The organism is Shewanella sp. 0m-8 (genome assembly GCF_052977265.1).
The window spans coordinates 1-47,454 of record NZ_JBRIMB010000035.1; the positions used below are offsets into that span (position 1 = coordinate 1).

The 47,454-nt window shown below is 44.7% G+C and carries 45 protein-coding genes; 20 read left to right on the forward strand and 25 right to left on the reverse strand.

From position 1 onward, the window contains the following. Nucleotides 1–415: 415 nt before the first annotated feature. The 7 genes from ACVBIO_RS15175 (at nt 416) to ACVBIO_RS15205 (ending at nt 8,349) form a co-directional block, all read left to right on the forward strand. Nucleotides 416–1,678: an efflux RND transporter periplasmic adaptor subunit gene (locus ACVBIO_RS15175; protein WP_447167676.1), complete on the forward strand. Its 1,263-nt coding sequence runs from the start codon at nt 416–418 to the stop codon at nt 1,676–1,678. A 19-nt stretch (nt 1,679–1,697) separates the two neighbouring features. Beyond that, nucleotides 1,698–1,976, forward strand: a complete 279-nt coding sequence (locus ACVBIO_RS15180; protein ID WP_447172929.1) for a hypothetical protein — start codon at nt 1,698–1,700, stop codon at nt 1,974–1,976. 78 nt (nt 1,977–2,054) lie between these two features. Further along, nucleotides 2,055–2,786, forward strand: a complete 732-nt coding sequence (locus tag ACVBIO_RS15185; protein WP_447159515.1) for an ABC transporter ATP-binding protein — start codon at nt 2,055–2,057, stop codon at nt 2,784–2,786. Between the two features lie 21 nt (nt 2,787–2,807). Next, complete coding sequence (locus ACVBIO_RS15190; RefSeq protein WP_447172930.1) at nt 2,808–4,109, forward strand: ABC transporter permease; 1,302 nt, start codon at nt 2,808–2,810, stop codon at nt 4,107–4,109. 26 nt (nt 4,110–4,135) lie between these two features. Beyond that, nucleotides 4,136–5,347 carry an ABC transporter permease gene (locus ACVBIO_RS15195; RefSeq protein WP_447172931.1) on the forward strand — a complete coding sequence of 404 codons (1,212 nt, stop codon included), beginning with the start codon at nt 4,136–4,138 and terminating at the stop codon, nt 5,345–5,347. Between the two features lie 126 nt (nt 5,348–5,473). Further along, complete coding sequence (locus ACVBIO_RS15200) at nt 5,474–6,943, forward strand: sigma-54-dependent transcriptional regulator (RefSeq protein ID WP_447159518.1); 1,470 nt, start codon at nt 5,474–5,476, stop codon at nt 6,941–6,943. Nucleotides 6,944–6,999: 56 nt separating this feature from the next. Further along, nucleotides 7,000–8,349 carry a sensor histidine kinase gene (locus ACVBIO_RS15205; RefSeq protein ID WP_447172932.1) on the forward strand — a complete coding sequence of 450 codons (1,350 nt, stop codon included), beginning with the start codon at nt 7,000–7,002 and terminating at the stop codon, nt 8,347–8,349. 58 nt (nt 8,350–8,407) lie between these two features. Here the strand turns inward: ACVBIO_RS15205 and ACVBIO_RS15210 are convergent, their stop codons facing one another. Next, entirely contained in the window at nt 8,408–8,980 is a 573-nt protein-coding gene (locus ACVBIO_RS15210) for a TetR family transcriptional regulator (protein ID WP_447162929.1), read from the reverse strand. Nucleotides 8,981–9,077: 97 nt separating this feature from the next. Continuing rightward, nucleotides 9,078–10,505 (reverse strand): coniferyl aldehyde dehydrogenase, encoded by a 1,428-nt coding sequence (locus ACVBIO_RS15215; RefSeq protein WP_447172933.1) that lies wholly within the window; start codon nt 10,503–10,505, stop codon nt 9,078–9,080. Between the two features lie 181 nt (nt 10,506–10,686). Between ACVBIO_RS15215 and ACVBIO_RS15220 the strand changes: the two genes are divergently transcribed. The 3 genes from ACVBIO_RS15220 to ACVBIO_RS15230 all read left to right on the forward strand — a co-directional run bounded on the left by ACVBIO_RS15220 (nt 10,687) and on the right by ACVBIO_RS15230 (nt 12,257). Next, a complete protein-coding gene (locus ACVBIO_RS15220; RefSeq protein WP_447159522.1) occupies nt 10,687–11,067 on the forward strand; it encodes an STAS/SEC14 domain-containing protein in 381 nt (126 codons plus the stop codon). A gap of 127 nt (nt 11,068–11,194) precedes the next feature. Further along, nucleotides 11,195–11,626, forward strand: a complete 432-nt coding sequence (locus tag ACVBIO_RS15225) for a universal stress protein (RefSeq protein ID WP_447159523.1) — start codon at nt 11,195–11,197, stop codon at nt 11,624–11,626. A 187-nt stretch (nt 11,627–11,813) separates the two neighbouring features. Further along, nucleotides 11,814–12,257: a universal stress protein gene (locus tag ACVBIO_RS15230; protein ID WP_447159524.1), complete on the forward strand. Its 444-nt coding sequence runs from the start codon at nt 11,814–11,816 to the stop codon at nt 12,255–12,257. Between the two features lie 201 nt (nt 12,258–12,458). Here the strand turns inward: ACVBIO_RS15230 and ACVBIO_RS15235 are convergent, their stop codons facing one another. Genes ACVBIO_RS15235 through ACVBIO_RS15245 form a run of 3 tightly spaced genes read right to left on the reverse strand, consistent with a single transcriptional unit; the run spans nt 12,459 to nt 15,419 of the window. Further along, complete coding sequence (locus ACVBIO_RS15235; RefSeq protein ID WP_447159525.1) at nt 12,459–13,037, reverse strand: DUF924 family protein; 579 nt, start codon at nt 13,035–13,037, stop codon at nt 12,459–12,461. A 2-nt stretch (nt 13,038–13,039) separates the two neighbouring features. Further along, nucleotides 13,040–14,560, reverse strand: a complete 1,521-nt coding sequence (locus ACVBIO_RS15240) for a PH domain-containing protein (RefSeq protein ID WP_447172934.1) — start codon at nt 14,558–14,560, stop codon at nt 13,040–13,042. Continuing rightward, on the reverse strand, nt 14,550–15,419 hold the full coding sequence (locus tag ACVBIO_RS15245) for a PH domain-containing protein (RefSeq protein WP_447172935.1): 870 nt from the start codon (nt 15,417–15,419) through the stop codon (nt 14,550–14,552). The genes ACVBIO_RS15240 and ACVBIO_RS15245 overlap by 11 nt, the downstream gene beginning before the upstream one ends. 185 nt (nt 15,420–15,604) lie before the next feature. Between ACVBIO_RS15245 and ACVBIO_RS15250 the strand changes: the two genes are divergently transcribed. The 4 genes from ACVBIO_RS15250 (at nt 15,605) to torR (ending at nt 18,758) form a co-directional block, all read left to right on the forward strand. Next, a complete protein-coding gene (locus tag ACVBIO_RS15250; RefSeq protein ID WP_447172936.1) occupies nt 15,605–15,901 on the forward strand; it encodes a winged helix-turn-helix domain-containing protein in 297 nt (98 codons plus the stop codon). A gap of 173 nt (nt 15,902–16,074) precedes the next feature. Beyond that, nucleotides 16,075–16,899, forward strand: a complete 825-nt coding sequence (locus ACVBIO_RS15255) for an ion transporter (RefSeq protein WP_447159529.1) — start codon at nt 16,075–16,077, stop codon at nt 16,897–16,899. Nucleotides 16,900–17,097: 198 nt separating this feature from the next. Then, entirely contained in the window at nt 17,098–17,835 is a 738-nt protein-coding gene (locus ACVBIO_RS15260) for a TorF family putative porin (RefSeq protein WP_447159530.1), read from the forward strand. Between the two features lie 212 nt (nt 17,836–18,047). After that, complete coding sequence (gene torR / locus ACVBIO_RS15265; RefSeq protein WP_447172937.1) at nt 18,048–18,758, forward strand: two-component system response regulator TorR; 711 nt, start codon at nt 18,048–18,050, stop codon at nt 18,756–18,758. Between the two features lie 175 nt (nt 18,759–18,933). Here torR and ACVBIO_RS15270 read toward each other — a convergent pair whose 3' ends face one another. Together ACVBIO_RS15270 and torT are read right to left on the reverse strand one after the other, a co-directional pair. Next, on the reverse strand, nt 18,934–19,467 hold the full coding sequence (locus ACVBIO_RS15270; protein WP_447162926.1) for a dihydrofolate reductase family protein: 534 nt from the start codon (nt 19,465–19,467) through the stop codon (nt 18,934–18,936). Between the two features lie 130 nt (nt 19,468–19,597). After that, nucleotides 19,598–20,662, reverse strand: coding sequence for a TMAO reductase system periplasmic protein TorT (gene torT, locus ACVBIO_RS15275; RefSeq protein ID WP_447162925.1), 1,065 nt, complete (start codon nt 20,660–20,662; stop codon nt 19,598–19,600). A gap of 138 nt (nt 20,663–20,800) precedes the next feature. On the opposite strand from torT, the gene torS reads away from it, so the two are divergent. Further along, the gene (gene torS, locus ACVBIO_RS15280) at nt 20,801–23,878 is read left to right on the forward strand and encodes a TMAO reductase system sensor histidine kinase/response regulator TorS (RefSeq protein WP_447172938.1); all 3,078 of its coding nucleotides are present in this window, start codon (nt 20,801–20,803) and stop codon (nt 23,876–23,878) included. A gap of 131 nt (nt 23,879–24,009) precedes the next feature. Here the strand turns inward: torS and torD are convergent, their stop codons facing one another. From torD to ACVBIO_RS15310, 6 genes are all read right to left on the reverse strand, one after another. Continuing rightward, entirely contained in the window at nt 24,010–24,675 is a 666-nt protein-coding gene (torD, locus tag ACVBIO_RS15285; protein WP_447159535.1) for a molecular chaperone TorD, read from the reverse strand. After that, the gene (gene torA / locus ACVBIO_RS15290; protein ID WP_447159536.1) at nt 24,672–27,170 is read right to left on the reverse strand and encodes a trimethylamine-N-oxide reductase TorA; all 2,499 of its coding nucleotides are present in this window, start codon (nt 27,168–27,170) and stop codon (nt 24,672–24,674) included. Before torA ends, torD begins: the two co-directional genes overlap by 4 nt. 14 nt (nt 27,171–27,184) lie before the next feature. Beyond that, on the reverse strand, nt 27,185–28,363 hold the full coding sequence (gene torC / locus ACVBIO_RS15295) for a pentaheme c-type cytochrome TorC (RefSeq protein WP_447159537.1): 1,179 nt from the start codon (nt 28,361–28,363) through the stop codon (nt 27,185–27,187). 41 nt (nt 28,364–28,404) lie between these two features. Then, a complete protein-coding gene (locus ACVBIO_RS15300; protein ID WP_447159538.1) occupies nt 28,405–28,575 on the reverse strand; it encodes a periplasmic nitrate reductase, NapE protein in 171 nt (56 codons plus the stop codon). Between the two features lie 253 nt (nt 28,576–28,828). Continuing rightward, the gene (locus ACVBIO_RS15305) at nt 28,829–29,161 is read right to left on the reverse strand and encodes a DUF2956 domain-containing protein (RefSeq protein WP_447172948.1); all 333 of its coding nucleotides are present in this window, start codon (nt 29,159–29,161) and stop codon (nt 28,829–28,831) included. 393 nt (nt 29,162–29,554) lie between these two features. Then, nucleotides 29,555–29,980: a PACE efflux transporter gene (locus ACVBIO_RS15310; protein ID WP_447172939.1), complete on the reverse strand. Its 426-nt coding sequence runs from the start codon at nt 29,978–29,980 to the stop codon at nt 29,555–29,557. A gap of 124 nt (nt 29,981–30,104) precedes the next feature. Here ACVBIO_RS15310 and ACVBIO_RS15315 point away from each other — a divergent pair, with 124 nt between their 5' ends. Next, on the forward strand, nt 30,105–31,010 hold the full coding sequence (locus ACVBIO_RS15315; RefSeq protein WP_447172940.1) for a LysR family transcriptional regulator: 906 nt from the start codon (nt 30,105–30,107) through the stop codon (nt 31,008–31,010). Nucleotides 31,011–31,041: 31 nt separating this feature from the next. Here the strand turns inward: ACVBIO_RS15315 and ACVBIO_RS15320 are convergent, their stop codons facing one another. Both ACVBIO_RS15320 and ACVBIO_RS15325 read right to left on the reverse strand, forming a co-directional pair. Then, on the reverse strand, nt 31,042–31,476 hold the full coding sequence (locus ACVBIO_RS15320; protein WP_447172941.1) for a YdcF family protein: 435 nt from the start codon (nt 31,474–31,476) through the stop codon (nt 31,042–31,044). Nucleotides 31,477–31,728: 252 nt separating this feature from the next. Beyond that, nucleotides 31,729–32,262: a dihydrofolate reductase family protein gene (locus ACVBIO_RS15325; protein WP_447172942.1), complete on the reverse strand. Its 534-nt coding sequence runs from the start codon at nt 32,260–32,262 to the stop codon at nt 31,729–31,731. A gap of 273 nt (nt 32,263–32,535) precedes the next feature. On the opposite strand from ACVBIO_RS15325, the gene ACVBIO_RS15330 reads away from it, so the two are divergent. Both ACVBIO_RS15330 and ACVBIO_RS15335 read left to right on the forward strand, forming a co-directional pair. Then, the gene (locus tag ACVBIO_RS15330) at nt 32,536–34,347 is read left to right on the forward strand and encodes an ABC transporter transmembrane domain-containing protein (protein ID WP_447172949.1); all 1,812 of its coding nucleotides are present in this window, start codon (nt 32,536–32,538) and stop codon (nt 34,345–34,347) included. A gap of 173 nt (nt 34,348–34,520) precedes the next feature. After that, nucleotides 34,521–35,060 (forward strand): lipocalin family protein, encoded by a 540-nt coding sequence (locus tag ACVBIO_RS15335; RefSeq protein ID WP_447172943.1) that lies wholly within the window; start codon nt 34,521–34,523, stop codon nt 35,058–35,060. A 124-nt stretch (nt 35,061–35,184) separates the two neighbouring features. Here ACVBIO_RS15335 and ACVBIO_RS15340 read toward each other — a convergent pair whose 3' ends face one another. From ACVBIO_RS15340 to ACVBIO_RS15355, 4 genes are all read right to left on the reverse strand, one after another. Beyond that, on the reverse strand, nt 35,185–36,783 hold the full coding sequence (locus tag ACVBIO_RS15340; RefSeq protein WP_447172944.1) for an AMP-binding protein: 1,599 nt from the start codon (nt 36,781–36,783) through the stop codon (nt 35,185–35,187). 516 nt (nt 36,784–37,299) lie between these two features. Then, the gene (ccoG, locus tag ACVBIO_RS15345) at nt 37,300–38,784 is read right to left on the reverse strand and encodes a cytochrome c oxidase accessory protein CcoG (protein WP_447162917.1); all 1,485 of its coding nucleotides are present in this window, start codon (nt 38,782–38,784) and stop codon (nt 37,300–37,302) included. Between the two features lie 240 nt (nt 38,785–39,024). Further along, a complete protein-coding gene (locus tag ACVBIO_RS15350) occupies nt 39,025–40,485 on the reverse strand; it encodes a sigma-54 interaction domain-containing protein (protein WP_447172945.1) in 1,461 nt (486 codons plus the stop codon). A 121-nt stretch (nt 40,486–40,606) separates the two neighbouring features. Beyond that, a complete protein-coding gene (locus ACVBIO_RS15355; protein ID WP_447159557.1) occupies nt 40,607–41,149 on the reverse strand; it encodes a thioredoxin family protein in 543 nt (180 codons plus the stop codon). A gap of 365 nt (nt 41,150–41,514) precedes the next feature. Here ACVBIO_RS15355 and ACVBIO_RS15360 point away from each other — a divergent pair, with 365 nt between their 5' ends. Beyond that, the gene (locus ACVBIO_RS15360; protein ID WP_447159558.1) at nt 41,515–42,129 is read left to right on the forward strand and encodes a LysE family translocator; all 615 of its coding nucleotides are present in this window, start codon (nt 41,515–41,517) and stop codon (nt 42,127–42,129) included. 93 nt (nt 42,130–42,222) lie between these two features. Here ACVBIO_RS15360 and ACVBIO_RS15365 read toward each other — a convergent pair whose 3' ends face one another. The 3 genes from ACVBIO_RS15365 to ACVBIO_RS15375 all read right to left on the reverse strand — a co-directional run bounded on the left by ACVBIO_RS15365 (nt 42,223) and on the right by ACVBIO_RS15375 (nt 43,757). Then, nucleotides 42,223–42,543: a DUF3144 domain-containing protein gene (locus ACVBIO_RS15365; RefSeq protein ID WP_439267540.1), complete on the reverse strand. Its 321-nt coding sequence runs from the start codon at nt 42,541–42,543 to the stop codon at nt 42,223–42,225. 74 nt (nt 42,544–42,617) lie between these two features. Then, nucleotides 42,618–43,151: a type II secretion system protein gene (locus tag ACVBIO_RS15370; protein WP_447168989.1), complete on the reverse strand. Its 534-nt coding sequence runs from the start codon at nt 43,149–43,151 to the stop codon at nt 42,618–42,620. A gap of 54 nt (nt 43,152–43,205) precedes the next feature. Then, nucleotides 43,206–43,757 carry a type II secretion system protein gene (locus ACVBIO_RS15375; RefSeq protein WP_447159560.1) on the reverse strand — a complete coding sequence of 184 codons (552 nt, stop codon included), beginning with the start codon at nt 43,755–43,757 and terminating at the stop codon, nt 43,206–43,208. Nucleotides 43,758–44,023: 266 nt separating this feature from the next. Between ACVBIO_RS15375 and ung the strand changes: the two genes are divergently transcribed. Further along, nucleotides 44,024–44,692 (forward strand): uracil-DNA glycosylase, encoded by a 669-nt coding sequence (ung, locus tag ACVBIO_RS15380; protein ID WP_447159561.1) that lies wholly within the window; start codon nt 44,024–44,026, stop codon nt 44,690–44,692. Between the two features lie 89 nt (nt 44,693–44,781). Here ung and ACVBIO_RS15385 read toward each other — a convergent pair whose 3' ends face one another. From ACVBIO_RS15385 to ACVBIO_RS15395, 3 genes are all read right to left on the reverse strand, one after another. Beyond that, on the reverse strand, nt 44,782–45,519 hold the full coding sequence (locus ACVBIO_RS15385) for a DUF2182 domain-containing protein (RefSeq protein ID WP_447172946.1): 738 nt from the start codon (nt 45,517–45,519) through the stop codon (nt 44,782–44,784). Between the two features lie 47 nt (nt 45,520–45,566). Further along, the gene (locus ACVBIO_RS15390; RefSeq protein WP_447159563.1) at nt 45,567–46,187 is read right to left on the reverse strand and encodes a DUF1326 domain-containing protein; all 621 of its coding nucleotides are present in this window, start codon (nt 46,185–46,187) and stop codon (nt 45,567–45,569) included. 212 nt (nt 46,188–46,399) lie between these two features. Further along, nucleotides 46,400–47,020 (reverse strand): 5-formyltetrahydrofolate cyclo-ligase, encoded by a 621-nt coding sequence (locus ACVBIO_RS15395; RefSeq protein ID WP_447172947.1) that lies wholly within the window; start codon nt 47,018–47,020, stop codon nt 46,400–46,402. Nucleotides 47,021–47,454: the final 434 nt, after the last annotated feature.

Consider the following 47,454-nt stretch of genomic DNA (forward strand, 5'->3'; position numbering starts at 1 on the left):
CATGATTATACGCCTATCCTTGACTCTTTTTAGAGTACAGTTTGATAAGCAGTTACACAAAGTTAGTTACAGTCTCTGTTCGAGGTCAGAGCTATTACATCTACGACCGATCGTCCTTGCTCAATTCGGCTGTTAACCTTCTCAGCTCTTTCCTACTCTTTACCGTCTTAGCTTGCTTCATCTTTACTTATACCGTCTCTGCTTTACCCATTCCGGACACTTTCCTCATATCGGACATTCCTTATATAAATCGGACACTTTCCAACAGTGTCCGCGGACACTTTTGTGGTCATCCTCGTTCTTCAATGTGTTAAGTCACTGTTTATAATTGGTTTGTTGTTTTTGGCACGCTGATTGTATTAATAAACCTATCGAAAGCGATAATGGCTTAGAACGGACACTTTAGGGAAAGCAGATGATTCAGGATACCAGCGGACAAGACACCATAAAGCAGCCAAGTAAGGCGGGTAAGTTCAAACGTCCGTTGATGTTTGGTATCGCGGCATTGCTTGTTTCTGGTCTCGTTTGGTCGAGCATGGATAGCGCCTCCATTGCCACCTCTATTAAACGTTCTGAACTGCGCTTTGCCACATTAGAGCGCGGCACTCTTATTCGTGATATCCCCACCACGGGCAAGATTGTTGCCGCGAATGCCCCCATTCTTTATAGCCCTGAACAAGGCTCAGTCACCTTAATTGCAAAGCCTGGTGATAGCGTTGAGCAAGGTGAAGTGGTCGCCAGTATCGAGAGTCACAAGTTAACTAACAGCCTTAAGCAACAAGAAGCCGTGCTTGAGGGAATGATAAGTTCATTGGAACGCGCCCGCCTAGAGGCTCGTCGTCAACAGCTTAGGGCGCAGCAAACGCTGGATATGGCCAAGGTAGATTTAGCGGCGGCAGACCGAGAGAGTCGCCGTGGCGATCAACTTATTGAATCTAAATTAATTAGCAGAATTGATTTTGAAAAGGGTAAAGATGATCTGCATAAAGCTAAGTTGCTATTTGCCCATGCAGGCCAAGAAGCGTTGTTGATGAAAGATACCTTAACGTTCGAGCTGAAAAACACCGCACTGGAAGTTGATCGTCAGGCGCTAGTGGTGAAAGAGCTTGAGCGCCAAGTTGCAGCGTTGAATATTACTGCGCCCGTTGGCGGCATTATAGGTAACTGGTTGACGGAGCAAAAAGCGCGTATTAGCCAGAGCCAACCCATTCTTACCGTGGTTGATTTAAGTGCCTTTGAAGCCGAATTAGCCGTGCCAGAGTCTTATGCCGACGAACTGGGTATAGGTATGGCAGTAGAGCTGAGCTTTGGCTCTGTGACGGTATTGGGCGAGCTATCTTCTATCTCACCTGAGGTGCGTAACCGTGAGGTGACGGCCAGAGTACGGTTTGAGCAAAACGATAATTTACAACTGCGTCAAAACCAACGTTTATCAGCAAGAGTGCTACTTGAGCATCGTCCTGATGTATTGATGGTCAAGCGTGGCGCATTTGTTACCAGTGGCGGAGGCCAACAAGTTTACGTAATGAGTGGTGAGATCGCTGAGCAAACAGAGATCCAGTTAGGGGCTCGCAGCATGAGCCATATCGAAGTGATTCAGGGCGGGCAGGTTGGTGATGTTTGGGTGACCTCAAGCATTGAGCCATTTAACAAGGCTACACAGGTATTAGTCCGCTAGGTAAGAAAAGGAAACTGTCATGAATAAGGTTATTAGTCAGGCGACAAACAAATTAGGCAAGCCCATGAATAAGCAACAACTCATTACCGCGGCAGTATTAATGCTATTGGTAATAGCGGTACAGGTTTCAACTGATAGAGCGGGTGACTGGATGTTCATCGGGCTCAATTTGATTGAAATCGGCGCCGGCGCACAATCAAACTTAACGGAAATGTCGGACGTTAGTGTTGCTGGTTGTGGGGTCGTTCAGCAACTACTTACCGCTGTTTTCGATACGCTGCAGGCCTTTGTCGGCTAGCAGCGCATGGCTGTGGAGTTGCAGTCGTTACAGCATTTTATTATCAGATTGGATAAACAGAATTAAAGGAATATAACCATGTTATCGATGAACAAGATTAGCAAAGTATTTAAAACGGATTTAGTTGAAACTCACGCACTACGAGACTTTAACTTAGAGGTTAATGAGGGCGAATTTGTTGCGGTCACGGGACCGTCGGGTTCAGGAAAAACCACTTTTTTGAACATTGCCGGCTTACTCGAAGGCTTTACCCATGGTGACTATTTTCTCGATGGGGTGAATATCTCAAATTTAAGTGATAACAAGAGTGCGGCTATCCGTAATGAGAAAATCGGCTTTATCTTTCAGGGATTTAATCTTATCTCTGATCTAAACCTCGCCGAGAATGTTGAGGTGCCACTGCGTTACCGTGGTTTTAACGCCAAAGAACGTAAAATTCGTGTGGAACGTGCGCTTGAACAAGTCGGGCTAGCAGCGCGAATGAAGCACCTACCAACACAACTTTCAGGTGGTCAGCAGCAGCGAGTGGCGATAGCTAGAGCCTTGGCAGGCGAGCCGCGCTTTCTGTTAGCGGATGAGCCAACGGGTAACTTAGACAGCCTAATGGCCCGCCAAGTGATGGAGCTGCTAGAAGATATTAATAAGGCGGGTACCACTATTATCATGGTGACTCACGATGCTGAGCTTGCGCGCCGAGCGCAACGTAATATTCAGATTGTCGACGGACAAGTGTGCGATTTCACTATGTATCAAGCTGGTTCGTCTGATCAAAAAGTACAGTCTATCGCCGATGCGGCATCGGTTGCTTAATCAACGGCTAAGGAGAGCATGATGTTTTTTTATTACCTTGATTTAGCTTGGCGCAGTATCAAGAAGACGGCATTTTTATCTTTGTTGATGGTCCTCGCCATCTCTATTGGTATTGGTATCACTATCACTACGTTGAATATCTATAAAATGGCCTCAGTTAATCCGGCTGGCGAGCGTTCATCACAGCTGTTTTCGGTGCGCTTGATGAGTCAAAATATTGATACCTGGGAAGAGATCAACGAGCAAATTACCTATCAAGATGGCTTCAACTTAAGAGAAAGTGGGGTACCCGTTCGCCAAGCCGCGATGTTTCGCACCGGTCTTGCTGTGCAGACTGATGATGAGAATTTCTCGCCGATGCTTGAAGGGGTTCGCGTAACCGACGGTGATTTCTTTGAACTGTTTGATGTGCCATTTATTTATGGCGGTGTGTGGGATAAGCAGGTCGATAGTGAAGGTGGCTACAAGGTGGTCATTAACCAAGAGGTTAATCAAAAAGCCTTCGGTGGGGGAAACAGTGTTGGTAAAACTTTACTACTCAATCGTAAGCCATATCAAGTGGTGGGGGTGATTGAAAACTGGAACCCAAATCCAAAGTATTACGATATTAATAATGGCGCCTTTAATGATTCTGAGCAGATCTATGTGCCGTTTTCTTTAGCGCCTATTGAAGAGTTTGAAAGCTGGGGGAATAACAACAGCTGGCGTCATGAAAATATCCAGAGTTATAGCGATAGGCTTAATTCAGAAATGCACTGGCTGCAGTTCTGGGTAGAGCTTGATACTCCCGCATTGCAGCAAGAGTATCTGCAGTGGCTGTCTGCCTATGTTGAGCAGCAAAAGCAGCTCGGCCGTTTTGAGCGCCCCGATGCCAGAGGTGAGATCTCTGATGTTGAAACTTGGCTGAACGTCAACAAGGTGGTTCCAGAAGATAATAAGATTTTGGTGGGGTTAAGTGCACTGTTTTTGATTGTCTGTTTGGTCAATATGCTTGGGCTGTTACTGGCTAAGTTTTTAAAGCGTGCCCCTGAAGTTGGGGTGAGACGTGCCATTGGTGCCAGTCGTATGCAGATCTTCTCTCAACACATAGTCGAAGTGGGCTTAATTGGTTTTTGTGGTGGCGCCTTAGGGCTGCTTTGGGCTTGGACTGCACTGCATTTCTTATCATCTAAGTTTGAGCTTGAGGCATCGCTGGCTCAGCTAGATCAAAGCATGTGGTTTATTGCGCCGATTATTGCTGTGAGCGCTACCATTGTAGCCGGGATTTATCCCGCGTGGCGCATCTGCAGCACCAACCCAAGTGTCTACTTAAAGAGTCAATGATTTACAGAGTGAGAAAGGAGCTTACGATGTTGCAAATTAAACCCATATTAAGCATGTTGATACGTAATAAAAGCGGGCCTTTATTACTGCTTATTCAGATTGTGTTATCGGTTGCGATAGTGGCCAATGCCAGTTTTATTATTAGTGAGCGTATTGGCTTGATGAGCCGTGAGTCAGGGATTGCCGAGTCTGAAGTATTCGATTTCAGTATTTATAATTTCGATTCGAGTATCGAGCCGCTTAAACAAAACCCTCGCGATATCGAGATTATTCGTCAATTAGATGGCGTAAAATCAGCGACGTCTACCAGCATGACGCCACTTAGTGGCGGCGGCTGGTCATCGAGTTTTTCGCTAGGCAGCAGCGAAGAGAACCGTAAAGACACGCCCAGTGCGGCTATCTATTATGGTGATGAGCATATGCTCGAAACCCTTGGCATTAAGCTTATCGAAGGGCGTAACTTTTACCCTGATGAGGTAAGAAGTGGTGGCCCTGAGCTAGGCAATTTGGCGATAGTGTCGGCTGAGTTTGCGAAAAAATCTTGGGGAGATGAGTCTGCACTTGGGCAGGTGATGTTCCGCGGGAATGTAGGGGAAAGCCCGATGACGGTGATTGGTGTTGTTGAGCGTCTGCAAGGAGCCTGGGTAAACCACTCAAACTTTAATAACAGTGTGATTGTTAATGTGGAGCTCGCTTCATCGTTTACTAAGTTTCTGGTTAGAGCCGAAGAGGGCACGTTAGTCAGACTCAAAGAAACGATCCCGGCCGCATTACATAAAGAGCATCCTAATCGAGTGGTGCGAGGGTTTACGTTAATTAGTGAGCACCGAGAGAAGGTGTATCGCAACCATGAATTGATGGCCACGGTACTGTCGATGATGGTGGTATTACTGCTGCTTATCACCTCTTTAGGACTCGCTGGCATGGTGATGTTTAATATTGAGCGCCGTACTAAGCAGATTGGTACAAGACGAGCATTAGGGGCTAAAAAACGCGATATTATCAGCTTCTTTTTAGTGGAAAACTATTTATTGTGTCTCGCGGGGGGACTGATTGGCGGCTTAATTGCGGTGCAGCTCGGTCAGCAGTTAATGAGCCTTTATAGTTTACCTAAGCTAGAGCTTATTTATCCGATAGTGACAGTGGCGGGTCTGCTTGTGTTGACCACGATAGCAGTGATTTTACCGGCTCAAAAAGCCGCAAAGATTTCCCCTGCGATTGCGACGCGAAGCGTGTAATCCACTACTGCTAACACCAAGAAAGGCTAACTAATTGTTAGCCAAATGTGAGCTTTGCTTTAACTATGTTTGGCTTTCAGTTAGTTTTATAGCTAGCCCTCTAAAAGAATAAATAATAAAGAGTTTATGGATACCATCCTAATTGTCGACGATAACCAAGCCGTGTGTAATGCGCTGTCTTTAATGTTAGAGCTTAACGGTTATCGAACGCTGACCTGCTTATCACCTGAAGTCGCACTTGAATTAGTGCAGTTGCACGATGTCGTGCTAGTTGTGCAAGACATGAACTTCACTCAAGACACGACCTCTGGTGAGGAGGGCAAGAGTCTATTTTATGCTTTTAGGCAACTGCAGCCTGAGCTTCCCATTATATTACTGACCGCTTGGACCCAACTTGAACTCGCTGTCGAGCTAGTCAAAGAAGGCTCGGCTGATTACATGGGTAAACCTTGGGATGATGCGAAGCTATTAACCAGTATTAATAACCTTATTTCATTGCATCGATTGTCTAAAGAAAATGCGCAGCTAAGCCGTGTTGAAAATCAACGTATGGTCGCGATTAAAGATGCCGATTTATGCGGCATTATTTTTAATAGTGGTGCGATGCAGCGTTGTGTTGATTTGGCACTACAGATAGCTAAATCCGATGTGTCAGTATTAATCACCGGCCCTAATGGCGCAGGTAAAGACAAGCTTGCCGATATTATTCATGCTAATTCTCCTTTAAAGCATAAGCCGTTTATTAAGGTCAATATTGGTGCGCTGCCAATGGATCTACTTGAAGCCGAGCTGTTTGGCGCTGAGGCGGGGGCGTTTACTGGGGCAATAAAAGCAAGGATTGGTCGCTTTGAAGCGGCAGACGGTGGCACCTTGTTTTTAGATGAAATAGGTAACTTGCCACTTTCTGGCCAAGTTAAATTACTGCGGGTGCTGCAAACCGGTGAGTTTGAGCGCCTAGGCAGCCATCAGACCCGTAAAGTGAATGTGCGGGTGATAAGTGCGACTAATGCTGATTTGGTTGAGGATATTCAAGCGGGGCGCTTTCGAGAAGATCTGTTCTATCGCCTCAATGTGATTGAGTTAGCGCTGCCTGCACTTAATGACCGAAAAGATGATGTGCTGCCATTGGTTAAACATTTTGTTGGTGCCGATTTCAGCTTGTCGCGACAAACACAGCAAGTGTTGCAGGCTCATCATTGGCCGGGAAATGTACGTGAACTTGAAAATGCCTGTAAGCGAGCCGTAATCTTAGCTAAATGTGCTCAATTGTCTGTAGCAGATTTTGGTGTAGAGAGTGCATTAGGACAGACTAAACCAATTGATTGTGACGCACAATCGCTAAGCCACAGCCACAGTAAGGCTAACATGAGCACTAGCAGTCAAAGCGATAGCCAAAGCCAGATCCATCATTACAGCCAGATAACCGAACAAGCTAATACCAGCGCATCTGCAACAACACAAGTTATAGATGAGAAAGCTGGTATCGAGGCTGCACTTGAGCAACACAATGGCGTTATTGCAAGGGTGGCTAAGTCTTTAGGGTTAAGCCGTCAAGCCTTGTACCGACGTATGCAAAAATACCAGATTGATAAATAGCGCCGGCAAATAACCAGCGAACATCATGAACAACAATTAGGAGTTAATTTATCACAGTGTCATTAAGGGGGAAGCTGATAGGCAGTGCCGTATTAGCGTGCGCTGCGGGGCTGTTGTTGGCATTTACTGGCTTACTATGGTTTGCATCAACTGAGGTACAGCAGGCGATTGCGGCAGACTCTTGGCTGTATATGTTGTTATTTACTTTAGCGATATTGTTGACGGTGGCGATAAGTTATATCGGTACTCGTAGTCTGGCAACAAGCTTAATGGCACTTGAAGTTGGCTTACTTAACTTTAAAGATAACGACTTCAGCGTGAGCATTCCGGTGAGTGGTGATCGTCAATTAAAGGCATTATCAAGCCTGTTTAATGAGTCTGCTCAGACATTGCGTAAAGAGCGGCAGTATATCTATCAACGTGAACTGCTACTCGATAAGGTCATACAAAGCTCGCCTAATGTGATGTTACTGCTCGATGACCAACAGCGGATTATTTACGCAAATGATGCGGCAAGGCACTTGTTTCATAATGGTTTACATATCGAAGGGATGAGCTTAGAGAGTTTGTTACAAGGGGCCTCTCAGGAACTCGTTAGCGCGCTAAACAATCCGAAAGATGGGTTGTTTTCACTGAGTAGTGACACTGAAAATAGTGATGTTGAGACATGGCACCTATCTCGTGGACAGTTTTTGCTTAACGGTCAGTTTCATCACTTAATACTATTAAAGCAGATGACCCGAGAGCTTAATCGCCAAGAAGTGGCTGTATGGAAAAAAGTGATCCGTATTATCAGTCATGAGTTGAATAATTCGGTTGCTCCCATTGCTTCTATGGTCAACTCTGGCCGTATGATCACCAAAGATCTCAACGACCCTAAGTTAAAGCTGATCTTCGATACCATTGAAGATAGAACCAGCCACCTGAGCCAGTTTATATTTAACTACGCTCGATTTGCTAAATTATCATTACCGAACAAAACATGCGTCGATTGGCACACTTTAACTGAGCAACTTAAGCAGCATTACCAGTTTGAGTTACACGGTGAATTTCCTAAAAGACCCGTTAATGTTGACCTGATCCAGATGGAGCAGGTACTACTAAACCTGCTTAAAAATGCCCATGAGTCGGGTTCTGATATTGATAAGATTATCCTAGAGATCAAAGAGTCGAGCGCATCCGATCCCAATCAAGAGTTATGCATCGAAGTTAAGGATGCTGGCTCGGGGATGTCGGCTGATGTATTAAGGCAAGCATTGCTGCCTTTTTACTCAACCAAGCAGTCTGGCACGGGGTTAGGGCTGCCATTATGTAGAGAAATTATTGAAGCCCATGATGGACGAATAAGCCTACATAATCGTGACGATAAAGGCTTATGTGTGAGCTTGTGGCTACCTAACGCTTAAGCCTTGCACTAAAACGATTAAATTCGAACAAGAATTAAGCTTGCAAGAATAACAGCCCTTAGGCTTTCATCGCATTCCAAAACATTGCAAAGCTTGCCTGCTTATGTGGCCCGTCTTGCCATGCTTGTGGATTATCTAGAAAGTAGCGCGTGGCAGCAATATATTGGCCATGGCAACTCTCTAACATCAAGGGTAGTGGATAATGTGCTAGCACACCTATTTTTTGCCCCTGCTCAATGAGCTCACCCATAAAGCCCAAAATACTGTGCATGGCCTGCAGTCTAACCTCTGATGAAATCGACGGAGACATAGAGTATTGCTGGAAAAACTCTTGTTTTAATGGGTTGTTCATCGCCCAATTTATGGCAACTTGCCACAGGTGCTGAGTATCGGATTTCAAATCACCCGTTTGACTTATTTGTGACTGAATAGCATCGGCAAACTCCTGCTTGATAGACAGGAACAGGTGATTCATTAGCTCCTCTTTTGAAGCAAAATGATGAAATAGGGTGCCAGTGGCAACGCCGGCTTGCTTGGCTATGGAAGCGGTCGACGTTGCATAAACCCCTTGGCTGACAAACAGCGTCAGCGCTGTGTTCAATATGGCTTGTTTCTTGTCGATACGACTCATTAAATGGGTTACCTACTGCAACAGTGAAGAGCAAAGCTTACAAGGTTAAAGCTTGTAAGCTTTATGCTTAATAAACGTAAGTCTATAAAATAAAAGCTTAACGTAAGAAAAATTTCATCAGGATGCGTTGAATAATGCCACCGTAAGGCGGATGCACCAGTTTACCTGTATTGAGGTATTTTCCGCGGCTAAGTACTGTTTTTGCATGGCTTAGGGTTAAGAAGCCTTCTTTACCGTGATAATGCCCCATACCCGATGGGCCGATACCACCAAAAGGTGCATCATCAGCTGCTACGTGAAAAACGGTTTCGTTAATACAGACGCCACCAGAGTGAGTGTTTGCCAGAACCCGTTGCTGGGTGTCTTTATTAAAGCTCATCAGGTACAAGGCCAGTGGGCGAGGGCGCTGATTGATATAAGCGATAGCCTCTTCTAGGTTGTCGTATGGGATCACGGGTAATAGTGGGCCAAAAATCTCTTCTTGTAGCAACAACATATCATCTGAACTGTTTTGGATAAGTTGAGTTGGCACCTTACGCTTATCAGTATTAATGGCTTCATCGTTCGCGCTAATAATCGTAGCGCCTTTGGCTTTAGCATCTTCGAGTACATGCATAATACGCTCGAATTGGCGTTGATTGATCACACTGCCATAATCTTTATTGTCGCTGACTTTGCCGTACATGCGAGTGAACTTATTCTTATAAGCTTGGATAAAACTATCCACCTTGTTACGTGGCACTAGAACATAATCTGGAGCGACACAAATTTGCCCAGCATTCAAACATTTGCCATAGATCATACGTTCAACGGCGATATCCATGTCGATATCATCAGCAACAATAACCGGAGACTTACCACCCAGTTCAAGGGTCACCGGGGTGAGGTTGTCAGCTGCGGCGCGCATCACATGGCGACCAACAGTGGTTGAGCCGGTAAACAGTATGTGGTCGAAGGGTAGTGCTGAAAATTCTGCCGCGACCTCGGCTTCCCCTTCAACACACACCACGTGAGTGTCATCAAAGATACTGCTGAGCATAGTCTTAATGACTTGGTTGGTTTCAGGGGTAAACTCAGACAATTTAATCATCGCGCGGTTACCCGCTGCCAGCGCAGTTATCAGCGGCCCTACAGAGAGCATGATGGGGAAGTTCCATGGCACGATAATACCAACGACCCCTAATGGCTGGTAATGAACTTTGATTTTAGCTGGCGCTAATAATAAACCCGCGTGACGAGAGCTAGGCTTCATCCACTTATTAAGATGTTTTAGGCTGTAATTAATGTTGTTAATACAAGGCATGATGTCAGAGATCATGCTGTCATCTATTGAGCGGTTGCCGTAGTCGCGGTTTAGGGCTTCTACGAGTTGGTCTTGATAGTTAAGTATGGCGGCTTTAAGGCTTTTGAGATGTTCAACTCTGGCGTCATAGCTTGGTGCGGGTTGATTTACATAGCAGCTGCGCTGTTTGATTAGCATCTGTGAGAGTGGTTGAGCAGTCTTATTATCGATATGCAAATTCATTAGCTGAGCTCCAGAGGTGGCTTTAAAGTAACCGACTGATTAGTCGGTCTAATGATAATGAAGTTTTGTTTAAAGAGCAAACATCAGTTTAAATCGTGACCGAGATCAAATTTAATCATCGTGAGAGTTCTAGAATTGAGGTAAGTAAAAGCAAACATTATTCATAAAAAAGGATCATCAAATGAGTCAAGATAGACATGGTGTATCAGTTGGAATTGAACGCAGTGGTAACACGTTTTACATGACGTTTGTTGCTGTTGGTAAGCTAACCCATGAAGATTATGAATACATGGTTCCTATGCTTGAATCTGCGATTGCAGGTGTTGAAGCCCCAGAAATCAATCTGCTAGCAGATATCTCTGAACTGGATGGTTGGGAGTTACGCGCCGCATGGGATGATCTAAAGGTCGGCATTGCTCATGGCAAAGCGTTTAAGAAGATAGCGATTGTCGGTGAGGGGCGCGTCCAGCATTGGATGGCAAAAATTGCGGATTGGTTTACTCCTGGCGATGCTAAGTTCTTTGAGCGTAAAAAAGAGGCGCGTGAGTGGCTTAATGACTAACCTTAATGTGAGGAAATAGTGTTACGTTACGTTTTCGTGATTACATAAAATAATAGTATTAAGTCTTTGCCATAAAGCAGTATTTATCATGGCGATAGCAAGCGAATAATGTTTGGAGGAAATAATTATGCGTAGTCGTCAAATCTTATGTCCAACGGATTTTTCAGACACTGCTTCTCATGCACTAAAGTATGCGATAGAAATGGCGAATCTATATCATGTGGGTCTACGTATCGTGCATGTCATTGAGCAGCCAATGGGGGTTGATAATTATCAAATTCTTACCGTCACGCCTGAAGAGCTCGCACAGAGTATGGAAGACAACGCTGCTGAGAATATGAAACAGTTATTAACCGAGCTCAATAGTGAGCTTTCAGTTGAGTCGGTTATTCGTCACGGTAGCGCCGCTGAGCAGATCCTTAAAGAGGCCGAGGGCTCGGAATCTGGAATGATAGTCATTGCCAGTCATGGCCGCACCGGACTGTCGCATTTTTTACATTCTAACGTTTCAGAAGCTGTGGCTAACCGTGCTCTGTGCCCGGTATTGGTAGTGAAATAGCATGCGATAAGATATCGCGCTAACCGTTAGAAGCATAAGTTGTTAGAAACATAGGTTGTTAGCGCATGCTAGTTGTTTGAAGCTAACAGAAAGTCGCTTTCTGTAAATTGTTCACTGTTGCTCTAATGCAGTGAGCCTTTGATGATTAAAGCAATCAAGCTCGTTAAGGTTTGATTGAGGAGAGGTTATGCGTACCCGACAAATTTTATGTCCGACGGATTTTTCCCTAACGGCATCTCATGCACAACGTTATGCGATTGAGATGGCAAACCTATATGGTGTGAGTTTACGACTGGTACATGTAATGAGTGAGCCTTTTAGTGAACATTATTACGGCATTGCAGTTGAATCAGCAGAGAAGTTAGAAAAGCAGATAGAGGTTGCAGCACGTGAAAATCTTGAGAAGTTACAGCTGCAGATCCAAGCGGAATTAAACCATGGTCTAACCGTGAAAACCGTAATGCGTAAAGGTGATACCTTAGAGGAGCTGCTTGAGGAGGCTGAAGTGGGCGAGGTGGGTATGATCGTTATCGCCAGCCATGGCCGTAAGGGAATTTCGCACTTATTAAGCCCTAATATCGCAGAAGGGTTAGCCAACAAAGCTAAGTGCCCAGTGCTGGTGGTGAAGTAAGCTTAACTTAACAAGCTTCATTTAGCCTCACACTGACTATTTGGGCTCAGATCTGACGATCGAAGCCTATTGGCAAATAAAGCCGCCTCGGGTAATGACCTGAGGCGGCTTTATTGTGCAGCTAAGCTTAAGGCTATGACTAAGCCTATAACTAAGCCTAAGTTTACGCTGGCGTCTAGCGGGCTGCATAAACATGCAGAGCTAAAAGCTTGAACCTGGCTGCTGTAAAAAGGCGATTTCCTCAGCGGTGGATTCACGCTTTAAAATTGCGTTTCTGTGCGGGTAGCGACCAAATTGGTCGATAATTGCTTTATGTTTAATTTCGAAATCTAAATTGCCCTGAGCGGCTTCTCGGCCAAACAACCTTAAGGCAACCTCATGTATGACTGATGATTCGCTGTGCATATAGGGCATAAACAAAAAAGGCACCTGTTTGCCCTTAAGTTCGGAGTCGATTTTAAGTGCTACCGCTTCTTGAGCAAGCACCAGCGCAATAGGATCGGCTGCAAAAGACTGTGGGGTGCCGCGGTAGATGTTGCGAGAGAACTGATCTAAGACGATGATTTCAGCCAATCGTCCCTCAGGTGTGGTGCGCCAATGATATAGCTCTCCTTGCATGGCAGCGGCTAATAAGTCTGCATATCGCTGCTCAATTAAGGCATCAAACTCTAGGTCTTTTATCCACCACTGCTTAGGTTCAATCTCTTCAAACCAGAAATGAATAATCATGTCAGGTGTCATGGAATGAGCTGGTATCTTTGCTGGTACAGGTGTGTTCATGGCTATATCCAATTTCGATGATCGTTATTAATCAGCGCAAGTGATCGCTCTGCAATGTCTCGCGCCACTGTGATTGAAATATAAGGCAGTTTTACTGTACCACTCGCAAGGCCAATTTCAAGGTTTGCTAAACCACTGCGTTTTTGATTTGGCGATTGAGAAATTGCAACATGCTGCACTTTGCTAAGTGCAATGAGTTGCCAACTATGGCCGAGTAAACCTGAGTGAAACCAAAGGTTATTATCTTTAAGTAGATAACCATACTGACGGTACTTAAGATAAATACCAAGGCTGAATAATCCAGCTGCAAGCCATAAAATATCGGTAAAGAGGTTTAAGCCTAAAAAGTAAGTGTTAATAGCGGGGACTAATAATGGTAATAAACCTCGACGCCAAAACCAACCTAAGTGGATCCCTTGATAGCGATTAGGTAGCTGCAGCGAGGTGGCTTCGATGCCGTTAAGCTGTGGTAATAAATTAGCAATATTTTTAACTGACATACTAGGGACAAGCATATTGCTGCTGCCTTGCTTTTCAATTTCATGTCCCTGGACTTGTTTAAAATACACTGTCCATAACTTAAGGAGCCTGCCGACTAGCGGTTGGTAGAATTTAATGACCTGGATGCGCTTAATTGCCAGAGCATCATTTTGTTTAGCAATAATACCACCAGTACGGTGCAAAGTATTGCCGCTACGGCTGAGTTTGTAAGGAAAGTATTTCAGCACAGCTGAAGTAATCGATAGGATCGAAAATAGCAGGTAAAACAGAACTAAAGCGAGACAAGCAAACAAGATTTGTAGCAAAGTATGGCTGGCAATATTGCTGTCATACCAAGCTAAAAACAGCTGAACTTGCTGTAGGTTTTCCATTGACTCCCAGTCAAGTTGGCCAAAAATAGGGCCTAAAATGACCGCTAACCAAATAGCATTATTTTGATAAAACCCAAATAGCAGTAGCTGTTTTAAGCTTTTACGGCTAAGCGTATTAACCTGTTTAGATTTGTGTTGGCTTTGTGATGGGTCGTTAACCTGAGCGATTTCGCTTTGAGGTCCATGGGCATCATGCTCAGCCATTAACTGTTTTTTAAGGGCGAGGGCATCTTTATAATCAAGGGCTGACAGCTCCGCTTCATTATTTTTAGAGCCTGCGGTTTCAACAATAATGCGGTAGAGCCCTACAGGGCGAAAATATAACGGCTGCTCTAAGCGTACATTTTGGATTTTAGCAAATGGTAGCTCGTCCGCTTTTTTAAAGACAATGCCATGCCTGATGATGAGCTTGTCGACAGTCACTTTAAAGCGAAACTTGAGCCATTGCAGCACACTAAAAATAAAGATGGCACTAATAATCCCTGCAATGGCAATGATAACCCAATGGCTGCTAAAGCCTTTTTGCCACCCGGTATAAACGACAGGGATGATGGCATAACCACTGCTGAGTAATTGCTTTATGGCGAGCAAGGTAAAGCTGATGATTGACCAGGCTGAAAGCGACGACCATTGAGAGAATTTATGTGTCATCGCTATGGCCTTGCTGAGCTGCCATGTTCTTCTCGTATGACTCTTCTTTAGCCGCACTTGTTGTATCAGCGGCCAATAGTGAACTTTTCGTTTGGCTTGCTTGTGCTTGGTCTGGCTCAGGTTGCTGTAATTTAGTCTCTGCTGCGGCCTTTGGGTTCGCTTTAGCGGCCTGGGCTAACAAATGTTGGCGCAGACGTTCAGCGGTTTGCTGCTCTATGCCTGGCAGTTCTATTTCTGCTGAGCCGCTACCAGCACTGAAACATTTAATTGTGGCGAGGTTAAAGTGGCGCTCAAGCGGCCCGTGAGACACGCTAACGTGCTGCAATCTAGAATAGGGTAGCGAGGTGCGTTTAACCCACCAAAAGCCTTGCTGCATAATCAGTTCGTGGTCACAAACAGCATAAGCAAGGGACTTGGCATGTTGATAGCGTAGATAGCTCCCTAGGCTAATGATTAATAATGCTGTGGTGCTAACTCCAAGGATTTTTGTGAGGTAGAAATCACCGGGAATAATAATTATCAATGATGCGGCAACCAGTAATAAGCAGCTAAATATCAGGCTTTCGATATTCACTTGGGTGTAGTGCTTGGCATCGACGGGGTCGAGTGGTACTTGATCGAAGCTTAGCCAGTCACTTTCTGGTATCGGGGTATGGCTATTACGATTGATTGTAATGATAGGCTCTGACGTGGGCGCTTTTGCAGCTATAGGCACTGAGCTAGGATTATCAATATCTTCCAGCGCAATACTCGCCTGCTTCATGTCTGCAAGGTTTGAGGGGTGAGATTGATGTTTTATTGCTGCTTTTTGTTCAGGAGTCACTTCATGCCCTAGTTTACTGTCCGTGTCACTATTCATGTGTCACCGTTAACGTTATCGCTTTTTACCTTTCATCGACTATATCAGCATGGCAGAGGTTGTTGCTACAGCGAGACATATTTAGCAACATATTGTGATTTACTTGCCAGTTCGAGCTGTTTGCGACTTGTTATTTATTGTCAATGACGTACTTTATCGGCAATGCCCTGAATAATAAGAACCTTATGAGTCTCAACTTTACCGCATCTAAGCAGCAAAAGGCTTTGCTACGAAAGCTATATATTGCCTATCTGATCGACAGTGAAAGACATAACTTACTGTCTTTGCATAAGCTCACCGAAATGCCGCGTCGCACATTGCAAGACGCTATTGTTGCTTTGGCTGATCTCGCGATTGAGTGTGAGTTTGTGCAAGAGGGGGATCGCAATAATGCCGGTTTTTACCAAATTAACCATTGGGGCGCCATTAACCGTGAATGGGTGGTGGAGCATTTATCCGAAATCGAAGCTCAACTTAACTAATCTAGCCAGAGGGAGCTTTCTCGCTCCCTAATCTCGTTTTTCTGCCTTTGATTTAACACAAAATTAAGCCTTGCTGATTACACTGCGCGATCCTTTGGCTAGCGTAGCGTTTGCTTGCGTGGTCTAGAGCAGTTTTATTGCCTTTTTAATCCCATTTAAAATAGGAGCACAGCGTGCTTGCGAATGTTTCTGGCTTACAGTCAAAACTCAAAAAAATTGATAACAGTAAGTTTTTTCAAGGCTTCATTATCTTCGTTATCGTGGTTTCTGCTCTGTCGATTGGCGCACATACCTACCACTTACCGAGTTGGATGGAAAGTAGCCTCGTGGTGCTCGATATCGGTATCACGGTGTTTTTTGCTATAGAGCTTATTATTCGCTTTCTTGCCAGTGACGGGCCGAAGCGATTTTTTAGCAATGGCTGGAACCTCTTCGACACCATTATTGTTATCGGAAGCCTTATTCCAGCTGGTGGTTCGGCGATATTGTTAGCGCGCCTATTACGTATTTTCAGGGTGTTGCGTTTAGTCTCGATGATCCCCGAGCTACGAATGCTGGTGAACGCCTTGCTTAAAGCCATCCCCCGAATGGGCTATATCGCTTTGCTCATGTTTGTGATTTTCTATATATACGGCGCTATAGGCAGCATGTTCTTCGCTCACATTAATGATTTCTTGTGGGGAGATGTGTCCGTTGCCATGTTGACGCTATTTAGGATCTCTACCTTCGAATCATGGACATCGATAATGTATGAGACGATGGCGGTGTATCCATTGAGCTGGGTGTACTATTTAAGTTTTATCTTTTTAACGGCGTTTGTATTTTTAAATATGATGGTGGGTGCTGTACTGGATGTCATGACCCAAGAAACCGCGGCGATGCGCGGTGAGCAAGAGCCTCAAGATCCAATGGATAAGCCAGCGAGTGTTGCCGATGTAGCAGAGCTTAAGGGGCAGATTGAGGAGCTAAAGGGGTTATTGTTGAAGAAGGCCAGCTAAACTGAACAGGGTTTAGATAAATTGCACTATTCATATTTTTTCACAATGTTGGTTTTTTAGTTCATATCTACTCTCAAGGTCATTAATAACTTGAGAGTAGGATTTTTACCTAAGCTCAGATTATAAAATCATAAATTAAAAGCTGTGATTAATAGCTTTAAATTAAAACTTAGATCGAAAACAATTGGGATGATGATTATGAAATTTACACATGCGATTATGCTTGGTGGCCTAGCGATGGCGAGTATGGGCTCAGCAGTAGCCGCCGATGACAACGAACTTTTCGGTGGTCAAATTAGCGGTAATGTTAAGTTTGCAACTGACTATGTATTCCGTGGTGAATCCGAAACGATGGATGGCGACGTACCTGTAGTACAGGGGACTTTGGGCTGGGGCAATGATGATGGCTGGTACGCAGGTGCATTTGCGTCAAACATTAAGTTTGCCGATCCAAACCTTGAGATCGTAACTGCGCCATATATCGGTAAAGCGGGTGCCTTCGGAGATAGCGGCTTTACTTATGACGTAATGGTATTTTCATATCTTTATCCTGGTGCTTCCTATTCAAACTATACCGAATTATGGCTGCGTGTTGCTAAGCAATTTGGTCAGGCAAATGTTCAGCTTGAAGTCACACCGACATTAGACGATTGGTTTGGTGTTGATGGTTGGCAGGGTGTTAACTATGCTGTTCACCCAAGCTATGCTTTCAATAATGGCGTTAAGTTATCAGGTTCACTCGGTTACCAAGACCTTGATGGTGAAGGCGCCGAGGGCTGGACTCACTGGAACTTGGGTGTCGAAGCTAACTATGTAGGCTTAACTTTCGACCTTAGATACCATGGTAGTTCAGTTGGTGACTCTCACTTAGTTTATGGTACTCAAACTGAAATCTTCGATGACCGTGTCGTGTTTGGGGTCAGTAAAAGCTTCTAATGACATTGCTATTTTGATGAATTAATCACTACTCGCTAAAAGCCAACTTAAATTAAGTTGGCTTTTTTGTGTCTTATTTGTCGCTATAACTTGTGGCTATCTGTGACTTCCCACCTCAACGGCTCGCTTTACGTGTTAACTTGTGTATATTATGTGCCGCGTTTAAGCAGACACTTTTTATAGATAAAAGCGGTTTAGGGTTGAGGTGATATATGGGTTACCGAGTACTAGTTGTCGATGATGAAGCTGTCATTAGAGCTAGATTAAAAGGTTATTTTGAGAAAGAGGGCTATGAAGTGCTCGAAGCTCAAGATGGAGACCAGATGTGGCGTGAGTTTGAACGCCAACATATCGACTTGGTTATGCTTGATATTAATTTGCCCGGTGTTGATGGATTGAGCCTTGCGCGTGAGTTGCGTAGCAAGAGTCATGTGGGGATCATTCTGGTTACTGGGCGTGATGAAACCATAGACAAAATTGTTGGCCTAGAGATGGGCGCAGATGACTACGTCACCAAACCTTTCGAGCTAAGAGAACTGTTAGTTAGGGTAAAGAACTTACTCTGGCGCATGTCACTGGTGGCAAAGGCGGTTGTAGATAGTGCAGAGCAAGATGATCCCAATGACAATATCATTGCCTTTAATGATTATGTGTTAGAGCTTAATAGCCGGCAATTGACCCATAACGGTGAGCAAATTAAGTTAACTAAAGCCGAGTTTGAACTGTTAACCGCCTTTTCATTGCACCCGCAGCAAGTGTTATCCCGTGAGCGTTTAATGCTACAAACTAGCCACAGAGATCAAGACGTTAACGACAGAACCATAGATGTGATCATTCGTCGACTGCGTAATAAGCTATCAGCTGAGCTCTTTGTCACCATCCACGGTGAAGGCTACTTATTTGCCGCGAAAGTGAAGGATTAATACCTAATTAGGCATTTTGTTATTTAAAGGTTTTGTCCTGGAACCGCCATTAATGGTGAACTTTCGGCTTACACTGGTTTTAGGGCAGAAGCGGAGCTAAAGGTCAACGCTAGACGGTATTTCAGCGCTAATATCGTGACGTTTAGCCCTACCTTTTTATAGAACTACGCGGCAGCTATCTCAGCCTTATATAGCTGTTTTGTACTAGACAGTCGACTAAGCGCTCTGCTTTTACATGCTTAAATTTAAGCGGTGATGCGAGTTTGCCAAAAAGCGGAATACCTTCGCCGAGTAATATCGGGATCGTGGTGATGATGAGCTCATCAATCAAGTCCTCCTGTAAGAAGCTTTGAATGGTCTTGCCGCCGTCGATATACAGGTTGTTATAGCCTTGAGCCTTAACTTGCTTTAGCACCTCGTTAAGAGGGCCATTCACTAAGAATACCTTCCCCTCTAATGCATCGGGTAATGCTGTTAATGTATGACTTAATACAAAAACGGGCTTAGTATAGGGCCAGTCTATGCCAAAGCTGAGCACGATCTCTAATGTATTTCGTCCCATTATCAGTGCATCAACTCCGGTCATAAAGTCGCTGAAACCCAAGTCTGAACCATCGGGATTGGGGATATCATGTAACCAGTCAATTTTGTTATTTCTGTCAGCAATAAAGCCATCAAGACTGGTTGCGATATAAACGATATTAGTCATATAAACTTCTCAATTAAGCATCTCATTTAAAATTCGCCGTAGTCCATAGTCCATAGTCCATAGTCTTGCAGGTATCAACTCCATACGCCCATGATAATCTCAAGCTTATAAAGTCGTTGTTCTATTAGGCTCAATATTCAATGTTTACTCGGTAAATCGGGTAATAGTCCGCTGGAGGTAAACTGGTCTCGAGCACATTTTTGCTAATATGGCCTGGGTAAAGAGTGTGGATTTTGGGGCCGATATCACCGAAGGGTTTAGCCCCTTCAAGTTCTCGTACTGTAATGTCGATAGCCAACTTTCCTTGCAGAACCACCTGATCGTCGTTACTAAACTCCACTTTATCACGATAAATTCCGCGCAATATCGCTGGGGATAAATAGCTGCTGATAAGCTTTACTTTATCGGTTAGCTGATACTGACGCAGCATGCTAACCCCCGCCTCTATGGCTACAGCACTACCTAAAATATAATCTGGAGTTTGCTTACTGAGTAGGGACTCTAATTCATCACGGTACAGGTTGCGATTATTGTCGGCGTGGTGAATAGCGCTAATGCTAACTAAGCTGCCTTTTAACGCTGCAGATAGGCCTTGCTCAACAAGGTCGCTGCCACCTAATTTATCTGGGCCAGTTAACAAGGCAAGGTTGGCAGGCTTGTGGGCCTGTTGTTTAATATAGTGACCAGCAATATAGCCCATCTGATACCAGTTAACACCGATGCGAGTATTGATTTTTTCGTGAGCCAGCCGATTAACCAGCGCGATAACGGGTTTATTAATTGGGGCCTGGTAAAGGTCTAAAATATCGGGGCGAACACCACCGAGCAAAATCGCGTCAAAGTTGTGTTTCATACAGTTATCGAGCTGGCTTAACTGCTTGTCTACGCCGTAATAACCACCGGCTTCGAATAGCGCCAGTTCGAGATTTAATTGCTTTGCTTGTTGCACTAATCCGTAGTTAATTCCGGTCCAGTAGGTGTCTTTTAGGTGAGGTACGAGCGCACAAATTCGCCATATTTTTTTAGATGAGGTGAGCGGTATGAGTTCGATTGCAGTCCTTTGCTGCTGTATGCTCTCAAAGGGCGTTCTTTGCTCTAATAACCAAGGTGAGGCTGTTTCTGCGGCGGTTAAAAGCGGGCTTAACAAACATAAGCCAACAAAGGGTAACAAACGCTGCAGCAGAATTTTTACCATGGTTAACATCCCTATGAATCGACTGAATAAGCGATTAATATTGTACCAGCTTAACAGATAACAGTGAGTGTATTGTTTTTGCCAAAATCACCTTTGCCTAAATTATCCCTATCAACAAAAAGCCTAACAGGTCGCCTTATGCTGGCTTTTGGTTTGCTAGCCTTATTATTGCTGCTGCTGGTTAGCCTAGGGAGTATTAGTCTGCGTTGGGTTCAAGAGGCAGATAAATATTTATATAACCGCGCGTTACCTGCATCAGAAGCGGCCAGTGAGTTGGCTCTTTCGAGTAATGCCTTAGCTGAAAATGCAAAACAATTAGGCCAGACACAAGATGAGTCTCAGCGTCAGTTTGTGGGGCGTAAGTTGTCAATTGAAAGCGCGACCATGGTTGGTGCAATTCAGATCCTCAAGGCGCTAGAGGTGAATTTCGACTTAAGTCTTGAGCAAAGCGCATCGGATATTATTGTCGACATTTCAAAGCTGGGTGAGCAGGTTGGCCAACGTATTGAGGTAGCTTACAATTTAAAAATGCAGGGCAAAGAGTTAGTCAATGCGGCCAATAAAAGTACCGAGTTACTCTTGGCGGAGCTCGCTATTGTTGATTCGGGTATTTTGTCTAAGCTGAGCCTAGCTTACCCCGAGGCGGTAGGCGCTGAAAAAACTGCGCAGTTACTCGATACATTGATTGAGCAAGATTTAGATACTCAAGAACGCCTCAATCGCGCGTTAAAAATAGTGCATAACATTGCGCTTATGGGGCAGATGTTCCAGTCTCCAGAACTGGAGTCCGGTATTTATAGTCTGCTGGGTAACATGAGCAGTCGTACCACTCCTGTGGTGCGCGACCTCTCTTTTCAAAATCGTGTACCTTTGCAGCTCCCGGCTAAACCTCTTGCCAGCAGAGGGAAAGCAGTGGCTGGCACATTTGGTGATGTTGAGAAAAGATACCTTTCTTCTCTGACAAGTCTAACGGCCATTATTCGTGACCCTAATCGCGCCAAAGCCTTATCTAAGCAATTTTCTCTACTGCAAAAGTTACCGCAAAGTATGATATTGCAACAGGAATACACCCAATACAATCGAGCGCAAGAGCTGCAACTACAACAGATAACCGACAAACTGGATGTACTCAATAAGGTGGTGGCGAATGCCATGCAGCAGCAACGTTTAGAAGCTGAGAATGCCAGAAATGCCTATCTCAAGCAGCTAAGTTGGTCAAAATTGGGCCTGTGGGTGACAGGGCTATTGATGTTTTTGGTGATCTTTTTTGTGGTCTACAGAGTTATTTATAAAGGCATTGCACTTAAGCTTGATGCGGCGACTAAGGCGTTGGCCCAGCTGAGCCTTGGCAATACAGCAGTAACCATTGATACCCAAGGTGATGATGAACTCGCCGCGATGGCGAGTGCTATTAAAGCGTTTAAACAGAAAACTGACCATAACCAAAAATTACAGGCTGAATTACGTGATATCGCTGCCGAATTGTTTGAACATAAACAAGCGTTGGAAGCTAAGGTTGAGGCGAGAACACTTGAGCTTGCGGAAGCGAATATTCAGCTAGATAAAGAATCCAAAGGTCATGTGTTAGCCCGTGATATGGCTGAGCAAGCTAATCAGGCTAAGTCGCTGTTTTTGGCGACGATGAGTCATGAGATCCGTACGCCGCTTAATGGTCTACTGGGTACCTTAACCTTGCTTGGGCATTCTAACTTGCCAGCTGCTCAGCAACAGATGTTAGCACTCTCTCAATATAGCGGTACCTTGCTGCAAACCGTGTTGAACGACATTTTAGACTTCTCTCGCTTAGAGCAGAGAAAACTCGCTAATGAACCGCGCGCGGTCGATATTAACGAGTTACTCGAGCAAGTGGTGGCAATTATGCTTGCCGGTGCCGGACTTGCTGGATTAACGCTGCGCTCCAATCATGCAGGCTTACCTCAATGGGTTTATATCGATGGGCCCAAACTCAGGCAGGTATTGCTTAATTTATTAGGCAACGCGATTAAGTTTACTCCTCGAGGCATGGTTGAGCTCACGGTTGAAGCTAAAGACAGTCAACTGCTGTTTACCGTGCAAGATACTGGTGTTGGTATTGATGCTAAAGCGATGAAAAAGCTTTTTAAAGCATACAGTAATGAGTCGAGTAAAGGCCGGGACCGTGGTACAGGTTTAGGCTTAGCTATTTGTAAGCAGCTTGTGGAATTAATGAATACCGGTGCAGAGACTGAAAATCATGGCGTCTGGGTAAAGAGTGAGCTGGGTAAAGGCAGTACCTTTGGTTTTTCACTCCCATTAATGCGTTGTGATAGACCCGATATTGAACTGCAAGCTACGGCTGTGCATGTTGAATCCAAACATATCTTAGTGATTGAAGATAATAAAATTAACGCCATGGTAGCTCAAGGCTTCTTAGCCCATTTGGGGCATACATCAGTATTAGCCCAAAGCTGCGAAGCGGCGCGGAAAATTTACCATCAACAAAGCGCAGAGCAGTTTGACGCCATCATGCTCGACATTCAACTTGGCGACGGTTCTGGGGTCGCATTATTGGCAGAGCTGCAGCAGGTGAATAAGCAGGCTCAGCATCAGATAGAAATTGCCGCATTTACCGCGCAGGTGCAAGCTGATGATATAGATAACTACCATGAAAAAGGCTTTAACCTAGTCTTGATGAAACCCTTAGACATGCAAGCCTTATCAAACTGGTTGGGGGAGGCAGAGCCCTCAGCAGGTAAAGAGCCTTCAGCAAGTATAGAGCCATCAGCAAGTATAGAGCCATCAGCGGGTAAAAAGCCTTCAGCGAATATAGAGCCCTCTGGGGGCAAACACCCTTCACCTTTTCAATTGCTCGATGAAGTCCAGTTAACTCAAGACTTAACTTACCTCGGCCTAGAAACTGTAATAGAGCTAGCAACGCTTTATCAAGACACCAGTCAGGTGCATTTTGACAATTTATTCAAGGATGATTCACTCAATAACAGGTTACTCAAAGACGGTGTCGATATTGGTCATATATTACATGCCCTAAAAGGGAGTAGTGCCAATATGGGCTTAGGTGAGTTATCAAAGCAGTGCAAGGCACTTGAAAAGTCCGGCTTAACTCTAAGCGAGTATCAAGCCAGCGAGCTTGAAATGCTCAAAGTATTATGGCAAGCATCAATCGCCCAATTACAGGCTTGGATAGAGCAGCAAAAATCTGAGCGTAACGGTTTGTAAAAGTGCAATCAATTAAGGTTCGCTGCTCGATTAGCAGATGATTAACAGACATAAAAAAGCGTGAGAGAACTTAAGTTCACTCACGCTTTTTATGGACGGTTTTTAATAGACGCTTGGTAATAGCTTTGGGGTTAGCTTAATTCAGATGCTAACCATTCGGCATCAGACTTAACCCAAGAATAGGTGAGTCTTGCCAAAGCTTGATAGAAGTTACCATGATCAACTTCGGTGACTTTAGCCACAAAGTTATTTAGCCAATTAGCTAAGTTGTCTTGAATAAAGCTGAGCTGAGCAGCGTCATCACTATGGGTACAAAGGTGAGCGACATAAGCCAAGATCACCGCAAGGTGATCGGCAGGCTCTGGAAACTCGCTTTGTACTTGTAGCTGACTCTGCTTCAAAAACTCACTCATCTGCTGATGCTGCTCACCAAAGAGCAGTGGCTCATCGCCTTTTCTTGCTGGCTTGTTGTCTAAATACAAGCTTGCGTAGGGCGATGCACTGAATTTAGTGCCAACTAAGAACAAGCCACAATAATCAGCAGCAAGTTCTAGTAGTGCCTTATCGGTGTTAAGCGTAGCAAGCTCTGCAACCAAGGTATTTACATCGGCTTTAAAGGCGCTTTCACTGCTCAGTTGTGCCCAGAAAATCTGCGCTTGCTCACTGGTTAAATCATGCAGTGTTTTATGATCAATTTCTTTCGCAAACAATGACGAAAGTAACTGATAAATAGTGCTTCGAACCTGATTAACTGGGTTAACCTCTATTGACTCTGCGTTTACAGCATCTGTACTCATAGTGCTATCTCAACCGGACCACTGAATGAACTGACTGCAGGTACTTTACCTTGATACTTTTCGTAGTCAACAAGGCAAGTATAAGCAGAACAAGCCTGTGCAAGCTTAGAGGTACCGATATCTAGTGTTAGGGTATTTGGATCGCCATAACTGTCTAGCGCGCCAATTTCTGCACCACCTTCTTTGCTACCATCTTTGCCAACCGGCCCATACCAAGCACCCTCTTGAATACGGATAACGCCTTCAGGGAACTTATCCGATACTACGGCACCGGCAATAAGCTGACCACGGTCGTTAAATACACGTACAATATCGCCAGATTTAATGCCGCGTTTCTTGGCATCTTCTGGGTTTAAGTATACTGGCTCACGCCCTTTAACTGTGTAGGTTTCACGGAACTCGGTTGATTCACACATTTGTGAATGCAAGCGTTTGTCAGGATGACAAGACTGCAACCAAATTGGGTGCTTCTTAGAACCTGGACCGCCATGACTACGTTCAACCTTTTCCATCCAAGTTGGGTGGCCTGGGCAGTCATCATATTTGTAATTAGCTATTTTACGGCTGTAGATCTCAATCAGGCCAGAAGGGGTACCTAATGGATTGATCTCTGGGTCGTCTCTAAATGCCTGATGGCGAACCCAAGGTTTACCTTCACCAAAGTTTACATAGCCAGCTTGCCAGAACTCTTCAAATGATGGCATTTCAAACTTGCCTTTATTCGCCGCTTTACAATCGTTGTATAGCATCTCTAGCCACTGATGCTCAGTCATGCCGCGAGTGTACTCTTGTGCTTTACCTTCGCCTAACAGTGCTGCAAATCGAGTGAATATTTCAAAATCTGACAGACTCTCGTATAGCGGCTCGACCATTTTCTGCATGGCAAGCAAGCCACGGTTAGCATAAGATCCGTAGACGTCGAGATCGTTACGTTCGAACGTGGTACAGGCTGGCAGCACGATATCAGAGAAACGACAAGCTGCAGTCCAGTTCATATCGATAGACACAATACACTCAAGCTTGAAGAAGGCTTCCTTCATGCGGTTACGGTCTTGGTGGTGGTTCCATGGGTTGTTACCAGAGAACACCATCATCTTAATGTCTGGGTAGGTGACCTTAGAGCCGTTTGCATCGATGGTTTTACCTGGTTCAAGAATTGAGTCAATCCAACGGGCAACAGGAATAACACTACTTGCACCTTTAAAGTCTGTGCTATCAAAAAGTTGCTTTTGGCCATCGTCAAGGTTACGTGGAAACGCACCTGGCGCCGCGGCACCTGAAGATGGAATACCAATACCTGAGTAATGGTGGCCATAGCTAATACCGCCGCCAGGCAAACCAATTTGGCCTATCATGGTCGCAAGTACCGCAGACATCCAGTATGGCTGCTCACCATGCTGCTGACGCTGTACACACCAACCCATCAAAATTTGAGTGCGGGCCTTGGTCATGACTTTTGCAAGATCACGGATAATCTCTGGAGAAACACCACAAATTTTTGATGCCCATTCAGGTGTTTTTTCAACACCATCAGTTTGGCCCTTTAGATAAGGTAAAAACTTGTCAAAGCCTAAGCTATAGCCTTCGATAAACTCATTATCGTGTAGGTTTTTTTCTACCATTTCATGGGCAATAGCCAGCATGAATGGCACGTCGGTTTGTGGGTTTATGTATAAATGCTCACAACCTAGGTATTTCTGTGTTTTGGAAACAACAGGGTCGATACTGATAACACGGATCTCGCCTTTAGCAACCTTCTCTTTTAACTGAGCAAGGTAGGCATATGATTCATGGGTTTCAGCATTCCAGCCAACCTGTAGGTTTTTGTATGGATCATTTGACCATAAAATAATCGTTTTAGAGTGTTCAAGGATCAGTGACCAAGAGGTACCTTGTGCATACACTTCGGTAGAGCCTAAGACGTAAGGCAAAATAGTTTGCCCTGCACCTGTTGAGTAGTCACCGACTTTTTTAACAAAATTACCGTGCATGGCGACTGCGCGCTGCATGTGGCTAGTACATGAGTGCAGCTGACCGGTTGCACGCCAACCTGTTTGTCCAGCGTGCAGTCCTGATGGACCATATTTTGTTTGAATAAGATCGAGTGAGTCTTTAAACAAGCCAAGTGCTTTGTCCCAGGTCACACGAACAAAGCGGAAGTCACCACGTTGTTTAGTGTCGCTTTGGTGACCTTTTAATAAAAAGTCTAAGCGAACCATTGGGTAGCGAATACGTGATTCGTTATAAACTAACCCTTTAATGCCGTTGATCATATCCGTTGGATACATATCGGTATCGAAAGGAATAACCTCAGAGATCACGCCATTTTTACGCTTCATCTTGAACGCACCCATGTGCGAACCTGTTGTAAGCCAGCCGTCACTTGCATCGGCACCTGATGCTGCTAACGCATTGAGAGGTGCAAGTACTGATGATCCGCTAAGTACGACATAAGATGTTCCTACTAAGCCTTTTAGAAAGTCTCTTCTGTTCATTGCATTATGTCCTATTAGTGAGCCGACTTATCGAAAGTTGATGAATGCTCTTGTAAATACTTCTGCACCAAAGCTTGCGTATCTTGATCCATGTTGACGAATGCGATCATGCCTTGGAACATGCCTGGCCAAGTATTTGCGTCAAAGTGGGCAGGTGCTGGTTGAGTGTGACATACACTACAGCTGGTATCGTATGTGCTACGAGCGTAATCCCATAGTGGCTGTAGATCAGATAATAAGTAGTCAGTATCTGTCCAAATGTCAGCTTCTACACGTTGCCAAATTAGGCCCGTCATAGGATCTTCTTTCTCTTCGAATGTCTTAATCACACCTTCTTCTAGCGCAGCATCTTTAGTGAGCTGAGCTGAAAGGATATTTAAGCCAAAGTCGTAATAGATCACGCGGCCAGCACCGATTTTCTTTCTCCAGCCGTCAATACCAATCTTGGCGCGAGTACCCACAACTTCAAGCACTTTGACCTTAGTTGCGATATTTAGCGTACCCGCTTCAACGTCAGTTTTATCGTTGAAGAATAGTGGCTTGGTTAGCGCAGTGAAGTAGCTTTGTCCTACTTGAAGACCGCTAATGCCACGACCGACTTCAGCAATCAATTCAGGTGCACGAGCTGTACCCATGTCAGGTAGCGTATGTGCAATACCCTTATGGCAGTCAACACAACTTTGGTCTGTCTCAGCAGCGCGCTTCATTTGCTTAACTGCAAGCTTAGACATGGTGTCCCACTTCATTGAATCGTAGTTATGACAGTTTTTACAGGCTGCAGACTTGTCACGGTCAAATCGTTTCCATTCGCGGCTCGCCATTTCGAGGCGTTTCGCATTGTACTTTTCAGGCGTATTGACCGTATTGAATAACCAGCCGTATACATCGTGAGAGGCTTCTAACTTACGGGCAATTTTACGGCCATAGTTATGTGGTACGTGGCAGTCTGGGCAGGTCGCACGCACGCCAGAATTGTTAGAAAAGTGCACCGTTTTTTTCAGTTCTTGGTATGGCATGCTTTCCATACTGTGGCAGCTGATACAAAAAGCTTCTGTGTTAGTTGCTTCAAGTGCAGTATTAAAGCCTCCCCAGAAGATAATACCCATTAGGAAAGCTGAAATACTTACAGTGCCTAAAGTCAGATATTTAGCCGGTTTAGTTAGTGTGCGCCAGATGTTAAGTAACCATCTCATAACGGCATCCTCTTAATAGAATTTAAAATAAGTTGTTGAAATTAGTGAGATGGAACGCCTGTAAGTGTCAAGGTTAGCCAGACAATTAAGCCGTATACGCTAACCAAGGTAACGCTTAGCGCAGGGAATAAAATAAAGATGATAAAGCCTAATGCTTTTAGCTCATCTTTTTTGCTACTAACTTGTTCTTTTGGGGGGCATTGCTCAGTCATGACCGTGTGCTCCAGCTAATCCATATATTTTGATAGGCTAAGTATAGATAGATATTGTGAATAGTGATGGAGAGATCAATGAATGAGATAAGACAACTTATGACAAATTATGAACAGATCTCCACCTAACTTTAAAATCAGAATCTAGAAATAAATCAAATGCTAAACAATATGGCGCTAAATGAGAATTGCACTAATGGCTAGTATTAGTGCAATTTCTGAAAGGAAGTGGCAGATAAGGTAAAGATGTGACTTATTGAGTGAGGATTATGTAGATAATAAAGCCAATCCAACTCAATGTGAGCAGTCCCCAAGGCAGGTACGGACTTGCTGCGCGATCTTCAATGTTACTGTGGTCATGATCTTGCTCACTGGCTTCACGCGCTTTACTTCTTAAGTCTTGTTTACGGGCTTTATCGCGCTCTCTTGCCTTACCCTTTTGCAATTTTTTATATTCGGCGATGCCTTTTTCAATCCCCTGGGCGATGAGTTTGGTTTGATCTTTGCTTTGCCCTGGCTTTTGAGTCGCTTTAGCCATTTTCATCGCTTCAGTTTTGCTTTCGGTTGAAATTGACGGTTTTGACATCGGTGCTTTTGATACCGGTGCTTTTGAGTTAGTACGCTTTGGGGTTGCTGTTGCCATAGATAAATGAATGCCTAGCTAAGAATACGCGCACTATATCAGCTCTATGGCTAGATGTGCAGTGCGCTATGTTTGATAACTTGTAGTCGCCAAGAGTGATTGCTGAAATGAATGATTACCAGTTCAAATTAGCTAAAGGAGTTGAACACAAACTTTGTGGCAAAGGTTTGTGTCAAGTCATCCTCGTTGAGCCCAAAGGTGTGATTAACACGGAGAGGCGAGTGGTTTAACCGCAGATAATGATATTTTGGTATAATTCGCTTAACTTAATTTATCTTAACTCTGTTAGGAATAAGGTTAATTTATTAAAGCCTGCTTAACTTACGAGCGGGTAAATTAGCAAGGAATTGAACGACTGCGGATGATAAAGGCTCTAGTGTGATCGTAGATAAAGTTATACGTAAAGGCATAAATGGTAATAAATACCGTCACACTTAAGTCCATAATAAACGCCTCAACAATGCCGATGTTTAATATGTATGCCATTACGGGCACAGTAAAAAACAGTAGGCCGACTTCAAACAAGCTGACATGAATAACGCGCACCTTCAATGGGCGCTTTTCTTTGTTGCCAGTGACAACCCGATCAAAACCCCAGTTAAATATAAAGTTCCAGATCATGGCGATAGTGGCAACACCTATCATCATTCCTGATAGTGACTTAACATCAAAATCGGTAAATATCGCTAAGCCGATAATTGAAAAACTGACGGCAAGTACTTCAAATAATACCGAATGAAACACGCGCTCTAAAATACTCATGACTAACCCAATAATTACATCTATAGTTGAATCGGCGATTATTACAGGAATGACGAATAGTCAAAGTTAACAGCTATCACGATTGGTGATAGTCTGTGGCTGGGGCAAGCCATTGGTGATGAGTATGTATAGTTTTGAACAGTTAAAGATTTTCGTCACCGTGTGTGAAACGGGATCGTTTTCGGCTGCGGCGCGTAAATTAAAGCGCGCGCAATCGGGGGTGAGTCAAGCGGTTGCCAACCTTGAGATTGCCATCAATCAAGAGCTGTTTAGTCGAGATAAGAATACCCCAAACTTAACGGATAACGGCAAAGCGTTACTGCCTATCGCTTATTCGATATTGCACCAACAGCAGTATTTTGAGCAAAAAATTGCGTCGTTAGCCAAAGAAGATGAGCATGAACTGGTGATAGCCGTTGATGAGAGCTTAATCAATGATGAGTTTTTAGCCATACTAGCGCCATTGGCAGATAAATATCCTATCACTCATTTTGAGATTATCACCGCAGCCACCTTTGATGTTGAACAACAAGTGCGCAGCGGGAAAGCGCAACTGGGGATTATCTATGCTGACGGTGAACTTAAGGTTGATATGGATTTTTTTGTGCTAGGCCAAGCGCGGTTTCTAACCATAGCATCTCCCCATCATGATTTGGCAAGGCTGCCGATTGTGCAAGATTCAGATCTTAAAGCGCAGCGTCAATGCGTGCATCGCAGCGCTAAGCAACAAGAGCTTTGGTTTAGCTATGCGATTAGCTCAATGGTGTGGTACGCCAATACCCACCAAACATTGGTGAAGCTGGTTGCACAAGGTGTTGGTTGGGCTGTGGTGCCAGAGCTGTTAGTCAGCGAGCATATAAAGCGCGGCGAAATAGTTGCGCTACCGGTTGCTCATGAATATAACGGCTGGCTAACAACTGTGGGGTGTTTGGTGTCTCGTAGCCATAGTTCAGGCCCCATTTTAGCCAGTTTGACTGGCTTATTGCAGCAGTACTTTTTTAATAATGAGCATTGGAAGCTGCGTCAATAGTCTACCACTTAGCCACTAGTAAATTAATGACTTAACGTTCTGCTATTGTTAGCGCGTCGAGGTTACGTCTCTCTCTATCCATCACCGATAACTCATGTTGCATAAGTTGTTGTAACTTACTCTCAGAGACAGGCGTTTTTGCGGCTACATAGTTAACGCTAAAGTTGGGGAGTAAGCTATTAAAAATAAGCTTGGCGCGGGGGAGGTGAAACTCAGAGGTGACCAAACACAGCTCGGTAAAGCCATATTTAGCAACAATTGGCATTGAGAATGTGGCATCTTCAAAGGTGAAGCGGCTTAGCACGATATCGGTAAAGGCCGTTTGGGGGACGCCGTGTTTGATTAAGTAGCGTTGGCAATATAGGGCATGGGGCGTCGTGGTTTGATTAAAGTGTTCACCAAATCCGCCTGTGAGTAACAGTCTACTATCCGGTCGCAGTTGATACGCCTCTAGTGCGCTTGGCAACGAGAGACGGCAATCTCTGACAAGTTACCTTGATTATCATTCGGCGAGCCTAAAACGATGATGACGCGATTCATTATTACGCACGTCTTTGATGAGGTTATCTTTGTCTTACAAAACTGCTTAGTACAAAGCAGTTTTGCATTAGGTCATCAATCCAGCATCCAGCTTTAACAGGCTTAACCTTAGGCGTGATGCTGATTAGCGAAACAACAATATACCAGCAAGCCATTATTACGCTCGTCTTTGATGAGGTTATCTTTGTCTTACGAAACTGTTTTGCACTAGGCAATCGATTAAACGCTCGGCTTTAACATGCTTAAATTTAAGTGGCGATGCGAGTTCGCCAAATAGCGGAACACCGCCGCCAAGTAGCACTGGAATGGTGGTGATAATCAGCTCATCAATTAAGTCTTCTTGTAAGAAGCCTTGAATGGTCTTACCGCCATCGATATAGAGATTGCTGTAGCCTTGAACATTTAGCTGATTCACGACGTGTTTGAGTGGGCCATTAACTAAAAAAACCTTACCTACCAACGCTTCTGGTAATTCAGTTAGCGTATTGCTGAGAACAAAAACAGGTTTAGAGTAAGGCCAGTCAATGCCAAAACTGAGCACGATTTCTAAAGTATTACGCCCCATTACCAGTGCATCAATGCGGGCCATAAAGTCACTAAAACCAAGATCTGAACCATCTGGATTAGGGATGTCGTGTAGCCAATCGACCTTACTGTCTTTGTCGGCAATAAAACCATCAAGGCTAGTCGCGATATAAACAATATTTGCCATAGTAAACTCTAAGTAAGGGCCAGCTGTTAATGTTTGGCTATTAACGGCGGCTGTTAACTGTATTGGGGAGATGTAGAGTGTACTTGAAGTGTTTTAAAAAGCGAATCATAGGACTCGTCAAAGTATTCTGATACAAATAAACATTGCCCGCCACTACGCGGGTTTTGTTATTCTGCTGTTGTTTTCATTTTAACTTTACTTAAAGTTAGGGATATATTTTTGAATCAAAAAGCTTCTTCAGCAGCCAAAGATGAGTCTCAATCATCGGCATCTATGGCCGGCAGCGTTCAATCACATGTTAGTCAGCGTGCGGTATTACCTTGGATTGGCGCTTTTCTAAAACCTTATCGCGCTAAAGTGATCACCGCGATTATCTTTTTGTTTATCGGCTCGCTCGCTTGGCTATCGCTGGGGCAAGGTGTGCGCCTTATGGTCGATGAAGGCTTTTTAAAAGATAACGGATCGCGCTTAAACGAGATCATTTTGTTGGTCATTGGCATTACAGCGCTCAGTAGTAGTGCCATTTTTTGTCGTTTCTATTTAATGACCTGGCTTGGCGAGCGTGTTAGCGCCGACATTCGTTTAAAAGTATATGACCATCTATTAAAACTCTCTCCGGGTTTTTACGCCAAACTCCGAACCGGTGAGGTGATCTCGCGATTTACTGCTGACTCAACACTATTGCAATCTGTCGTTGGTTCAAGCCTATCAATGGCGTTAAGAGCTAGTGTAACTGTGATTGGCGGTATCGTTATGATGGCAATCACCAGCTTCAAAATGACAGGTTTGGTATTGTTGGCTGTCCCTTTAGTGTTAGGGCCTATCTTCTTTTTTGGCCGAAAAGTGCGTGATTTATCGCGTAAAAGCCAAGACAAAGTGGGTGATTTAGGCGCCTATGTGGATGAAACTTTGCATGAGATCCACACGGTGCAGGCATATTCTCATGAAGATCAAGATAGAGCGCTGTTTACTCATCGTGTAGAAGCGGTGATGGATGCAGCAAAAGGGCGAATAAAATACCGCTCAATACTTATCTCGTTGGTGATGTTCTTAAGTATTCTCGCCATCGCGTTGGTAACTTGGGTCGGTGCCCACGATGTCATGAGTGGTGCAATTAGTGCGGGTGAGTTATCGGCCTTTATGTTTTATGCCGTGATGGTGGCAGGTTCAGTCGCAACCATTAGTGAAGTCATCGGCGAAATTCAACGTGCTGCAGGGGCCACCGAGCGTTTAATCGAGCTGATTGAAACCCCAATCGATATTCCGGTTATCACTGAGCCTCTGGAGCTGCCAACACCTGTTCGTGGCGAGCTTGAGCTCAAGCAGGTACGTTTTGCCTACAATAGTATGAGACTGGGTAGCACTGAGTTAGATGAAGAGGGCTTTGAAAGCGAGGTGATCCGCGGCTTGAATATTCATATCAAGCCTGGTGAGCGGGTTGCATTAGTCGGCGCTAGTGGTGCAGGTAAGAGTACCCTATTCGAACTGCTGCAGCGTTTTTATGTGTTAAATAGCGGCTCAATCGAATTAGATGGTGTCGATATCGCCAAGCTCACACCACAAACATTACGTCAGCAATATGCCTTAGTACCGCAAGAGTCGGTGATCTTTGCCACTAGTGTGCTTGAAAACGTGCGCTATGGCCGACTGGAGGCGAGTGAGGAAGAGGTGAGGCAAGCCTGTATTGCCGCAAGAGCCGATGAGTTTATTAGCGATTTTAGCGACGGTTATCAGACTTATCTTGGCGAGCGCGGCGTGCGCTTATCGGGCGGACAAAAGCAACGCATTGCAATTGCGAGGGCGATACTTGCCGACAGACCTATTCTGTTATTGGACGAAGCCACCAGTGCTCTCGATGCTGTCAGCGAGCAAAAGGTGAAGTTAGCACTCGATAGCTTGATGGTGGGCAAGACCACTTTGATCATCGCCCACCGTTTAGCGACGGTAATTAATGCGGATCGTATTTTAGTGTTAGATAAAGGCGTTGTTGTGGCAAGCGGCACGCATCAACAGTTGATGCAAAGCAGTGATCTTTATAGTGAGTTTGCGAGCCTGCAGCTACTGACTGACGATAGCCCGGCATAAGGCTATATCGCGAGGTGAGAAAGCTGGGCTGCCAATATGGAGCGGGCAAAAAAACACATTGGTAAATGAGTGGCTAGATAGAGTTGCTAAATAGAGTAGTGAAAAGAGTGAACTTAATATTGTTGTTAATCGTATGGATTACAAGGTTAATTTAAATTTTTAAGGGGAGTGGTATGCGCTTAGGGCTAATGTTGATATCGATACTGTTTTTATCCGCTTGTACTAGCTTGCCCAGTGGCATTGAGCCGGTTAAGCAATTTGAGTTGCCACGTTATTTGGGCACTTGGTATGAGATTGCACGGCTTGATCACAGCTTTGAGCGCGGCTTAAATCAGGTTACCGCCACCTATGAAATGAAAGATGATGGTGGAGTCAAAGTGATTAACCGTGGTTACTCACAAGCTGAGCAAACATGGGATGAGGCTGAAGGAAAGGCTTACTTTGTCGATAGTCCGAATGTAGGGCATCTCAAGGTATCTTTCTTCGGGCCATTTTATGGCGCTTATGTGGTGTATGAGCTAGATAATGGTGACGATAGTGAGGACTACCAATATGCATTTATCACTAGCTATAATCGTGACTACTTATGGTTTTTATCGCGCAGTCCCGTGGTGAGTGATGCGCTTAAGCAACAGTTTATCGATCAAGCTAAACAGTTGGGCTTTGCCACAGAGCAGATCATCTGGGTGAAGCAGAATAAAGTTGAGAGTTGAGAGTTGAGAGATAAAGTTAAGGTTGTGATTTAAGAGTTAAGAGTAATAAAAGGAGCCGTAGGCTCCTTTTATGATTTCATACCATGTCAGTAGTTTGATATGCCGCTGTGGGATAACCGCAGCATTACCTGCGTAGTTCGCGCCTTAAAATCTTGCCGACGGTGGATTTTGGCAGTGCAGCGACAAATTCTATCATTTTCGGCACCTTGTAAGCGGTGAGCTGTTCACGGCAATAGGCTTCGATAATTGACTTTGCTTGCTGTGTATCACTGTGAGGTTCGCTCAGTACGATAACCGCTTTGACTGCTTCGCCACTTCGCTCATCTTCAATTCCGATAACCGCACATTCAAGAATACTGTCGTGGTTTGATAGTACGTCTTCGACTTCATTTGGGTAAACATTAAAGCCTGAGACGATAATCATATCTTTCTTACGGTCGACAATTTTGTGGAAACCCTCTTCAGTAGCAATCGCGATATCACCGGTTTTAAAGTAGCCATCGGCAGTCATCACTTTGTCTGTTTCGCTCTGTTTGTTCCAGTAACCTAGCATGACCTGAGGTCCATAGACGGCAAGCTCACCGGTTTGACCAATGGGTACTTCATTGTCATCCATATCAAGGATCTTCACTTGAGTCGCAATAACGGGTTTACCTATGGTGCCCAGTTGCTCAAGTCCTGGTGAGTTAAGCGATACAACGGGTGATGTTTCCGATAGTCCGTAACCTTCAGAGATGGTGCAACCTGTGGTTTGCTCCCAGATTGTTGCCGCAGCTTGGGTCAGTGCAGTGCCGCCTGAAATGGTCACTTTTAGGTGGCTAAAATCTAGTGCTTTAAATTCCGGCTGATGGCATAGGCCAACAAACAAAGTATTAAGGCCGGCAAATCCCGTGAACGGATATTTTGATAGGGTCGATATTAACCCCGCAATATCACGCGGATTAGGGATCAGCACCGAGCAACCGCCACGCTCATAATAAAGCACTAGGTTTACCATAAAAGCGTAGATATGGTACACAGGCAGCGGCGCCACGAAAATCTCTTCGCCCTCGACGATACGGCTACCTAAGCGCGATTTAATCTGCATCGCATTAGCAATTAAATTACCATGAGTCAGCATGGCACCTTTCGACAATCCTGTAGTGCCACCGGTATATTGCAGTGCGGCAATTTGCCCGGAAACGCTGATCACTGCGGCATAGGTAAGTGTTTGTCCTTTTTCCAAGACATCACAAAAAGATACGGTCGCGAACGGTACTTCAGGTTGTGGCTGCGGCGCAATTAAGTCCATCGCATGGGTGGATATAACGGTTTCAATGCCGGTGTTTTCTACCACTTCAGTTAGCGTAGGTAACAAGTCAGACAGCACGACTAAGGCTTTAGCACCCGAGTCATTAAATTGATGAATAAGCTCTCTTTGGGTGTACAAAGGGTTGGTATTGACCAGCACCATTTCGGCTTTGATGGCGCCATAAGCTGCAATAACAAACTGAGTAATATTGGGCAGCTGGATGGCAATTCTATCGCCTTGCACAAGATTAGTTTCTTGCTGTAGATAAGCGGCAAACTGACGTGAATAGCGATTAATTTCGTTGAAGCTGGTTTCTTTGCCTAGGCACGAATATGCGACTTTATCACCGTAGCGGGCACTGGCAAGTTCGATCAGATCGATAAGAGAGGCGTAACGCGATAGGTCTAGTGTGGTGTCTGAATCGTATGCCATTTAAATACCCTTTAGCTTGTTGGATGACTATTTAGGTTACTATTTTGATCACTATGTTCGATCAAGTTCGTTCTGATTCGTTGTCCGTTCTGATGTTCATTCTGATGTTCGATATTGTGAAAATTCAAAATCAAACAGGTGTTTAGATTAGTGCTATCTATACCGAAAGGTCAATGGCATTAGTACAAAAGAGTTGCAAACGAGTTGAAATAAATTGTTTCCTTACTGTCGCCAGTATGTGCTGCTTATCTGACTGTTAAGTTTAGACTTTTTGCTCTAAAACGGAGCAGGGTAAAACGAAGCCGGATAAAGCAGAGCCGGAAGAGCCGGGAAAGCGTGGGCGGGGGTAACCGTGTCTGCTATCGCATTAGTGTAGGTCGGGATTTATCCCGTCAAAGAGGTTGGAAAGGGTGGTAAAGATTGGGTTTGTGCTTTGTCTTTATGCTTTTTCTAGCAGGACGAAGTCCGTCCTAGAAGCGCTGCGCTCTCGAAGCGTTGCGCTCTAGAACTAGAACTTTAAATCGGTGCGAAGAAGCTCGATTGCTGCGAGATCTGACCATGATTGTGTTGCTCGGCAATGGTAAAGGTGATCTCATTTTGGCGACTTGCTAGCTGTTCTGGCTCAGCAACCACTGTAATCGGGTAGTCTAATTGTTCTCCGGGCTTGATCTTCAGATCCACTTCACCAATTAATCGATAGCCATTATTGCCAGAGACATAGATGCGGTAAAGTCGAGTTTGTTGGGTTTTATTGCGGATCTTAAGCGTGAAGCTGTTCTCAATCTTGTCATCTAGCGTTTCACGGTACAGGTTTTGTCTATCGCGAATAACGTTGAATTCAATATTATTACGGTTATAAATATCCACAGCAATAACTGTCATCATCACAATGGCTGCGATGCCGTAACCAATAAACTTATAGGACTCGTAAAAGGGTTCTGCTTTGCCTACCAGTGCATTTTCGCTGCTGTAGCTGATGAGGTTAGGCTGATAGCCAAATTTATTCATGGTTTGATTACAGGCATCGACACAGGCGCCGCAGTTAATGCATTCATACTGCAGACCATTACGAATATCAATCCCGGTGGGGCAAACCTCGACGCATAAGTTACAGTCGACACAATCCCCTAAATCAGGCACCCCTAAATCAGAATCCGTTAAATAGGCGCCATTTAGGCGTAAATTAGCGTTATCCATTTTCGGTTTACGCTTACGTGGTCCACGGCTTTCACCTCGCGCTGCATGGTAAGTCACCGTTTTAGTATTAGCATCAAACATCACAGACTGAAAACGTGAATAAGGGCAACAATGTAAGCACATCTGCTCGCGCATCCAGCCTGCATTTAAGTAAGTGCAGATAGCAAAGAACCACACCCAAGTGGCGACCCAAAAGCTGGCGTTAAAGCTAAAAATATTCAGATAGAGTTCACGGGCTGGCACGAAATAAGCGATAAACCCGCAGCCAGTAAGCAGTGCAATAGCGCCCCAGATAGAGTGTTTTAGCAGGCGTTTTTTGAGTTTGTTAGCATTCCAAGGCGCCTTATCTAGGGCAACCCGCTTATTACGGTTACCTTCGATACGGGTTTCAATCCAGACATACATAAAAGTCCAAGCGGTTTGTGGGCAAAGGTAGCCACACCAGACTCGGCCCCAAAATACAGTGATAAAAAACAGTAAAAATGCCGCCGCAATAAACACCCAGGCTAAAATGGTAAAATCTTGAGGCCATAACGTGGTGCCGAAAAAGATAAATTGCTGCTGATCCAAATCAAATAAAATCGCCTGCCGGCCTTGGTAAGAGATGAAGGGCAACAGGAAGAATAACGCAACCAGTAAGCTATTCATTGTTGTTCTAATTCTCTGGTAATCCCCTTTCTGCTCGCGAATATGGATCTTATTTTGGCTCTGCGTCGGGCTTGGCAGGACGTGTACAGGGATCCGCTGTTCTCTGTGGACGCGATTGGCGTTCTCTATCGTATTATTAGCGTTATTGTTAAGCATTGGACTTCTCTACTATGTGCATTTATTACAATGCAGTCATTGTTCACAGCGGTTGTTTTATTCGCTGCGCCTTAGTAGTGATATAGCAAGCATTAGGCCAAAAAGTAATTTTAGTAAGGTTATGTTTTTATTGGTTAAAGTCTGGAGTCTGAATGCCTTGGTACACGATATATCGCGTTATGACGATATATCGTGTACTACTGCGCGTACTCATAGGATTGAAGCGGTAACAAGCGCTAATTAAACGGGGCGAGTAATTACTAACTTGTTCATTCGAGAGCGCAATGTGCTTGGTGGAAGACCTAGCATGGCAGCGGCGCCATTGGCACCAGATATACGCCATTGAGTTTGCTTAAGAACGCTGAGAATATGCTGCTTCTCAACTTGTTGCAGCGTTTGGTTACTCACCATGGCATCGATTGCATTATCTGGCTGGTGGGGGGCTGGTAATTGTGCAAATTCCAGTATGGGGCCATGAGATAAAATCATCTCTCGCTCAAGAACGTTCTGTAACTCCCGCACATTACCCGGCCAGCGGTGCAGCATTAACTTTTTCATGCCTCTTTGGCTTACCCGATCTACCTTCTTACCTAATTTGCGGTTTAAGTCTTGAATAAGGTGGCTGACTAATGCGGGAATATCACCTAGTCGCTGCCTTAATGGTGGCACGGCAATTGGAAAAACATTGAGGCGATAATAAAGATCCATCCTAAATAGACCTTGTTCTACACGCTTGAGCAGGTCGTGATGCGTCGCAGTTATCAAACGGATATCAACCTTAATCGTTTGGCTACTACCGACACGTTCAAACTCTTGCTCTTGGATCACTCGAAGTAACTTAGATTGGGCTTCTAAGCTGAGTTCTGCCACTTCATCGAGAAACAGAGTGCCTTGGTGGGCCAGCTCAAATCGCCCCTTACGACGGCTTGTGGCACCGGTATAGGCGCCTTTTTCATGGCCAAAAAGTTCGCTTTCTAATAATCCACTTGAAAACGCGGCGCAGTTAACACTGATTAAGGGTTTATCGGCGCGATTACTCAGTCGATGTAAATTACGTGCGACCAGCTCTTTACCTGTACCGTTTTCACCGCTAATAAGTACCGTGCTTTCAGTGTTGGAAACCAGTTTAATTTGTTGGATCAGCTGGATAATCGCCTGGCTGCTCCCTGAAATTTCTACATCACCAGTACGGTCGGCAAGCTCGAGCTGTAGGTATTGATTTTCGAATGAGAGCTTTTCTGACAAGGCTTGAACCTGCTCAAGTGCTTGCCTTAATGAACGCTCAGTTTGTTTTTGAATACTGATATCACGAAATATCGCTACCACGCCGATAAGCACTCTCTCTTTATAGACTGGCGTTGAGGTGTAGTGCACAGGGAAGCTAGAGCCGTCTTTGCGCCAGAACACTTCGTGGCTGATCTCGCGGGCAATACCATCTTTTAGGGTGTTGTAAATGGGGCAGTCATCTTTATGATAATTGCTGCCGTCACTATGGCTATGATGATGGCAATCATGGATATTTGTGCCAAGAAGCTCATCGGCGTTCCAGCCTGTCATTCGCTCTGCTGCAGGGTTAATAAATACCGCATTACCGACTAAATCAAAACCATAAATCCCTTCGCTAACGGCGTTCAAGATAAGTTGGTTTTCAGGAAGAAAGCCATCGTGAGTGGTTGTATCTTCAAGGTTAATCGCAGACATTTTTGCCCTGTATTCTCAGCAGTTAATCAGTAAAGTATACGCTAAAAGAACAAGGTCACGAAATAACGTGACCTTAGTAGTGATATCTTTAACCAAACGGTTAAAAGGGCTGGCTAGGCTACTAGCCTTTGGCTTTTTGCAAGCCGTGCAGCACCGACTCCATAGTGAGTTGGCTTGGTAGCACTATGCCACTGGGGGCACCTGGGCCGTAGATTTTATTATAAGGTGTACCGCCTCGGCCCTGTGTCTGCATGTAGTTTTCTACCACAACATTGGGCTCGGTCCAGTCACCCTGCATGAGAATAATCTTATTCTCAGATAAGGCATTAACTATCTTCTCTCTATGGGTGACACCAATTTTGTTGGCGTAGCAGATATTGCACCAGTCGGCGGTGATGTCCACAAACACGGTATAACCGTCGTCGACCAGTGGCTGAATTTGCGCTGGGGTTAAGGTTTGCCAGTTAAGCTTTTTATAGGCGTCATAATCTTCGCCGTAATGAAGAAAAGCAAATACGCCACCCACGCACACTGCCATAAAACCCATTACCACAATCACGCCATTAGGAATGACTCTACCCTTAATTTTAAGGGTAATAAGTGATGCGATAATGATACAAATCAGCGTGAAAAAAATCAGAATTGAAACTGAGATGCTGGTCATGAATACTCCATGTAATTAGGTCAATAACGACTCGACTGACATGAGTCTCATCGGGTTTTAAACGGATAGATTAAGACATATTGCATCAATTTGATGAAAATTACCTGAGTACGACAGATATTTATTGGCATCAGCTTAATTAGCCATAAGCGAGGTTGTCGATGCTGGTTGTGACCAATAGAGGTTGATGATGTATATTGTGGCGATTAAAGGCCTTATTTAATGCTCAAGGCTGCTTTTTAAGATTGAGCGCCCAGGTTGAGTGCCTAGGTAGGGAATCGAGGTTATTTCAAGGGTAAAAAAAGAAGAGTAATGAAAAGAGCAATCATAAGAACAATGATAAGAGTATTAACAGAGGGGAAAAAATGAGTATTAGCACTTGGCTAGGCTTATTGGCAATTTGCTGTTTGGGCGCGATGTCTCCAGGGCCAAGCTTGGCGATGGTGGTTAGGCATACCTTAGGCGGTGGCAGGGGCAAAGGGATTATCTGTGCGTGGGCGCATTCTATCGGCATTGGTGTGTATGCCTTGCTGACCTTGCTTGGGTTAGCTGTCCTGCTTAAGCAAGCCCCTATGGTGTTTAACGGCATTGCAATTATAGGTGCGCTGTATCTTGCCTATATGGGGATTCAAGCATTGCGCTCTAAAGGCGGTATGTCAGAAAAACTCGCGGCAGGTAAGTCAACCGGAGCCATCACCGCGGCGCGCGATGGCCTGGCTATTTCGTTGTTTAATCCTAAAATCATGCTATTTTTCTTAGCGTTATTTAGTCAGTTTGTGATGGTGGCAGATAACATGACGGGCAAAGCGCTTATCGTATTAACGCCCCTGGTTGTTGATGGTTTGTGGTACACCCTTATCGCCTTGCTGCTGTCCCACTCTGCAGTGTTACCCAAGCTCAGAGAAAAAGCTGCGCTGATTGATAAGCTGTCTGGTGTGGTACTTATTTTACTGGCTGTGCGAGTACTGGTGACGATATAAACTGATCGGCTATAAATACAAAAACGCCATCGAATCGATGGCGTTTTTTGTTTAGCGTTGAATACACTAGTCACTAATTTTAATTAGCGTAGCTTAAGAGTTAAATACCTGTACGGCATCATCTTTAGCTGGTTCTGGCTCACGCGATTGGACAGGGTTCTTGATATGATCTTCAAGGTTGTCCTTTAGCATGGCTTTATATTCATCTGTAAACCATTCAAGAGCATTGTCTTTTTCTGCAGCAAGATCTGATGATTTAAGCGCTGCTTCAAATGCGTTAAAGCGAGAGGCTGCGAAACGCATAGCCGTACCGACTTTACCTACATCTTGCTCTTTACCCGCGAGTTCGTTTGCCAATGCAATGAATTGATCGGCTAGTTCAAAAATTGTGGTTTCTTTTTTAGCTTCTGACATCTTGCTTTTGCTCTTCTTTACCTAGGATAGTAGTTCGATTCTATCTTAAATTAGCCGTTAATAAATCATTGTTATTAACTATTGGGATCTGAATCGGTAATAACGCTGCCATTACGGGAGTCGTAATAGATAGACATAGTTTGATCTGGAAGGTGAAGGTAACGGCATTGATCTGGATTAATATAGGTCGCTAAGTATTCAGCATCTGGTGTGGTTGCAGAGTTTGACACTTGCGGCGCGTCTTGCAAAACTGTGCGCCACACCGACATGCAATCAGCAACGTTGTTTAGCCTTGAGCTTGACTCAAATGGCGGATAGTTCTGCGCTGGAAAGCCCCACTGGTTGATATCGAGCTGGCCATTACTGCCATTACCAAAAACTTGCAGGTTATCTACTGGTCCAGTCGCGCCTTTAGAGGCCCATTTGACGTTAGCTAAGCTAATGCCGCCTTTAAACGCCCCGCCAGTGGCTTTTACACTGGCAATTTCAGCATCTTGCTTTAGGTTGATAAACTTAGATGCCGCGACAACAGCCAAAATCGCCAAAACGATGATAACGACAATCATCTCAATGAGAGTAAAGCCCGAAGATGTTGTGTTTCTAGTCATGAATCAATCCGTAATTTTAGTGTGTTGCTTTATCCAAAGCAGGCACTATTTATACTAGCTGCTGGGGTCCGAGTCCACCACTACGCTGCCGTTATTCGAATTGTAGGTAATTGATAGATTGGTATTATCGCTGTAGTCATAAGTACATACACCTAATGCCACATAACGAGCCTTGTAGTCAGTTTCGTCAGCAGAACCCGACTTTGAAACCGTCGGTTCACTGTTTTGAAATAGCACTTGCCATACTGATATACAGTCTTCTACGTTATCTAACTGAGGCGAGGCTTCATCGGCGGTGTAATAATGCTGCGCAGGCCAGCCGTTAGCATTAAAGTCGACGTGGTTATCATCAGAGTCACCAAATACTGGCAGGTTTTCAGCGGGGCCGTCACCGTTCTTAACCGCCCAAACCGCTCTTGCTAAATCGATCCCTGACTTAAAGGCGCCGCCAGTCGCTTTAACATGTGATACCTGTGCATCTTCCGATAGGCTTAAAAACTTAGGGGCTGCGACAACGGCAAGAATGCCCAGGATAATAATCACCACGACCAGTTCTATCAGAGTAAAACCAGACTGTTGCTTTGATGAGTGGGCTCTAAAGTACATCGTTTAGCGATCCAAGGAAAAATGAACGGCTATCTTAACACTGACAATTTTTAATACCAATGATTAAAGGTTGGCCATTATCGAGAGCCTTGAGTGGTTAAGTGGCAGTCTTGTTGGTTTTTATCGGGTTATTTTATCGGGTGGGGGCTCTATTGTTGGCAGATAGTGCTGTTGGCTTGGTGCTCGCTTCAATGATTTTATCAAGCATGATTGCAAGGCCGCAGCTGACCTTTTAAGCTTAGGGAAATTCACATCAAGGTTCTGTCATGACGTCGCATTCTAGCTGGTCCTCTTTTATCGAAGAGCAACAGCAACAAGGTTATTTTCAATCAGTACAGCAGTTTGTCGAAGCTGAGCGCGCGGCAGGTAAAGTCATCTTTCCGCCTGAACATGAAGTGCTTGCCGCCTTTGATGCTACACCGCTAGACAAGGTGCGAGTCGTGCTTATCGGGCAGGATCCTTACCATGGCCCCAATCAGGCTCATGGTTTGTGTTTCTCAGTGAAAAAAGGCGTAAAAACACCGCCATCACTGGTTAACATGTACAAAGAACTCGTTACCGATATTGACGGATTTACTATCCCAGATCACGGTAATCTAACGCGTTGGGCAGAACAGGGAATACTGATGTTAAATACGGTATTAACTGTAGAACAGGGTAAAGCCCACTCCCATGCTAAATCGGGTTGGGAAACATTTACCGCCAATGTACTTACACTGCTAAACGAGCAGTCTCAGCCTATTATCTTCGTACTGTGGGGCGCCCACGCGATGAAAAAGGGAAAAGGCATTAACGCAATCCAGCATCAAGTGATTTCAGGGCCGCACCCATCGCCATTGTCTGCTTATCGTGGCTTTTTTGGTTGCCAGCATTTTTCAAAAATCAATCAGCTGTTACAAGCAAGGGGCGAAAAACAGATAGATTGGCAGGTCTAAGTGGCATGCCGTAACGCGCAAAAAAGAGCGTATAACGCTCTTTTTTGTTCAGTCGGCGCAGATTGACCACTGCTAGCGTAAACGGATCTTTAACCCACCAAAAAATAAAGCCCAAATCCAAGGCAAGTTAGGCAAATACCTAAGTTGATAGTTTTGGGCCAAGGTAATACTTTTTCGAGCAAGACTAAGATCGATAGCGCTAAAATCCAGCCGATATGCATCACGCCAACGACTAACAATAACGCCATTAACAGCCAGCAGCAGCCAACACAATATTGCCCATGCTTCATCCCCATCTTGACCGCTCCAAGCTTACCTTCTTGCCACTGTGACATTAAAAAGTTGAGTGGTAAGCGGCAGTAATGTAAACATTGCTGCTTGAAGGGGGTGACTTGATACAGGCCAATCATAATCAACAATATCCCGCTGGCGATATCATTGCTGCTTTGCATCATAGCCGTCATTAGTGCGAGGCGATGTAGTTGCCATTGAACAAGGGTGATACCAAGGCTGTATAAGCACCATAACAACAGATAGCCCAGAATAAACAGATTGGTTGAGACAAACTCTGCCGACCTGTGCTGACGAGTGCGGCTGATTTTGGCAAACAGTAAAATCATCGGTGTGGCAGAGGGCATCATCATGCCGACCATCATTACGGCCCACATGGTAAACACCATGGTTAGTTCATAAATATGCCAGTGCGGTGACATCACCATTGTCATGTCAAAGAGCATGTAATACCAACTGAGACCCGTAAGCAGGATAATACTGGCCCAAGTGATAGGAGAGTGTAATTGTCTTGTGAGTGACTGGGCGCTTATCATCTGACTTGAGGCCCTATTTGAGTCACGCGCCAGATCATTGGCATAGCTTATCCATTAGGCCACTGCACATTGGCCCTCGCGGCAAACTTACCCGCATGATTAAAACTCAGCGCGTCATGTTTAAGCCACATACTGTCAGTGGTCCCTATTCGGCCATCACTCCAGATAAAACCGCCATCAGGAAAGGTAATGTGTACGTGTTGTTCATCGCCTGTTACAGGGTTCATCAGTGGCTTTTGCTGGACTTGCATAACCCCTTTTACATCGAAAGAGGCATTTTTTTCACTGGTGTCCATATTAATATCAACAACAATGGGGCCAACTAGCGTGGTAAAGGTCGCGGCTAAGGCTTCTAATGGCATTCCGCCCGCTGCGCCGGTAAATATTGTGGCTAACGCAGTGACTTGCTCTTTACTGGCATTCGAGTCGATAAACAAGATGCAGGTACCATTACCCTCATGGATTGCAGCAGGCCATCTTATCGCTAACACAAGCTTTAAATCGTCGAGTTTAACTTCATCGTAATGGCCTTGATTGACCTTGAAACCGAGTAATGCCTCGCAGGAACCAAAGTCGGGAAAACCGGCAAACTGACAACCGCAACCGTGATTACAATTGCAGGTTTCAATCTGGTGCATGTTTAATGACCAGTTATTTTCAGCGCTCATAATGGCTGTCCAAAATAACGAAAGGTGCTGTTAAGTATAGTCTCGCCGAGTTGTGGAATTTGAGGGGCAATAGAGCAAAGTGTGGTGGAATATGTTGAGTGACAAAGTGAGGATTTTAAGCTGTTGTTTTCACAACAGCGACGAGTAAAACATATAGCCAAAAGGGTTAAGCAGCCAGTTATCAGCAATAATTAGTCTAATGACAGAGATGGCTAAAATTGATAATTGTGGCTAGGAGTGAAAATAAACGGTAATGCTACGTCCCAGTGTTCACAGGGGAGGGCGTCGACCAACTGGCAATCATGGGCATAGCCTATGGGTAACGGCTTACCCTTGCGCTGCCAATTAGCGAGAGTCCTATCATAGTAGCCGCCGCCCATGCCCATTCTGTTGCCTTGCAGATCGAAAGCGACAAGCGGGGTGATCACCACATCGAGCTGATGCGCCAGCAGCATCTGAGTAATATCAAGTTTTGGTTCCCAAATACCTAAGTGACTTTGTTGTAATTCTGAGTCTGGCTCATAGCGAAAAAACAGCAAATTGCCAGCGCTGAAGGGGTGTAACCGTGGTAAATAAACCTTGATGCCTTGTTGCCAAAGCGCCTCGATTAACGGTTTAGTATCGAGCTCACCGTCATTGCTAAGATAAAGAGCCACACTGTTTGGCCTGTAGTTTTCAAGCTGTGATATTGCCCTACTTGCCGCGGTTATAGAGTCATCTTTTTGCTGCTTTTCAGATAATGAACGGCGCGCCTCACGTACAAGCGAACGAATCGCCTTACGGGATGCTTGTGTATCGACGTTGCTAGAGGATAGCTCTGGTTTTGACAGCATAAAAAAGACTCCATTCAATGAGCGATGAAGTTTATCACAAAGAAAATAAGGTACTAGGTAAAGCAGGATCTAGGTGAAAGCAAAGACGGTTCAAGCAGAGACGGTTCAAGCTAAGGCGGTTTAAGCTGAGATGGTACAAGCTAAGGCGGTTCAAGCTAAGGCGGTTTAAGCTGAGACGGTTCAAGCTAAGACGGTTCAAGCTGAGACGGTTAAAGCTGAGACGGTTCAAGCTGAGACGGTACAAGCTGAGACGGTTCAAGCTGAGACGGTACAAGCTGAGACGGTACAAGCTGAGACGGTTAAAGCTGAGACGGTACAAGCTAAGACGGTTTAAAGCCGACAAAAGCGCTAGAGAAAAGCAGATTTATTATTGAGTTTGAAGACAGACTTGTGAAACATATTAACTAAAACTGCAGTTACACAGAATCTGTTAC

What these genes read in the sequence shown, in the direction of transcription:
- ACVBIO_RS15175 (WP_447167676.1), top strand. Translation starts at nt 416, where the DNA reads ATGATTCAGGATACCAGCGGACAAGACACCATAAAGCAGCCAAGTAAG.
- ACVBIO_RS15180 (WP_447172929.1), top strand. Translation starts at nt 1,698, where the DNA reads ATGAATAAGGTTATTAGTCAGGCGACAAACAAATTAGGCAAGCCCATG.
- ACVBIO_RS15185 (WP_447159515.1), top strand. Translation starts at nt 2,055, where the DNA reads ATGTTATCGATGAACAAGATTAGCAAAGTATTTAAAACGGATTTAGTT.
- ACVBIO_RS15190 (WP_447172930.1), top strand. Translation starts at nt 2,808, where the DNA reads ATGTTTTTTTATTACCTTGATTTAGCTTGGCGCAGTATCAAGAAGACG.
- ACVBIO_RS15195 (WP_447172931.1), top strand. Translation starts at nt 4,136, where the DNA reads ATGTTGCAAATTAAACCCATATTAAGCATGTTGATACGTAATAAAAGC.
- ACVBIO_RS15200 (WP_447159518.1), top strand. Translation starts at nt 5,474, where the DNA reads ATGGATACCATCCTAATTGTCGACGATAACCAAGCCGTGTGTAATGCG.
- ACVBIO_RS15210 (WP_447162929.1), bottom strand. Translation starts at nt 8,980, where the DNA reads ATGAGTCGTATCGACAAGAAACAAGCCATATTGAACACAGCGCTGACG.
- ACVBIO_RS15215 (WP_447172933.1), bottom strand. Translation starts at nt 10,505, where the DNA reads ATGAATTTGCATATCGATAATAAGACTGCTCAACCACTCTCACAGATG.
- ACVBIO_RS15220 (WP_447159522.1), top strand. Translation starts at nt 10,687, where the DNA reads ATGAGTCAAGATAGACATGGTGTATCAGTTGGAATTGAACGCAGTGGT.
- ACVBIO_RS15225 (WP_447159523.1), top strand. Translation starts at nt 11,195, where the DNA reads ATGCGTAGTCGTCAAATCTTATGTCCAACGGATTTTTCAGACACTGCT.
- ACVBIO_RS15230 (WP_447159524.1), top strand. Translation starts at nt 11,814, where the DNA reads ATGCGTACCCGACAAATTTTATGTCCGACGGATTTTTCCCTAACGGCA.
- ACVBIO_RS15235 (WP_447159525.1), bottom strand. Translation starts at nt 13,037, where the DNA reads ATGAACACACCTGTACCAGCAAAGATACCAGCTCATTCCATGACACCT.
- ACVBIO_RS15240 (WP_447172934.1), bottom strand. Translation starts at nt 14,560, where the DNA reads ATGACACATAAATTCTCTCAATGGTCGTCGCTTTCAGCCTGGTCAATC.
- ACVBIO_RS15245 (WP_447172935.1), bottom strand. Translation starts at nt 15,419, where the DNA reads ATGAATAGTGACACGGACAGTAAACTAGGGCATGAAGTGACTCCTGAA.
- ACVBIO_RS15250 (WP_447172936.1), top strand. Translation starts at nt 15,605, where the DNA reads ATGAGTCTCAACTTTACCGCATCTAAGCAGCAAAAGGCTTTGCTACGA.
- ACVBIO_RS15260 (WP_447159530.1), top strand. Translation starts at nt 17,098, where the DNA reads ATGAAATTTACACATGCGATTATGCTTGGTGGCCTAGCGATGGCGAGT.
- torR (WP_447172937.1), top strand. Translation starts at nt 18,048, where the DNA reads ATGGGTTACCGAGTACTAGTTGTCGATGATGAAGCTGTCATTAGAGCT.
- ACVBIO_RS15270 (WP_447162926.1), bottom strand. Translation starts at nt 19,467, where the DNA reads ATGACTAATATCGTTTATATCGCAACCAGTCTTGATGGCTTTATTGCT.
- torT (WP_447162925.1), bottom strand. Translation starts at nt 20,662, where the DNA reads ATGGTAAAAATTCTGCTGCAGCGTTTGTTACCCTTTGTTGGCTTATGT.
- torS (WP_447172938.1), top strand. Translation starts at nt 20,801, where the DNA reads ATGCTGGCTTTTGGTTTGCTAGCCTTATTATTGCTGCTGCTGGTTAGC.
- torD (WP_447159535.1), bottom strand. Translation starts at nt 24,675, where the DNA reads ATGAGTACAGATGCTGTAAACGCAGAGTCAATAGAGGTTAACCCAGTT.
- torA (WP_447159536.1), bottom strand. Translation starts at nt 27,170, where the DNA reads ATGAACAGAAGAGACTTTCTAAAAGGCTTAGTAGGAACATCTTATGTC.
- torC (WP_447159537.1), bottom strand. Translation starts at nt 28,363, where the DNA reads ATGAGATGGTTACTTAACATCTGGCGCACACTAACTAAACCGGCTAAA.
- ACVBIO_RS15300 (WP_447159538.1), bottom strand. Translation starts at nt 28,575, where the DNA reads ATGACTGAGCAATGCCCCCCAAAAGAACAAGTTAGTAGCAAAAAAGAT.
- ACVBIO_RS15305 (WP_447172948.1), bottom strand. Translation starts at nt 29,161, where the DNA reads ATGTCAAAACCGTCAATTTCAACCGAAAGCAAAACTGAAGCGATGAAA.
- ACVBIO_RS15310 (WP_447172939.1), bottom strand. Translation starts at nt 29,980, where the DNA reads ATGAGTATTTTAGAGCGCGTGTTTCATTCGGTATTATTTGAAGTACTT.
- ACVBIO_RS15315 (WP_447172940.1), top strand. Translation starts at nt 30,105, where the DNA reads ATGTATAGTTTTGAACAGTTAAAGATTTTCGTCACCGTGTGTGAAACG.
- ACVBIO_RS15325 (WP_447172942.1), bottom strand. Translation starts at nt 32,262, where the DNA reads ATGGCAAATATTGTTTATATCGCGACTAGCCTTGATGGTTTTATTGCC.
- ACVBIO_RS15330 (WP_447172949.1), top strand. Translation starts at nt 32,536, where the DNA reads ATGGCCGGCAGCGTTCAATCACATGTTAGTCAGCGTGCGGTATTACCT.
- ACVBIO_RS15335 (WP_447172943.1), top strand. Translation starts at nt 34,521, where the DNA reads ATGCGCTTAGGGCTAATGTTGATATCGATACTGTTTTTATCCGCTTGT.
- ACVBIO_RS15340 (WP_447172944.1), bottom strand. Translation starts at nt 36,783, where the DNA reads ATGGCATACGATTCAGACACCACACTAGACCTATCGCGTTACGCCTCT.
- ccoG (WP_447162917.1), bottom strand. Translation starts at nt 38,784, where the DNA reads ATGCTTAACAATAACGCTAATAATACGATAGAGAACGCCAATCGCGTC.
- ACVBIO_RS15350 (WP_447172945.1), bottom strand. Translation starts at nt 40,485, where the DNA reads ATGTCTGCGATTAACCTTGAAGATACAACCACTCACGATGGCTTTCTT.
- ACVBIO_RS15355 (WP_447159557.1), bottom strand. Translation starts at nt 41,149, where the DNA reads ATGACCAGCATCTCAGTTTCAATTCTGATTTTTTTCACGCTGATTTGT.
- ACVBIO_RS15360 (WP_447159558.1), top strand. Translation starts at nt 41,515, where the DNA reads ATGAGTATTAGCACTTGGCTAGGCTTATTGGCAATTTGCTGTTTGGGC.
- ACVBIO_RS15365 (WP_439267540.1), bottom strand. Translation starts at nt 42,543, where the DNA reads ATGTCAGAAGCTAAAAAAGAAACCACAATTTTTGAACTAGCCGATCAA.
- ACVBIO_RS15370 (WP_447168989.1), bottom strand. Translation starts at nt 43,151, where the DNA reads ATGACTAGAAACACAACATCTTCGGGCTTTACTCTCATTGAGATGATT.
- ACVBIO_RS15375 (WP_447159560.1), bottom strand. Translation starts at nt 43,757, where the DNA reads ATGTACTTTAGAGCCCACTCATCAAAGCAACAGTCTGGTTTTACTCTG.
- ung (WP_447159561.1), top strand. Translation starts at nt 44,024, where the DNA reads ATGACGTCGCATTCTAGCTGGTCCTCTTTTATCGAAGAGCAACAGCAA.
- ACVBIO_RS15385 (WP_447172946.1), bottom strand. Translation starts at nt 45,519, where the DNA reads ATGATAAGCGCCCAGTCACTCACAAGACAATTACACTCTCCTATCACT.
- ACVBIO_RS15390 (WP_447159563.1), bottom strand. Translation starts at nt 46,187, where the DNA reads ATGAGCGCTGAAAATAACTGGTCATTAAACATGCACCAGATTGAAACC.
- ACVBIO_RS15395 (WP_447172947.1), bottom strand. Translation starts at nt 47,020, where the DNA reads ATGCTGTCAAAACCAGAGCTATCCTCTAGCAACGTCGATACACAAGCA.